Here is a 57,236-nt window from a genome sequence, read left to right as displayed (position 1 = left end):
TCGCCCGTGGCGCCGCGCAGTCGAACTTGGACACCACGGACCGTTGCAGGTCATCGGTGTCGAACTCGAAGCAGTCGCCCTCGGAAGCGTTGGGCAGCAGGCACAACGCGGCGTTGTGCCGGGTGTCCCGGAGGACCTTGTAGTCGCCGCGCGGGCACTTGCCGTTGGTGTCGGCGAGGACCGTGCCGACCTTGAGCGCCGCCTTGGGGCCCTGGCAGTCGACGACGGTGAGGCCCAGGTCGTTCTCGCCGGGGCCGTCGAACTTCACGCAACTGCCCTTCTCGGCCTTCGAGTAGTCGGTGAGGAACGCCTGGGTGGCCGGTTTGGCTTCCGGTTCGTCTTCGCTCGTTGCCCACCACACGACGAGATAAGCCAGCACGGCAAGTACGCACACCATTACGGTCTGTCTCACGACCACGGTGCGGATTATGGGGCGGGAAATCGGGTGGCGCACGGCGACGTGTTTGGCCACAGTGCGGGGTCATGCTGATCCGGCGGGAGACACCCGCAGACATCGACGCCATCCGCACCGTCACGAACCTGGCGTTCTCCGACGGCCCCGAGGCGCCGCTGATCGACTGGCTGCGCGGCGACGAGGGCTGGATCCCGGAGTTGTCGCTGGTGGAGGACGGGGTGCTGGGCCACGTCGTGTGCACGCGCGGGTACGTGGGCTCGCAGCCGGCGCTGGGGCTCGGGCCGATCGCGGTGCACCCCTCGCACCAGCGCGCCGGGATCGGGTCGGCGCTGATGCACGCGGTGCTCGGCGCGGCGGAGGCTCGGGGCGAGCGCGCCGTCATCCTGCTGGGGGATCCCCGGTACTACTCGCGGTTCGGGTTCCAACTGGCCTCGACGTTCGGGATCCTGCCCCCGGATCCCGCCTGGGAGCCGCACTTCCAGGCGCGGCTGTTCGGGGACGTGGAGCCCGGCGCGTTCCGGTACGCGGAGCCGTTCAACCGGCTGTGACGACCTCGCCCCCGGCGGTGCGCGCGTGGACGGTGCCGTCGGGCTGGGCGGAGACCGTGTCGATGAAACGGCCCTCCCCCAACGGTTCCCAGGCCAGGCCGAGGCGGTGGGGGCGTCCGTCCTCCAGGGCGTAGACGCCCACCGTCCCGTCCGGGCGGACGACCGCCTCCGGGGAGCCTTCGAGGCCGGTCGCGATCTCGCGCCAGGCGCCGGCGGCGGTGGCCATGAGCTTGTCGCCGGAGCGGACGTAGAGGCCCACGGACCCGTCGGCGTGCACCACGGCCGACGGTTTGCCGGTCGCGAAGCCGGGCGGGCTCTGCGGCCAGGCGGGTGCCGACAACCTCGCCACGCTGCCGTTCGCGACGACCGCGAACAGCTCGACCGTCCCATCAGGACGCAGCACGGCCTCCGGATCCCCGGCCACGCCGGTGGCGACGGTCTGCCAGGCACCGTTCAGCAGGGTCCTGACCTCTCCACCGGCCGTGCGGGCGTAGACGGCGGTCCCGGCCACCGAAGGCCGTCCCACGTAGTCCTGCGACGTGCTCAGCCGCACCCCGTCGGCCCGGACGTCACCGTCCTCGACGACGTAGACCATCCCGCCGACCACCTCAGGCCCGCCCTGCCAGGCCTGGCGCAGCATCGACCGCGCACGTCCCTCGGCCTGGTCGTACCGCTCCGGGCAGCAGGACCGCTGCACCGCATCGGCCAGCAACCCCGGCGACAGATGGGCACGGTCCAGCTTCACCGCGAGCTCGAAGAACCGGGAAGCCGCGTACGACACGTTCATGATCTGGTCCGGCGTGCCCCACCCCATCGAGGGCCGCTGCTGGAACACCCCGAGCGAGTCCGCGTCGCCGCACGCCAGGTTGTTCATGTGCGACTCCACCCACCCGGCCTCGAACCCGGCGAGCATCACCTTGTCGCTCACCCGCGTGGAAAGACCGACGGCGTGCACGACGCGGATCACTTCCGCGTCGTGCACGCCGGGTACGCGGCAGAGCACGTTCAACGGCAGGGCGTGCGCCGTGCCGGACATGAGCAACACGAGGACCAGCGCGAGCCTGAGCACAAGTCCGAATTGGACACCCGGGCCCGCGCCGGCGCCACTCAGGAGTGGGCGATCAGCGAGAAGCCGAGCACGCCGGTGGCCGTGAAGTCGATGGCCGGCTCGGAGCTCGGCCACGAGCGCAGGTCGTCGGCGAACACGGACTTCGCGGAGTTGAACTCCAGCGTGTAGGGCTTGGTGCAGTCGACCGAACCCGGCGGCATCTCGCCGAGGTCACCGAAGAGCGAGGCGTCGTTCGGGCCGTTGATGACGGCGCCGACCAGCACCTTCTTGCCGCCGTTCGGGGAACCCGACAGGTTGGCGGCCTGGTGGTGCGGGCACTCCGGGAACTTCGCGCCGACGCCGACGATCAGCGACGTGCCCCAGGCGTTGGTGCCGAGCGCGAAGCCGCGCTGCTGCGTGCCGAAGGTCTGGTACTCCTTCGAGCCGGTCAGCTTCTGGTACAGCGCCGCGGTCGTGATGTACCCGAACGTGCGCGAGCCGACGTCCCAGGTCTCGACGTTGGCCGCGGTGCGGAACGGGGACGTGGCCGCCGCGTCCGCGCCCTTCTTCAGCTGCCGCTGGATGTCACCCACGACCTGCTTCTCGGTCACCTCGGCGCCCTTGATGCCCTTCGCCAGCAACGGCGCGAGGTCGGCGTGTCCCAGGGCGGAGATGTTGTAGACGTTCAACGTGTCCGGGTCCTGGGTCGCCAGGAACTCCTTGGCCCAGTGCGTGGCGGCCTGGGCGAACTGGTGGTACCGCTTGTCGTTCAACGCCTTCGCGGCCAGCGCGAGCTGCGTGGCACCGAACTCGAGGTCGTCGGTCCACGACTCCTCGGGGTAGTACGCGTGCGGGAACGCCGTCACGAGCTCGCCGACGTCCTCGGTCTTGGCCAGTGCGAACAGCTGCGCCGCCTTGTCCAGGTACGACTTGGCCAGACGCGGGTTCTTGCGGGCCTCGATCTGCGCGGCCAGCGCGAACGAGCCCGACACGCGGCCGACCAGGTTCGGGCTGATCTTCTCGCCGGCGACGTTCGCGCGGAACACCGGGCGGTGCTTGATGTAGTACTCGCTGTCGCCCGGCTTGACGTTCAACTGGTCGTCGGCCTCGGGCAGGCGCCACACGTCGTGGTCGCCGACGAAGCCGAACTCCTCGGAGCCGGTGCCGATGCCGACCTGCGCGTACAGCGTGCCGGTCTGCTCGTCCCACGCCTTGTCGAGCCACTTGAGGCCGAACTTCGCCTCGTCGTAGAGCGCGTCGTCGTGCTTGTTGCGCAACGCCAGCAGCATCGACGCGGTCGAGTACGACGAGGCGTGCGTGAACTTCACGAAGTCACCGGCGTCGAACCAGCCGCCCTCGAGGTCGACCTTCGCACCGGTCGGCTTGAGCGGCGCGGCGATCTGGTCGCCGCCCTCGCCCGCGAACACCGGCGCCTCGTAGACCAGCGCCTCGCGGTCGGTGAGGTGCGCGGGCTTGCGGCCGAGGCGGCCGGGGATGACGTCGGCGCCGTCGCGCTGCGCCTGGAAGAACTCGACGGTGTTGTGCGCGACCGGCGAGAACAGCTTCTTCAGCGAGTCGACCCGGAACTCCGTCGACGTCGCGGACCCGACCTTGATCCGGTACGTGCCGGACTTCTTCAGCGCGGAGAAGTCGATCGGGTGCACCGAGGTGAACTTGTCGCTCCACGACCCCGTCGAGGCGCCGGTCCTGCCGGTCAGCACGGTCCGGCCGCGGCTGTCCACGACGGAGAACTTGGTGTTCGCGGCGCCACCGAGCACGTAGGCGTGCTTCTGCTCGGAGTTGCCGAACCCGACCTGGTCGAGCCGGATGTGCCCGGCCGCGGTCCCGGCCTGGGCCGGCGTGGCGATCACGCCGGCGAGCACCGCGGCCACGAGGGCCGCACGTCTGATGCGCATGAGAGGAACTCCCGATCCAGGCCCCGGCGATGGGCCTTCGGTTAAGAAAGTTTCCTAATAGTTCGCAGCAGACTAGCCGCCCAAACCGGACATCACCAGCCCTCAGGTGGCTCCAAGAACGACGAGGAGAGGTCACGGGTCAGCGACAGCGCGCGTTTGACCCAGGTGGACGTCGCGCCCGTCAGACCGCACGTCGGAGTGGGCAGCGCCTTCTCGGCGAGGATCGAGCGCGGGAACCCCAGGCGGTCGACGAGCGTGAACGCCCGCTGCCCGACCTCCTTGAGCGGCAGCGGCACGCCGGGGTCGAGGCTCGGCACCAGCCCGAGCGCGAGCGTCGTGCCCGCCTCCCAGGTCTCGCCGATCTCGTCCAGCGCCTCTGCACCCTTGATCAGGGACACGTCGAACGCGATCGCCGTCGCGCCCGCCTCTCGCAGCAACGTCAACGGCGGGTGCGGCGCGCAGCAATGCACCATCACCTCGTGGTCCCCGAGCGCCTCGATGACCGTCGCCAGGACCGCACGGGCGTCCGGACCGGGCACCGCGGGCACGGTGCCGAGCTTGGACGGCGTCGGCAGCAGGCCCTGCAACACGGCGGGCAGGCCGGGTTCGTCGAGCTGCACGACGACCTTCGCCCTGGTGCGCTTGGCCACCTCGGCGGCGTGCTGCTTGAGCCCCTCGGCGAGCGACTCGGAGAACTCCTTGACGGCCCCGCGGTCGGTGAGCACCCGATGGCCGCGCATCAGTTCGATGTTCGACATGAGCGTCCACGGCCCGACGGCCTGCACCTTGACCGTGTCCGGCTGCGCGCCCGCCCGTTCCAATGCCTCGTCGAACGCGTCCAGGTCACCGCGCAGGAGGTCGACGGCACGCCGGTGGTCCCGGCCGGGACGCGGGTTCACGCGGTAGCCGGACGTGATGACCTCGATCGCGAGGTCGACCAGCAGGCCGGCGGTGCGGCCGATCATGTCCGCGCCGACTCCCCGGCCAGGCAGCTCCGGCACGTGCGGCAGCTCCGGCAGCTCGCCGACGACGACCCTCGCCGCCTCGTCGATGTCGGTTCCGGGCAGCGATCCGATTCCAGTTGCTCCACGCACCCGCCGAATTGTTCCACTGTCCGGCAGACAGAAGAGGTCTAGACCCATTGACGCTATGGTCTAGGCCACTTACCGTGATTGAGCAGGCGCTGAACGTACGGGCGCCTCCCTGCACGTGGTGCAGGACCGCGACGCGCCCCGTGGTCCTGCACCACTCCCTTCCTCCCCTGCCGGAAGGACACACCCGATGGCCCGCTTCGCCGTCTTCGCCGCCGGGGCCGCCGCCGCACTGGTGGCCGGACTCGTCGTCATCGCCCCCACCGCCTCGGCCGCCGGCGAGTCCGCCGCGTTCAGCCAGGACTCGTCCTGGAGCTCCGGCTACCAGGGCAAGTTCACGATCAGCGCCGGTTCGACCGCGCTGACGGGCTGGAAGCTGGAGTTCGACCTCCCCGGCGCGACGCTCGGCTCGTACTGGGACGCCACGGCGACCAGCAGCGGCAACCACCACACGTTCACCAACCGCGAGTACAACGGCAACGTCGGCGCGGGTGCGTCGACGAGCTTCGGCTTCCTGGTGAGCGGCTCCGCGCTGCCCACGAACTGCAAGCTCAACGGCGTTCCGTGCGGTGGTGGCGGTGGCACCACCACTACGACCACCACCACGACGACAACGGGACCGACCACCACCACGACGTCCGATGTGCCGCCCACGCCCGGTAGCGCGCTCGTCGCCCCGTACATCGACATCACGATGCCGTCGCCGTCCCTGATGGACGTGGCCAACGCGACCGGCCAGAAGCACTTCACGCTCGCGTTCGCGCTCGGCTCGTCGGCGGGCTGCGACCCGGCGTGGGGCGGCACCGTCCCGTTGAACGACAGCCGCATCGTGAACGACACCAAGGCCCTGAAGGCCGCGGGCGGCAGCGTCATCGTCGCGACGGGCGGCGCCATGGGCCCGTACCTCGAACACGTCTGCACGTCCGTTGACGCGCTGTACAACGCCTACGTGAAGGTGCTCGACGCCGTGGGCTCCAACAGCATCGACGTCGACGTGGAGGCCACCATCCCCCAGGCCACGGTCAACGCGGCGCTGAAGAGGCTTCAGGACACCCGCAAGACCACCGTCAGCTACACGATGCGCATCCAGGGCCAGGACTACGGCATGGACCCGTACTCGGTCGACGTGCTGAAGGACGCGGCCGCGAAGGGCGTCACGGTCCTGGTGAACCCGATGCTCATGAACTTCGGCTACACGGGCAACTGGGGCGATGCGATGGTCGCCGCCTCCAACGCCACCCTCGGGCAGATGCGCGGCATCTGGCCGACGAAGACCGACGCGCAGTTGAAGGCGTTGCTGGGTCTCACGCCGATGATCGGACGCAACGACACGGGTCCGACGACGACGCAGGACGACGCGCGCAAGGTGATCGCCTTCGCCAAGGCCAACCACGTGGGCCGGGTCGCGTTCTGGTCCGCCGGACGGGACAAGGGCTGCCCCGGCGGCGGGGTGTCGCCGACGTGCAGCGGGATCTCGCAGGCGAACTGGGAGTTCACCAACCTGTTCAAGACCTACACGGGCTGATCGGCGGGGTTCTCGCCCGCCGCGGGAAACGCGGTGGGCAAGACCCCTCCGGCAAGGGCACGATCCAGCCGTGGACGATGACGCACGGCAGGCAGTGGTGACCGCGTTGCTCAGGCTCGCGGCCAGTTCCGACCACCGGGACAGGGCCGACGCAGGCCGTGGTCTGGCGAGCTTCGCCGAGGTCCCGGCCGCCCGCCGAAAGCTGCTGGAACTCTTGCTGGACACCGCGGACACCTTCGTGACCGACGAGACGACCGAGGCGCTGGTCCGTCGTGGCGACGCCGAGGCGTTGGCCATCGTCTGCGCCGGCGCCGCGCAGGCCGGTCACGACCACGTCGACCACCTCTACGGCACGCTCTGCTCGACGCTCGTCGTGTACGAGAGCGAGCGGGACGCGGCCGTGGCGATCTGTCAGACGTTCCTGGACGACCCCGCACGGGACGAACAGACCCGCACTGGTGCCGCGGCCGTCATCGCGGCGCTGACCGAACTCCGCCCGGTGCTCCTCCTCGCGAAGTAGCCTGTCCGGCCATGAAGTACACCGTCTCGATCGAGCTCGCACTGCCGCGCGCGAAGGCGGTCCGGCTCATCGCCGACCCCACCACCATGCCGATGTGGCTGCGGGGCCTGGTCGTGCACGAGCCGGTGAGCGGGGTGCACGGCGAGGTCGGCACGCGGTCGCGGGTCGTGTTGAAGGCGGGGCAGCAGGAGTTCGAGGCCACCGAGACCATCATCCGCCGCGAACCCCAGGACCTGCACGCGATCCCGGCGGAGAGCGTCGTGCACTTCGAGCGCGAGATCGTCGGCAAGGGCATGTGGAGCGCCACGCGCGACCGGTTCACCGAGGCCGGGCCGGAGACGACGCACTGGGAGCAGGAGAGCGAGTACCGGTTCAGCGGCGTGCTGATGCGGCTGGTCGGGGCGTTGATGCCCGGCTCGTTCCGCAAGCAGTCATTGGCGCACATGCAGGACTTCAAGGCGTTCGCGGAGCACGGCACGGACGTCCGGGACGCGTAGCCGCGCGAAGGCCGTTGCGGGAACCTCGGGTGCCCGCAACGGCCTCCTTCACTTCATCAAGGCGCTCAGCAGGAGCTGCAGCATCCGCAGCCCGGACCCGTGCACCCGCCGCAGCAAGAACAACCACCCATCGTGACCACCTCCGATGTTGAACGATCATGCATTCGGACAGTAAGGCGACCCGAACGCTGCGTGACACCACCGCCAGGGTGATTACGCTGCCACGAATGAATGGTCCTGCTGAGATGTTGGCCGCCGACCAGGCCTCGACCGGGCTCGGCATAGCTCCGATCGAGCTGCGCGACGGCTACGCGCTGCTGCGGATGACGGTCGCGGCGAACATGATCAACGGCCACGGCATCGCGCACGGCGGCTACCTCTTCCTGCTCGCGGACACGGCGTTCGCGTGCGCCTGCAACAGGGCCGGGTCCGTCACCGTCGCCGCCACGGCCGAGATCGACTTCATCCGGCCCGTGCACGAGGGCGACGAACTGGTGGCGGAGGCGGTGGAACGGACCCGGTTCGGCCGCAGCGGGATCTACGACATCACGGTCAGGCGAGGGACCGAGATCGTGGCTGAGTTCCGGGGACGTTCGAGGACGCTGAGGGATCAGACGCAGCGCGCTTGAGCCCGATCGCCTGAAGAACGGCGAAGCCGAGCACTGCGATTCCCTGAACGAGCACGAGTGCGACGCCCATGTCGGTGAGCGGGAACCACTTCAGTTCCGCCGTGAGAACGCTGTCGAGCGCCCACACCGCGTTGCCGATGATGACGAGCAGAACGATTCGGCGGTCCGGCACCGCGCGGGTGCCGAGGACGAACACGCCGATTCCGTAGACCACGCAGAAAGTGCCGAGTCCGATCTGCCAGCCCACCGGCATTCCGACTTCCGGGCGGATCAGGAGCGTCAGCAGGCCGAGGGCGAAGGAAGCGACACCGTCGAGTTTCAAGGCGAATTTCAACATGGCCCGACCGTGGCCGCCCCAACGCTGCCAAAACCACGTCAAGCGCTGCCAACTCCTGCCATCAGGTCCGCCGCGACCAGGCGTGCGGCGGCGTTCTGCCAGTTGTGCAGGGTTCGTTCGGGCACCTGCGTCACGAACCACTGCAATGCGCGGCGGTCTTCGGCGTCGAGGTCCTCGCGCTTGGTCCGCACCGAGTACGGCCGGATTCCCTTGACGTAGTAGAAGTAGACGGCGTTGTAGTAACGCCATTCGTCGCTGGTGCCGAAATCGCCGTCGGCGGGCTTGAGCCGTTGAATGCTCGCCAGCAGCATGGTTTTGAGTTGCGCGGCCCGGTCCAGTGGCGGTCCGTCGTCGGTGAGCGCTATCAACGGACTCGCGACGAGTTTTCCGAGATCGCCGTAGTGGCTGAGTGCCTTGCGGGTGAGTTTGGCGAACTCCGCCTCGTCCTCGGTGACCAGCTGGCGCCGTTTGGGCAACGCCTCCACGGCGTCGCGGAGTTCGGCCCGTTCGGCGGCGACACCGGGCACGGCGAGGCGGTCGACCACGGACGCCAGCGGGTTCGCGAGCACCTGGACGGCGATCGCCGCGGCCACGGTCGTGAAGACGAGCAGGTCCGGCCCGCCGAAGAGGACCACCTGCGACCCGAACAGCAGCGCCGTGAAGCCGGAGATCACCAGCGACCGCAGCATGTCGGCGCGGATCGCCTCGCCCTCCTCGACCGCGTCGGTGACGGCGACCAGCACGCCGAAGACCACGACGTCGATCCCGAGCGACGGCAACGTGATCGCGTCGGGCAGCAGCCCCAGCAGGAAGGCACCGGCCGAGAGCCCGAACATCACTCCAACGAGTGAAAAGTAAGCACGTTTTCTTATGGCTAGGACCGTGACTGTGGCCAAAGGAAGCAATACGACCCACGGGACGAAGAACGACGCCGCGAAGAACGGCACCACCGCCGCCAGCCACCACCTGATCAACTCGGGGCGGGCGAGCACCAGGATCGCACCCGTCCAGGCGAGCGCCGGCACCCCGATGACCACGGGATGTGGCACCACGACGGCCGCCGAATAGCCGATCATCCCGGCGCCCGCCCACCACAGCAGCGGCTTGCGGGGGTCCCGGGCGAGCAGGTACAGACCCAGCCACCAGGCGAGGCCGGAGACCAGCAGCGATAGGCCGAACACGGGTCAAAGCTAGCCCTACCTGCAAAACTGGTCTTCATGCCGGTAGAGCTGACGCTCCACAAAGCGGCCGAGGAGATGCGACGAGGCGACCTCGCCAGTGTGCTTCGCGCACGTCAACGCGTCGCCGGGCTCGTCGGCACCTACCCGCAGCGGCTCGACCTCCGCGAACGCCTGGCCGAGGTCTACCGGGTACTCGGCCAGCCCGCCCAGGCGGGCCGGTGGACGTACCTCGCGGAAGACCGCGATCCGACCGAGCTCGAGGCGTTCGAACGCGCCTACCGCCGGGCGGAGGCCCGCCTGGTCGCGCTCTCCTGGCAGGGCCGCGTGGACGAGGCCCCGACCGAGACCGCGCGCACCCGCCTCGCGGCCCTCTACGCCGAGGCGCGGCTCGAACTCCAGCACGAACTCGACGCCACCCCGAACGAGGAGACGTCCTGGGGCGCCTGCCTGATCGTGATGGCGGGCGGCACGTTCGTCCTGGTGTGCTTCCTGCTGGGCATCGTGACTCTGGTCCAGTTCTTGTGGAAGCTGGTGTCATGAGAACGCTGTCGCAGTACGTCCGCCGCACCCCGGTCATGCGCGTCACGGTGGACGGCCGCCCGCTCGTGCTCAAGCTGGAGCACCTGCAGCTCACCGGCTCCTTCAAGCTCCGCGGCGCCGTGCACACCCTGCTGTCGTTGGACGTCTCGGCCGTCGTCACCGCGTCGGGCGGCAACCACGGCATCGCCGTCGCGCAGGCCGCCCAACTCCTGGGCGCGCACGCCACCGTCTTCGTCCCGGTGACGGCCCCGGAGACGAAGACGCGGCGCATCGAAGCGTTGGGCGCCAAGCTGATCCGGCACGGCACCACCTACGCCGAGGCCGCCGCGGCCGCCCGTGAACTCGACCTGCCCTACGTCGAGGCCTACAACGCCCTGTCCGTGATCGAGGGCCAGTCCACGGTCACGCAGGAGATCGTCGAGGACGCCCCCGACGTGGACACGATCTTCGTGGCGGTCGGTGGAGGCGGTCTGGTGGCGGGCGCGGCGCTGGCGTCCGGTGGCCGTCACATCGTCGCCGTCGAACCCGAGAACTGCTGCGCGATGCACAACGCCCTGGAGGCAGGCGAACCCGTCGACTCCGTGGTGAACTCGATCGCCGCCGACGCCCTGGGCGCCACCCGCGCGGGTTCGTTGTCGCTGGAAATCCTGCAGCGCAACAACGTCTCCTCGAAGCTCGTCACCGACGAGGAGATCCTCGCGGCCCGCGACCGCCTCTGGGAGGAGTTCCGGATCGCGGTGGAACCGGCGGGCGCGGCGGCGTTCGCGTCGTTCCTCAGGGGCGACGTGACGACTGAGCTGCCCTGCGTGCTCCTGTGCGGAGCGAACTCGGAGTGGCGTCCCAGCTAGACCGGCGGAACCGGCGCGCACCGAGCCTGCGCAACGGCGACACCACCCACACCGGCAGCTCGTCGCGCCGGGCCTGACCGTTCAGCTTCCGCCGCTCGGCAGGGCTGACGAAGCACCGAAACGCGGTGCGAGCCCGCGCGGCGAGGTCGAACTCCGTGTCAATGAACGTCACACCGCGAACGCTAGATCCGCTTCCGGTGCCCTACAAGCGATTTAGCGCCACGGTGACGACGGACCCGGACCGCAGCGTGACCGGACCTCCGTGCCAGTCCCCGAACTGGTGCTGCACCGAGAACCCCGCCTGCCGCAGGAGGTCGTTCAGCTCGCCGACTTCGAGGAACCGCAACGAGGCCCGGTCCACCCGCAGCACGGCGCCGTCCCGCGAGGTCGACTCGGTGAACGTGACCACCCCGTCCGCGACCGACTCGACGTCGTAGCTCACCACGAGGTCGTCCACCGCGATCTCCGCCTCCGGCCACCGCTCCCACTCGCGCGCACCCGGATACCGGGTGTCGAAGGCGAACCGGCCGCCCGGCTTCAACGCACGCCGGACCGCGGCCAGCGACGCGCGCAGGTCGTCGTCCGTCACGAGGCACTGGAAAGCGTTGCTGGACATGACGGCCAGGTCGAACTCGGCCTCCCAGCGCGCCTCGTCCGCCCTGGCGCGCACCCACTCCACGGTGCCTTCGAGGCGTGCGCGGTCCAGCGACGGCGCGTCCGGATCAAGGCCCACCAGGCGGCCGGTGTGGCCACGTCCACGCGCCGACCTCAGCAGCTGGCCGGTGCCGCACCCGACGTCGAGCACCGCGCCCGCGTCGTCGACCAAGCGGTCGTAGAACGCGGCGTCCGGCCCGTTCCAAGGATTCAGCCGGTCGTACAGGGCCGCGCTGTCCGCGTCGGTGAACGTCACACGCTCGTCGCGTCGATCGTCGCGCTGGCCAGCACGACGTCGCCCGCCGAGTCCTCGCGGTAGATCGCCACGGCCTGACCGGGGGCAACGCCCTTCAGCGGCTCGCGCAACCGCACCTGCAGCACACCGTCGACGAGTTCGGCCACGGCCGGAGCCGTGCCACCGTGCGCCCGCACCTGGGCCACGCACTCGACCGGCCCGTCCAGCTCCACGTGCGTGACCGGCGCGGAAGCCGAAATCCCGGTCACCGCGAGCTTTTCGACCGAGCCGACGCGCACGGTGCCGGACACCGGCTCCAGCGCCAGCACGTAGCGCGGCCGGCCGTCGGGCGCGGGCCCGTCGATGCCGAGGCCCTTGCGCTGGCCGACGGTGAACTCGTGCACGCCCGCGTGGCGGCCCAGCACGGCGCCGGTCGCGTCGTCGACCAGCAGGCCCGGCTTGGTGTCCATGCGGCCCGCCAGGAACTTCTGCGTGTCGCCGTCCGGGATGAAGCAGATGTCGTGGCTGTCGGGCTTCTTCGCGACGGACAGGCCGCGCGCCGCCGCCTCGACGCGCACGTCGTCCTTCGTCGTGTCCCCCAGCGGGAACATCGCGTGCGAGAGCTGCTCGGCCGTCAGCGACGCGAGGACGTAGGACTGGTCCTTGCCGAGGTCGGCGGAACGACGGAGCTCCGGGCGGCCGCCGACCATCTCGAGGCGCGCGTAGTGGCCGGTGCAGACGGCGTCGAAGCCCAGCGCGATCGCCTTGTCCAGCAACGCCTCGAACTTGATGCGCTCGTTGCAGCGCAGGCAGGGGTTCGGGGTGCGGCCGGCGGCGTACTCGGCGACGAAGTCCTCGACGACCTCTTCGGTGAAGCGCTCGGCGAAGTCCCAGACGTAGAAGGGGATGCCCATCAGGTCCGCGGCGCGACGGGCGTCGTGCGCGTCCTCGATGGTGCAACAGCCGCGGGCACCAGTCCTCAACGTCCCGGGCTTGGCCGACAGAGCGAGGTGGACGCCGGTGACGTCGTGCCCCGCTTCGACGGCGCGCGCCGCCGCCACCGCGGAATCGACACCACCGCTCATCGCCGCGAGGACCTTCACTGCTTGACCACCTTCCGGGAACGCCTCATCCCTGCCAGGCCCGCCGTGCGAGCCCTCTCCACCACCGGTCCGATGACCGACACCAGCTTGTCGACGTCCGCCCGCGTCGAGGTGTGCCCGAGCGAGAACCGCAGCGAGCCGCGCGCCAGCGACGGTTCGACGCCCATCGCCAGGAGCACGTGCGACGGTTGCGCGACTCCGGCCGTGCAGGCGGAGCCCGTCGAGCACTCGACGCCGCGGGCGTCCAGCAGCATCAGCAGGCTGTCGCCCTCGCAGCCGGGGAACGTCAGGTGCGCGTTGCCGGGCAACCGGTCGGACGGGTCGCCGTTCACGACCACGTCCGGCACGACCGCCCGCACCGACGTGATCAGCTCGTCGCGCAACGCGGCGATCTCCACCGCGCGGGCGGCCTGTTCCTCCACGGAGATCCGCACCGCCCTGGCCAGGCCCACGATCGACGGCACGTCCAACGTGCCGGAGCGCACGTCGCGTTCCTGGCCGCCGCCGTGCATCAACGGCGTGGCCTTCACGTCGCGGGCCAGCAGCAGCACGCCCACGCCGTAGGGGCCGCCGACCTTGTGGCCCGTCATCGTCAGCGCCGAAGCACCGGACTCGGCGAACGACACCGGCACCGCGCCCACGGCCTGCACCGCGTCCGTGTGGAACGGCACACCGCGCTCGGCGCACACGGCCGCGATGTCGTGCACGGGGTTGATGGTGCCGACCTCGTTGTTCGCCCACATCGTGGTGACGAGCGCGACGTCGTCGTCCAGCGCGTCCGCGACCGATGCCGCGGACACCCGTCCGAACCGGTCGGTGGGCAGCCAGGTGACCTCGGCGCCCTGCTGCTCCAGCCACTCGACGGCGTCCAGCACGGCGTGGTGCTCGACGGCGGAGGCCAGCACGCGGCGACGGCCGCTCGCCCAGTAGATCCCCTTGACCGCGAGGTTGTCGCTCTCCGTGCCGCCGCCGGTGAAGAGCACCTCGGACGGCCGGGCCCCCAGGGCGTCGGCGATGTTCTCGCGGGCCTCCTCGACCGCCCTGCGGGCCCGCCTGCCGGAGGTGTGCAGCGACGAGGCGTTGCCCGTGGTGGACAACGCCTCGGTCATGGCCGCGACCGCCTCGGGGTGCATGGGGGTCGTGGCCGCGTGGTCGAGATAAGCCATCAGGGCTCAAGGGTAGCCCGCATGCGGGGCCCGGTCAGAATCGCTCCCACCACCGCCAACGCCGCCATGGCCAGGTTGAGCACCACCACGCCCGCGGTCGGTGCCGTCGCCACGACGAGCACACCGCCGAGTCCGATCATGGTCGCCGAGAAGAGCATGTCCGAGATCTGCAGCGCCGCGGAGTTGAAACCCCGGTCGGCCTCGGGCGATGCCGCCATCATCAGCACGCCGACGCTCGACGTCGCCATGCCCATGCCCGCGCCCGCGACGGCCCACAGCGCCGGTGTGAGGATCGCGGGCCCCCAGGTGGGTGCGATGAGCGTCACGGCCGCGATGCCGGTCGCGGTGAACAGGAACCCGGTGCGGACGAGCGTGTGGCGCTCGATCTCGGGGTGCCGCGACGCCCACATCGACGCGCCCGCCCAGCCCAGCGCGCTCAGCGTGAGCGGGATGCCCGCCTCCAGCGGCGAGTAGCCGTGCACGACGGTCAGCGTCAGCGGGATGAAGCCCTCGACGGCGAAGAACGTGCCCGCGAGCAGGCCGCGCGCGAGGATCGTGACGGGCAGCCCGCGCCGGGCGAGCAACGTGCCCTTGGGCAGCAGGACGCGCAGCGCGGGTGCCAGCAGCAGCAACGCCAGCGCGAGCATCCACCACGTGCGGTGCTGCAACGACCAGCTCAACCCCGCCACGCCCAGACCGACCGCCACGGCCGCGAGGGGCAGGTACTTGCGCGTCGGCGGCGTCTCGGCGTGTGGTGGCAGCGCCTTCAGCACCGGTACGAGCAACACACTGCCGATGAGCACCAACGGCACGATGGCGAGGAACACGAGCCGCCACGTGAAGTGTTCGGTCGCCCACCCGGCGACGGCGGGCCCGACCAGCGACGGCACGACCCACGCCGCGGACAGCGCGCCGAACACGGCCGGACGGGTGTCCTCGGGGTAGGCGGCCGCGATCACGACGTAGATCGCGACGATCAGGAACCCGGCGCCGAACCCCTGCAGCACGCGGCCCGCGAGCAGCACCGTCATCGTCTGTGCCATGCCCGCGACCACGAGCCCGGCGAGGAACAGCACCACACCGATCAGGACCGACGGCTTGGGCCCGCGCCGGTCGGAGAGCCGCCCGGAGAAGACCGTCGCCATGACGCTCGCCGCGAGGTTCGCGAGGAACGGCCACGCGTACAGCGCCTCGCCCCGCAGTTCGCGGACCATCGTGGGCATCGCCGTGCCGACCCCCATCGCCTCGAAGGCGAGCAGGGTGACCAGCAGCAGGATGCCCGTCGTGGGCCAGCGGCGTTCAGGCGACCAGAGACGTGATGGCGCGGGCTCGGTGAGTGTCACCTGTAGATGGTGCAATCTCCAGTTCGGTCGAGGTCAAGCGGATTGATTGCTCTTCGGCAAGTTTCGCCAGTTCGCGTCGCGTGGCGGCGCGGCCGGGAGCGATCTCGTCCAGCACGTGGACCTCGACGACCAGATCGCGGGCCTTCAGCACGCGCCGGATCGAGTCGACCAGGGTGTCGCTGCCGATGAACGCGGGCTGCGTCGTGAGGTGCTCACCGATCCGGTAGCGCAGCACGATCGGGCGCACCGGCACCCCGGCGTCGAGCGCGGCCTGGAACAACGCCGGCTTGTAGTGACCGGACGCGAGCCCGCACCACGTCGTTCCCTCGGCGTGGATGCCGACCGCGCTGCCGTTGCGGAGGGTGTCCGCGAGCTCGTTGACGGTCTGCGGCAGTTCACGCAGCTTCTCGCGGTCGAGGTAGACCGTCCCGGCCGCGGTGATGATCGGGCCGAGCACGGGCCAGCTCTTGATGTCCTTCTTGGCCACGATCCTGATGGGCTGCACCGAGTCGATGGCGAGCTCGTCGAGCCACGACACGTGGTTGCTCGCGACCAGCACACCGCGCTTGGGCACCTCCTGGAACCTCCGCGCGCCGTGCACCTCGAGCCGCACCCCGAACGCCCGCAGCACGGCGTGGAACCACAGCCGCACCACGTTCTCGCGCTGCCTGCCGGGCAGCAGCAACGCGAGCGCGATCCACGCGCCGCACAGGATCGCGGTCACCGCCGTGACCGCGCGCCAGGTCTGCCGGAGCTTCCCGACCTCGTCCGGCGCGTGGACGACGCACCCGTCACCACACGGCGACGCGGGCATCCAGGCGTGGCTCACGACGTCTCCCCCAGGAAGAACTTCAGGTAGCGCTGGTCCACGTGGTCCATGCCGAGCAGGATGAACAGGTCGGCGACACCGAAGTCCGCGTCGAGCGCGGGCCGTCCGCAGATCTTGGCGCCGAGCCGCAGGTAGCCCTTGAGCAGCGGCGGCAGCACGGTCTTGTCCGGCCGCGCGATCGCGTCGACGTCCCACGGGGTGTGCGGCGTGACGCGGAACTCCTCGGGCGCGTAGTGCTTGGCGTGCACCGCGTCCCACACACCGGCGGCGAAGCTGCCCCCGTCCTGCAACGGGATCGAGGCACACCCGACGAGCCACTTGTGGCCGCTCAGCAACATGTAGCGCGCGATGCCCGCCCACACGAGGCTGACGACGGCACCGTTGCGGTGGTCGGGGTGCACGCACGAGCGACCGGTCTCGACCGTCGAGCTCCGGATGCCGTCCAGATTGGCGAGGTCGAACTCGCCGTCGCTGTAGAGCCGACCGGCGTCCCTGGCGCGCTCGGGCGGCAGCATCCGGTAGCCGCCGACGATCTCGCCGGTGCGGTCGTCGCGGACCACGAGGTGGTCGCAGTGCTCGTCGAACTCGTCGACGTCGTGGCCGGGCACGCTGGTGTGCAGCGTCGCCCCCATCTCACCGGCGAACACCTCGTAGCGCAGTCTCTGCGCGGCGACGACCTCGTCGCTGTCACGGGCGACGAGGAGGGAGTAGCGGGGGCCGTCCCCGTCCTGCTGGACAGGGGTGCTGACAAGCAGTTCCGGCTGCGTCATGCGAACCAGGGTGAAGCCGGGTTGGCGAATGACAGCAGGTCAGAACGATGACCGGTCAGTGGCAGTCGGGTTAACCCCGGGTAGTGGGCGCCGGCGACTCGAGCGTCAGCCGCCGGTTCGCCCCGACCAGGTGGAACTCCCCCGTGAAATGGCGAACGGCCGCCCCCATCGAGGTGGGACGGCCGTTCGGTCCGCGAACTGAGCGGGGCTCAGCCCTTGCGCTTCTTGACCTCTTCGGTCAGCTGCGGGGCGACGTTGAACAGGTCGCCCACCACGCCGAAGTCGGCGATCTCGAAGATCGGGGCCTCGGGGTCCTTGTTGACCGCGACGATCGTCTTCGAGGTCTGCATGCCCGCGCGGTGCTGGATCGCACCGGAGATGCCCAGCGCCACGTACAGCTGCGGCGAGACCGTCTTGCCGGTCTGGCCCACCTGGAACTGGTGCGGGTAGTAGCCGGAGTCGACGGCGGCGCGCGAGGCACCGACGGCGGCACCGAGCGAGTCGGCGAGCTCCTCGACGGTCGAGAACTTCTCCGCCGAGCCGACGCCGCGGCCACCGGAGACGACGACCGAGGCCTCGGTCAGCTCCGGGCGGTCGCCGCCGACGACGGCTTCGCGCGAGGTGACCTTCGCGGACTTGGCGGCGTCCACGGAGATGGACACCGACTCGTCCAGCGCGGCGTCCGCGGCGGACTCCTCGGCCTCGACGCCGCCGGGGCGGACGGTGATGACCGGGGTGCCCTTGCTGACCTTCGCCTTGACGACGAACGCGCCACCGAAGATGGACTGCACGCCCGTGCCGTCGGCCTCGACGTCCACGACGTCGACGAGCCAGCCGGAGTCGATGCGGACGGCGAGCCGGCCGGCGACCTCCTTGCCCTCGATCGTCGCGGAGACGAGCACCGCGGAGGCGTTCGGAGCGAGGGCGGCGAGCGCGTCGACCTTCGGCGTCACCAGGAAGTTGGCGGCGTCGTCGGACTCGACGGCGTAGACCTTCGCGGCGCCGTACTTGCCGAGCGACTCGCGGATCTTCGCCGCGGTGCCGGCAGCGCCCACGACGACAGCGGACGGCGTGCCCAGGCGGCGCGCGGCCGTCAGCAGCTCGTAGCTGACCTTCTTGACCTCGCCGTCGACGTGGTCGACGAGAACCAGTACCTCAGACATGTCTTCCCCTCCCTCAGATGAGCTTCTGGCCGACGAGGAACTCGGCGATCTTGGCACCGCCGTCGCCACCGTCCTCGACGCGCTGACCCGCGCTGCGCGGCGGCTTCGGGGAAGCCTCCTGCACCTGGGTGTACGCGCCGGACAGGCCGACCTCGGAGGCGTCGATGCCCAGGTCCGCCACGGTGACCGTGGAGACGGGCTTCTTCTTGGCGGCCATGATGCCCTTGAAGGACGGGTACCGCGGCTCGTTGATCTTCTCCGTCACGGAGACGACGGCCGGCAGCGAGGCCTCGAGGAACGCGACGCCCTCGTCGGTCTCGCGCTCGCCCTTGATCGTCGTGCCCTCGACGGTGACCTTGCGCAGCTGGGTGACCTGCGGCAGGCCGAGCAGCTCGGCGAGGATGGCCGGAACAGCGCCCGCGCGGCCGTCGGTCGCCTCGTTGCCCGCGATGACCAGGTCGACGTTCTCGACCGTGCCGATCGCCTTCGCGAGGACCTTCGCCGTCGCCAGGACGTCCGAGCCGTGCAGCGCTTCGTCGCTCACGTGGATCGCCTTGTCCGCACCCATCGACAGCGCCTTGCGAATGGCGTCGGTGGCGCGGTCGGGACCCATCGCGATCACGGTGACCTCGCCGCCGTGGGCTTCCTGCAGCTGCAGGGCCTCTTCGACGGCGCGCTCGTTGATCTCGTCGAGCACGGCATCCGCGGACTCGCGGTCAAGGGTGTGGTCGGCGTCGGTGAGCTTGCGCTCGGACCAGGTGTCAGGCACCTGCTTGACCAGGACAACAATGTTCATAGGTCCTCTTCGACCTCCTGCGGACGGGCGGCGACGCTTACGCAGAGGACTTTAGAACTGCGCCGCCGGGTGTTCACGACCCTGCCATCACCCGGATGTTACCCGCCAGTAGCTCCGCTGCAAACAGGAGCAAGCACCCCGCTAGCGTGACAGTTATCACCCGTTAACGCCACCAACTGAGACTTAACCCATTCGAGGGACTAGGCTGCGCTGACATGTACCGGCGAGTAGCGATCGTGACAGACTCCACGGCTTGTCTCCCGGCGCAGCTGACTGATCGACTCGGCATCGAAGTGGTGCAGATCCAGGTGCGGATCGGCGACCACACCGACGACGAGTCCCGCATCCCGGTCCCCGAGCTGGTCTCGGCCATGCGCTCGAACGTGCCCGTCGCGACGATCCCACCAGACCCGAACGCGTTCTTCTGGACGTACAACGAGCTTGCGGCGCAAGGCGTTCGCTCGATCGTGTCCGTGCACGTGTCGAGCCGCCAGTCCGCGACGGTGGAGGCGGCCCGCGAGGCCGCCGCCAAGGTGCGCGTGCCCGTGCACGTGATCGACACGCACACCTGCGGGATGAGCATCGGCTACGCCGTCCAAGCCGCCGCGAAGGTGGCCGAAGCGGGCGGGAGCGTGGAGAAGGTGCTCGCGACCGCACAGCGCCGTTTCGACAGGTCCACCGAACTGATCTACGTGGACACCCTGGAGTACCTGCGCCGGGGCGGCAAGATCGGCGCGGCGGCCGCGATGGTCGGCGGCATGCTCTCCATGAAGCCGCTGCTGACCATGGCCGACGGCCAGATCACCCCGCTGGACAAGGTGATCGGCGCCGACCGCGCACTCAACCGCATGATCGACATCGCGATCAAGCGCGCGGGCACCGACACCGTCGACGTGGCAGTCGAGCACTTCGACGCCGAGGAGAAGGCCTCCCGCCTGCTCCGCACGTTGCGCCGCAAGGTTCCCAACGTCCGCCAGTTCATGCTGACCCAGGTCAGCTCGGCCATCGGAGCCCACGTGGGCCCCGGTGCACTGGGCATCACAGTTTCGCCCGTGTGACCCTCGGGAACTCCAGGAGCGGTTTCGTCCGTTGAAATGGACGTAACGGACACCTGGAGGACCGATGGCCGGCTTCATGGACAAGATCACCAGGTTCCTGCGCAGCCCGCAGGGCCACCGACTGCAAGCGAAGGCACGGCAGATGGCGCAGGACCCGCGCAAGCGCGCGCAGGCCGAACAGCTGCTGCGCAAGTTCCGCGGCAAGAAGCACTAACGCCTGAACAACGCGTTGAGCTCGCCGTAGTCGATGGCGTCCTCAACGCTGCCGTAAGTCCCCTTGGTCAGCATCTCCTCCGCTGCCCGCCTGGCAACGGCGTACGCAGCCTCGGCCACCGCAGACCCGAGGCTGACCCGCGCCACGCCCGCCTTCGCCAGCACGTCGACGGCGGGCGAGCCAGGCCCCACCAACACGTTGAGCGGCGCCCCGATCTCCTTGGCCAGCACGGCAATCGTCTCGACGTCCGCCACCCCGGGCACGAAGATGCCGCTCGCCCCGGCCTCCAGATACCTCTCAGCCCTCTCGACCGTGCGGGCAAGCCGATCCCCAGGATCGCCGACCTGCCTCAGGAACGTGTCGATGCGAGCGTTGAGGTAGATCCCCGGCGCCGCCTCCCGCGCAGCCGCGTACCGCTCGGCCTGCTCGGCCACATCCCGTTGCCCGGCACCGAGTCCGTCCTCGATGTTGACCCCGGACGCCCCCGCAGCGCTGACGGCCCGCACGGTCTCGCCCACCTCGTCCGCCGTGCCCCCGAAACCGGTCTCGATGTCGGCGCTGACCGGCACCCGCACCGCGTCCACGATCCTGGCAACGAGATCGACGACCCGCTCCCGCTGCAACGCGTCCCCGTCAGGCGCCCCAAGACTCCAGGCGACACCAGCACTGGTGGTGGCAACGGCCTTGGCACCAGCCGCCTCGACGACGAGGGCAGAAGCAACGTCCCAGGCGTTGGCGAGAGCCAACGGCCCGGGCTTGTGCAGCGCGTGGAACAGCTCAGTTCGATCCGTGGCGGAAGTCATGATCGATTGATATCAGCAGGCAGGCCGGGAAGTCCGGCGAGAATCGGACAGGAACCACCGACTTTCCGACATCGCCGGCAAGCAGGGCCGCGAACCGGCGGTGTCAGCCGCGGTCGCCATCGCAAGCCCACCATCCACGAGTCCTGGCGTGGCGAAGCGGAGCGAGCCCGAACGGGCTGCTGCCCATCACCGAGCCGGTTCCCCCTGCCTTGGCGATGGGGGCTTTACCTTGAGGGGGCGGGGTGCCAACCTGTTCGGTCCGGCCGGGGCGCTTCTCCCCCGGCTTTGAGGCCGCGAATGCGCCCCGCCGGAGGCTCGAGGTCAAGCCCCAATCGCACCCCACATGGCCGAACCGACCCGCGCGAGCACCCTCGCAACCGCAGCCCGACCAACAAAACGCGACCAAACCCGCTGGAACCGCAACCAGCCCACACATCCCGACCCCAGCAGGGGTCAGTTGCTCCCAGCCTTCCGCCGAACCTCGTCGAACGTCCTCAAATACCGCTGCCGAAAATCTTCCCGCTCAACCCAGGTCGTCTGCTCAACAGCCTGAGGCTTGGCAGGCGGCGGCAGCGCAGTCTCGACAACAACTTCCGGCTCTTCCTCGGCCTCAACCTCAGCCTCGACCTCAAGCTCCTCAACAACCTCGGGCTCGGGCTCGGGCTCGGCTGCCGGCTCGGCAGTCTCCACCACAGGCTCGGCGAACACGGCCAACGCCGGTTCCAACTGAGGCAACCCCACCACCGGATTCCGATGAATGGGCCGGGAGTCGTACTCCGCCTCCACCGGCTCCACCACCGGCTTCTCCACCCAGGTCCGCGCATCCACCGGCACCTCGGGCGAAGCCGGAGACCCGGCCTTGTCCGAGGCGTCCTCCCGACGCCGCACCAAGACGTACATCAGGGCCGCCCCCAACGTGAAGGACAGCACGCACAGCCCGAAGACGATCCCGACTGCCCCTGCCATTGCGAAGGCTCCTAGCTGACGAGGACGTCGATCTGCGGCCCGAAGTCCGAGGGCGGTCCCCACACCGGGTCGACGATCACCCGTGTCGTGAAGGACTTGTCCACACCTTGTTCCGCCAGGTACTGCCGCAGCAGCCCGGCCCGTTCCATCGCGAGGACGTCGCAGCGGTGCGAAGCCGTCTCGCCGTTCCACGCGTGTGCCACCAGCGTCACCGAGCCGGACGAGTTGCGCAGCAGGCTGGCGAGGCTGCGACGCACGTCCTCGCCGCGGCCCACCAACGACGCGGTGCCCGGCGCGAAGGTGATGCCCTTGACGGCGTGCGAGGTGAACAGGCTGCGCACCGCCTCCTGCGCCACCGCGGCGGACAGCTGGACCGGCGCCGGAGGCTCCATGCGCAGCGGGGCCACGAAGTCCGCCACGGGCACCGGGCCCGCGAGGACGGCGGGAGCGGCGGGTGACGACGACAGCGCCGTCTCCAGTTCTTCGCCGTAGACGGAGAAGCCGAAGGCCGTCACGGAGGCCGGCACCATCAGAGCGCCTACTACGAGCGGAACCCAACGCTTCATGACGCGGCCACCTGTTCCGGGATGTGCACGGGCGCTACGCGTTCGGCGGCCGCGGACAGTGCGGCGCGGGCCGCGGTGAGCTGGGAGTGCACGACTCGCTTGAGCTCGTGCAGTTCCTCGGTGCGGTCGGCGACCTCGGCCAGGCGGCGGGTGGCTTCGCGGGACGCCATCTTCACCACGAACTCGGACCTGGCGCGGGCCAGGGCCTCCTGCTCCTGCAGGTGCTGGGCGACCTCGTTGCGGCGGCGGGTCATGGTGAGTTCGAAGAACTGCTGGGCCTTGTCGCGCTTGCGTTCGGAGTCGGCCTCGAGGGCGTTGCACTGCAGGGCCGTTTCGCGCAGCAGGCGGTCCGCGTCGGCCTGGGCCTGTTCGACGGCCTCGGCGCACTCGCGTTCGACCTCGTCGGCGCGCTGGCGGTGCTGGGCTTCCAGGTCGCTGTTGCGGCGTTCCATCTCGAGCTCGCGGCGTTCCATCGCGGCGGCGCGGGTGGCGCAGTCCTGGCGCACGGCGTAGAGCTCGGACTCGGCCTCGGCGCGCATGGCCGCGGCCTCGTTCTTCGCGTTGGCGCGCAGTTCGGTCAGTTCGGCGTCGGTGCGCTCGCGGAGATCCGCGCACTCGCGTTCGGCCTGCAGGTGCATCTCCGCCGTCTCGTCCTCGGCGAGGCGGAGCATGCGGTGCATCCGTTCGGTGGCGCTCGCGTGCGAACCCGAGGTGGTCTCCAGGCGTTCGATCCTGGCGCGCGCCTCTTCGAGGTCCTGGCGCGTCATTTCCAGGAGCTTGCGCAAATCCGCCGCCTGCGCCAGCGCCTCGGCCCTGTCGAGGCTCGTGAAGCGCAGCTGCTCCTCGAGATTCTCGATGTGCTCGATGACCTGACGTCGATGAAAACCTCGGTAGACAACGTCGAAACCGGCGTGCAGCGGAACTAGTTCCTGCTCTTTTGCACCCATGGTCACCTACTCACTCAACCGGGCTGAAGATTGTGCGAGCTTACCCACGGCCGGTGACCCCAACCAGCGTCGAAAGTGGACGGACGAGCATGATGTAACACGTGGAATAACGGGTATTTCCTGCGCAAACAAGCGTTCCCTAGATCATCACCGATGACCACCCAGTCACCCGATTGTGTCAAGTAACAGGCCTTTCCGGCGTGTTCACTCCGTGCGTTCGCCGTACACGGAAAGCGACCGCGAAGGTCGAGATCACACGAATTGCCTTCCATCGGTCGTGGCTACTTCGATCACCCTTCGTTAACCTTCTCGTTCGTGTCCTCACGAGTAGCCGTCGTCACCGACTCGACCGCGTCGCTCCCCGCCCGCCTGGCGGACCGCTTCGACATCATCACGGTCCCGATGCAACTCAAGATCGGGTCGGAGCTGATCGACGAGGCCTACGTGCCGACCGACCGGCTGCTGCAGGCGATGGAGGCGCAGATCCCGATCACGACGCAGCCGCCCGCCCCAGACGCGTTCTTCTGGGCCTACCAGGACGCGTGGGCGAAGGGCGCGGAGACGATCGTGTCGGTGCACGTGACGCCGAAGCTCTCCCCCGCGACGGACGCGGCGAAGGCGGCCGCGGCCAAGTCGCGCGTGCCGGTGTTCATCGTGGACTCGCACTCGTCGGGCATGACGCTGGGCTTCGCGGCGCTCGCGGCGGCGCGGATCGTGCAGAGCGGCGGCAACGTGCAGAACGCGCGCAGCGTCGCCGAGCAGCGCGGCCGCAACGCCAGCGTCCTCATCTACGTGGACACCCTGCACTACCTGCGCCAGGCGGGACGGGTCAGCGCGGCGGCGAAGCTCTTCGGCGACGCGCTGTCGGTCAAGCCGCTGCTCACGGTCGTGAACGGCGAGGTGGAGCCGTTCGACAAGGTCGTCGGCCGCGACCGGGCGCTGGGCAAGCTCGTCGACAAGGCGGTGGCGCTCGCCTACGGGCGCGACGTCGACCTCGCCGTCGAGCACTTCGCGGCCGAGAAGGAGGGCCACGAACTGCTGCAGATGCTGCAGAAGCGCATCCCGCACGCCCGCGACGTCGTGCTCACCCAGGTGAGCGCGGCGATCGGGGCGAACGTCGGACCGGGCGCGCTGGCCGTCACGGTCTCGCCGTTCTAGAGGTCCGCGACCTCCTCCGCGAGCAACAGTTCGACGTCGATCCCCATCGGCGTGAAGTGGCCGGCGAGCTCCAGCGAGAGCACGCCCTGCGTGCGCGTCCAGAACGACAGCGCGCGGTGCACCGCCGGAGACGGCGCCGGCAGCGCGCCCGCCCACCCGTTCTTCATCTGCAGGAAGGCCTCGAACGGGGTTTCCGGGTCCTGCGGCCCGCCACCGCACACCTCCAGCAGCACCGCCAGGATCTCGTTCGAGATCGCGGTGATGTCGTCGGGCGCGTGGTAGCCGGGCACGGGCGTGCCGTAGATGAGCAGGTACCGCTGCGGATCGGCGATCGCCCACCCCCGGATGACCGAGGCGAGCCCCACGACCGTGACGCCCAACCCGTGCGCCGCGCGGACGGTGTCGGCCAGGCTGCGGTACGCGTCGCGGACGAGCTCGGTGATCAGCTCGTCGCGACCGGCGAAGTACCGGTACAGCGCGGGCCCGCTCATGCCCATCTCCTTGGCGATCGCGTTCAACGACAACGCCGTCACGCCGTTGGCCGCGATCTGCTCCCACGCGTGCCGCTTGACCTCCTCGCGCACCTGCACGCGGTAACGCTCACGAGGGTTGGCCGCGGTACCGGCCGGAGACTCTGTCGCCATAGTTAGACCCTCTCACATTCGTTATTGACACTCACGCCTGTGACAGCCTAGCTTCTGCATGTCACAGTTGTTAGAGCCTCTAACAGTTGCAACTGCCACTAACGAAAGAAGGAGCCTCTCATGAACGCGAGCACCTCTGGCAACACGGCGAACGTCGCCCGCAAGGCGGCCTACCCGAAGACGTCGACGCTGGTCGCGGCCTGGCTGGCACCCGTCATGGTGATCGGCAAATTCGGCCTGCTGTCCGGCATCCCGATCGCCGTCGTGCTCGTCGCGAGCCTGCGCAGCAGCCGGTCGAACGCCCTCAGGTGGTGGTCGGGGGCGCTCACGCTGGCGTATGCGACCCCGTTGACGATGTGGCTCACCGGACCGAGTGAGGCACCCAGCCTGTCCAAGTACATGGACACCACGACGACGACAGTTCTCGCAGCGGCGGGCGTTGCCACGGCGATCGCGCACCAGGTAGTTCGCATGAGGTCTACTGACAAGTAACCTGGCGGGCGTGACCCTCCCCCTGACCGGCGAACGCACGGTGCCCGGTATCGCGGAAGAGAACTACTGGTTCCGGCGGCACGAAGCCGCGTATCTGCACCTGATCGGCCACTGCGCGGACGCCGTCGTGCTGGAGGCGGGCTGCGGCGAGGGCTACGGCGCGCAGCTGATCAGAACGGTCGCGCGCCGGGTGATCGCCCTCGACTACGACGAACTGACGTCGCAGCACGTGGCCCGCGCCTACCCGCAGCTGAACGTGCTCCGCGGCAACCTGGCGACCCTGCCGCTGCAGGACGGCAGCGTCGACGTCGTGGCGAACCTGCAGGTCATCGAGCACCTGTGGGACCAGGAAGGGTTCCTCGCCGAGTGCCGCAGGGTGCTCAAGCCCGGCGGCAGGCTCATCGTGACGACGCCGAACCGCCTCACGTTCTCGCCCGGTCAGGACACGCCGCTGAACCCCTTCCACACCAGGGAACTCGCACCGTCCGAACTGGACGAGATGCTGCGCGGTGCTGGTTTCCGCGTTGACGAACTGACGGGCCTGCGTCACGGACCGAGGCTTGACACGCTCCTGAACGGACAGATCATCGACGCACAGGTCGAAGTCGCCCTGTCCGGTGCGCCGTGGCCGGCCGAGCTCAAGGAGGCTGTGGAGTCGGTGACGGTGGAGGACTTCGACATCACGCCCGACGACATGGACGCCTGCCTCGACCTCGTGGCCGTGGCGGTGCGCGCGTGACCACGAAGGCAACCGAGGGCACGTTCTGCCTGGTCCTGCACAGCCACCTGCCCTGGCTCGCGCACCACGGCGCGTGGCCGGTCGGCGAGGAGTGGCTCTACCAGGCGTGGGCGCACTCGTACCTGCCCGTCGTCGACATGCTGCGGCGCTTCGCCGACGAGGGCCGCGAGGACGTCCTGACGCTCGGCGTCACGCCTGTGCTGGCCGCACAGCTCGACGACCCGTACTGCTTACGAGGCATGCACGACTGGCTCGGCAACTGGCACCTGCGCTCGCACTTCGCCGGCGAACGGCTGAAGGAGCTGTCGGCCTACGAGCACCGGGCATCGCAGTGGGCGCTGCACAGGTTCGAAACCCAGTGGCGGCACGGGTTCTCGCCGGCGCTGCGGTCCCTTGTGGACTCCGGCACGATCGAGCTGCTCGGCGGGCCCGCCACGCACCCGTTCCAGCCGTTGCTCGACCCCGAGGTCAGGGCGTTCGCGCTCAGGACCGGACTCGACGACACCGCGTTGCGCATCGGCCGCGCTCCGGAGGGGATCTGGGCGCCGGAGTGCGGCTACTCCCCCGGCATGGAGGCGGGGTACGCGGCGGCGGGCGTCCGCAGGTTCATGGTCGACGGCCCCGCGCTGCACGGCGACACCTCGGCGGCGCACCCCGTCGGATCGTCGGACGTGCTGGCGTTCGGGCGCGATCTCGAGGTCTCGTACCGGGTCTGGTCGCCGAAGGTCGGCTATCCGGGTGACGCGGCCTACCGGGATTTTCACACTTATGATCACCCGACGGGTCTCAAGCCGTCGCGGGTGACGGGCAAGAACGTGGCGCCGGAGGACAAACGGCCGTACGACCCGTTGCTGGCGAAGGAAGCCCTCGACCGGCACGTCGCGGATTTCGTGGACACGGTCGTGCGGCGGCTCCGGGCGATCGACGGCGGACTCGTCGTGGCGGCCTACGACACCGAGCTGTACGGGCATTGGTGGCACGAGGGTCCGTTGTGGCTCGAGGCCGTGCTGCGGGCGTTGCCGGAGGCGGGGGTGCGCGTGACGACGTTGCGCGGCGCCGTCGAGGCGGGGCACGTGGGCGCGCCGGTCGAGCTGCCGGCGTCGTCGTGGGGCAGCGGCAAGGACTGGCGCGTGTGGGACGGCGCGCAGGTGTCGGACATCGTGTCGTTGAACGAGTCCGTGCAGAAGGAGTTGCTGGGACTGGACTTCTCGTCCGAGGCGAGGAACCCGGTGCTGGACCAGGCGGTGCGCGAGGCGCTGCTGGCGTTGTCGAGCGACTGGGCCTTCATGGTCACGAAGGACTCGGCCGCCGACTACGCCCGGTACCGCGCGAAGATTCACAGCGATCGCTTCAGCGAGCTCGCGGCGTTGGCGCGGAGCGGTCGCGGACTGGGCAGGGCAACGGAGCTCCGCGCGGCGGACGGCCCCTTCGGGCATCTGGACGTGCGAGGAATGGGGTAACGGGATGCGCGTGCTGATGTTGTCGTGGGAGTACCCGCCGGTGGTCGTCGGCGGGCTGGGCAGGCACGTCCACGCGCTCGCGACACAACTGGCCGCGCAGGGGCACGAGGTCGTCGTGCTGTGCCGGCAGCCGTCCGGCACCGACGCGATCACGCACCCGACGTCCGACCTGGTGAGCGAGGGCGTGCGGCTGATCCGCGTCGCCGAGGACCCCGCGCACTTCGTGTTCGAGAAGGACCTGCTGGCCTGGACGCTCGCGATGGGCCACGCGATGACGCGCGCCGGCCTCGCGCTGGGTTCGTGGCGCCCGGACGTCGTGCACGCGCACGACTGGCTCGTCGCGCACCCGGCCGTGGCGCTGGCGGAGGCGTTCGGCGTGCCGCTGGTGGCGACGATCCACGCTACCGAGGCCGGCCGGCACTCCGGCTGGCTGTCGCACCCGCTGAACCAGCAGGTGCACTCCGTCGAGTGGTGGCTCGCGAACCGCGCCGACTCGCTGATCACGTGCTCGTCGGCGATGCGCGGCGAGGTCGGGCATCTGTTCGAAGTGGACACCGCCGACGTTTCCGTGCTGCACAACGGCATCGAACCGGGCGGCTGGAAGGTGCGGGCGAAGGACGTCGGCGCGGCCCGCCGCACGTACTCGCCGCACGGTGATCCGCTGCTCCTCTTCTTCGGCCGCATCGAGTGGGAGAAGGGCATCCAGGACCTGATCGCCGCGCTCCCCCGCATCCGCCGCTTCCACCGCGGCACGCGCGTGGTCGTGGCCGGGGGCGGGTCGCAGACGGAGTGGCTGCGGGACCAGGCGCGCAAGCACCGCGTGCTGCGGGCGGTGGAGTTCGTCGGCCATCTCTCCGACAGGACTTTGGCGGCGTTGCTCACCGCCGCCAACGCCGTGGTGCTGCCGTCGCGCTACGAACCGTTCGGCATCGTGGCGCTGGAGGCCGCGGCGGCGGGAACGCCTCTGGTCGCCTCGACCGCCGGCGGCCTCGGCGAGGTGGTGCTGGACGGCGTCACCGGACTGTCCTTCGCCCCCGGCGACGTGGACGGACTCGCCCGCGCCGTGCGGGACGTGCTGTCCGATCCCACGTCCGCGGCGTCTCGTGCGCGTGCGGCGAAGGCACGGCTGGCGACCGACTTCAACTGGGCCACGATCGCGTCCGACACCGCATCCGTCTACGCCTCAGCGGTTGTGCGCGAACCACGGGTGCTCGGCCGCCCCAAGATCGCGACGGGCAATCTGTTCACCTGAGTCCGCTACAGTCCCGGTCCCGTTAACGACAGGTGACCGAGGACTGAATGACTTACCAACGCTTCGTGGCGCTCGGGGACAGCTGCACCGAGGGCCTGGACGACCTGCTGCCCGACGGTCGCTACCGGGGCTGGGCCGACCGCGTCGCGTCCGCCCTGGACGCGCCGGGCTTCCGCTACGCCAACCTCGGCGTGCGCGGCCGACGCCTGGACCAGATGCTGGTGGAGCAGGTCCCGTCCGCGCGCGCGTTGGAACCCGACCTGGTGGTGCTGTTCGGCGGCGGCAACGACGTCATGTCCAACGCCACCCTGGAACAGATCGCCGCGCGCGCAGACGCGATGGTGCGCGCCGTGACGTCGTTCGCGCCCACCGTCGCTGTCTTCACGTTGAGCGACATCTCGCACCGCATGCCGTTCGGCTGGCGCATGCGGCCACGCATCGATGCCCTGAACACGGCCGTGCGGGCCGCAGCTTCGCGTTACGGCGCGATCCTGATCGACGTCGAGGACGACGAGTGCGTGCACGACTCGCGCTACTTCGGCCCGGACCGGCTGCACCTGTCCTCGTTGGGGCACAGGCGGTTGGCGGGACACGTGCTGGCGACGCTCGGCATCCCGTTCGACCCGGCCTGGCTGACGCCCCTGGAGGGCACGGCCGCGGCCGCCTCGGTGCTGGACCACTGGCGGTGGCTGCGCGACCAGGTGCTGCCGGTCGCCTACACCCGCACCCGCAACAAGCTGATCGGGCGCCAGCCGGGTGACGGTTTCGTGCCCAAGCGCCCGCAGCTCGCGCCGCTCACCTCACGACAGATGGCGCGCTAGGCCGACGCGTCCTCGGCCCGCTTGGCCAGCGCCTCCTTGGCCTTGCGGGCCATGTCCGCGATGTCCGCCCGCCGCTGCGCGTCCGCCTCGTAGTCGGCCCGCCGGTCCCGCACCACCCGCGCCGGCATGCCGACCGCGATCTTGAAGTCCGGGATGTCCCCGCGCACGATCGCGTGCGCCCCGAGCACGCACCCGCGCCCGACGCGGGTGCCGCGCAGCACCGTCACCTTGGCCCCGAGCCAGCAGTCGGGCCCGATGCGCACCGGCGTCTTGACGATGCCCTGGTCCTTGATCGGCAGGGTGATGTCCTCGACCTTGTGGTCGAAGTCGCAGATGTACACCCAGTCCGCGACGAGCGACGAGGCGCCGATCTCGATGTCGAGGTAGCAGTTGACGGTGTTGTCCTTGCCGAACACCACCTTGTCGCCGATGCGCAACGACCCCTCGTGGCACCGGATGGCGTTGCCGTCGCCGATGTGGACCCAGCGGCCGATCTCGAGGCGGCCGAACCCTGGCCGGGCCATGACCTCGACGCGCTTGCCGAAGAACACCATGCCGCGCAGCACGACGTGGGGGTTGAGCAGGCGGAACTTGAGCAGCCGCCAGTAGCGCACCAGGTACCACGGGGTGTAGGCGCGGTGGCGCAGGACCCAGCGCAGGGAAGCCATCGTGAGGAAGCGCGCCTGCATCGGATCTCGGCGCGACCTGCGCCAGCGCGTCCAGACCGGTGCACCCCACATCGAAGTCATGACGCACCTTAACTTCAGCAGGCCGAACCGCCCGAAACGGTTCTAAGGTGGCCCCATGTGGGCCGTCATCGGCGTGTGGGACATCGCTCCCGAAGTGATCGACGAGCTGCGGGCGCAGGTGCCGCTGATGGCGTCGAGCAAGGTCGGGCGGCCTGGGTTCGTGCACGGCACGTGGACGCTCGACGGGCACATGGTGCAGGTCTACGACAACGAGGCCGACGCTCGCCGGTACCACCAGGACATGCTCGACCAGGGCGCCACGGAACGGCCCGGCGTGCGGTGCGTGGTGTGGGACGTGGCCGAGGTCGGGGCTGAGGCACCCTAGGGGGCATGGCCACTGCTCTCATCATCGACACCGACCCCGGCGTCGACGACGCGTTCGCGATCGCGCTCGCCGCCCGCAGCCCCGAGGTCGACCTCAGGGCGTTGACCACGGTGTTCGGCAACGTCAGGCTGGACCTCACGACGGCGAACGCGCTGCGGTTGCTCGCGCACCTCAAGCGCACCGACGTGCCGGTGGTCCGCGGTTCGGAGGGGCCGGGCGGGGCCGCTGACGTGCACGGGGAGGACGGGCTCGGCGGGCAGGCCCACACGTTGCCGGAGAACCCCGAGCCGATCGAAAGCGACGACGTCGTGCGGTTCTTCGCGGACAACGTCACCAAGGACACCGTGGTCGCCGCGATCGGACCGCTCACGAACATCGCGAAGGCGCTCGAGGCCGGGATCGAGTTCCCGCGGCTGATCGTCATGGGTGGCGGGCTCGGCATCGGCAACATGACGCTGCGCGCCGAGTTCAACTTCTGGGCGGACGCGGCGGCGGCGAGGACGGTGATCCGCAAGGGCAACCCGATCGTGGTGCCGCTCAACCTCACCCAGCGGTGCATCGCGGACACCGAGTTCCTCGCGAACGTCGACCCGGTGCTCAGCAACCTCACGGGCACCTACCGCGAGTACCTCAGCAAGCACCAGGACCAGAACCACTCCGACCGACCCGAGGGGATCCTGATCCACGACGCCGTCGCCGTGGCGGAGGCGATCGTGCCCGGAACGCTGCACCTCGCCACCCACGGGCTCGACATCGACGACGAGGGTGCGCTGGTCGAGGGAAAGCACCAGGTAGAGGTCGCGGAAGACTGCGATTGGCCCGCGTTGAGGGCCTTCATGGAGCAGCGCTTGTCCGTTTGACGACAACTTCACGTCGCTCTCTGGGGTTGAGCGGCCACGGTAAGTAGGGTCCGCGACCATGCGGCGAAGAGTCCTGATGACAGCTGCGGTGGTGGCGGCCACGACGTTCGGAGTGGTCCCTGCCTCCGCTCAGCCCCAGATCATGGTGGTGCCGGATCCGGCAGCGCACGTGAACCCGTTCATCGGCACGACCAACCTCGGGAACACCTTTCCCGGCGCGGTCGTGCCGTTCGGCATGTTCTCCTTCAGCCCGGAGGCCAGTCGCGGCAACACCCTGCGCGCCGCGGCTCCCGGCGGTTACCGGTACGACGCCACGAAGATCCGCGGCTTCAGCCTCACGCACATGTCCGGTACGGGCTGCGCGGGCGGCAGCGGTGACATCCCGATCTTCCCGCACGTCGGGACGGTCACGACGAGCCCGACGACCGACGCCACGGACGCGGTCTACGCGAGCGACTTCGCGCACGCCGACGAGGTGGCCAAGCCCGGCCGCTACGACGTGACGCTCAAGTCGGGTGCGAAGGCCGAGCTGTCCGCCACCGAACGCACCGGTGCGGCGCGGTTCAGCTTCCCCGCCGACAAGCCGGCGACGGTGCTGGTCAACACGTCCAAGTCGCAGGTCGGCAGCTCCGACGCGCAGACCGTGATCGACAAGGACAAGCGGACGATCACCGGCAGCGTGACGTCGGGCAACTTCTGCGGCTACATCAACCAGGTCGGCCGCCGCAGCTACTACACGCTGCACTTCGTGGCGGAGTTCGACCAGGCGTTCACCGAGGTCGGCACGTACCAGGACAACGTTGTCACGCCCGGGAGCACCAGTTCGAAGGGCGGCACGACGTACGGGACCAACGGCTGGCCGGTGCTGGGCAAGGGTTCCGGCGCCTACCTCGGCTTCGAGCCGGGCGCCCAGGTGAACATGAAGGTCGGCATCTCCTACGTGAGCCTGGAGAACGCCAAGCAGAACCTCAAGGCCGAGAACAAGGGTCAGTCCATCGAGGACATGAGGGACAACGCGTACATCGCGTGGCAGAAGCAGCTCAAGCGCATCGAGGTCGGCGGCGGCTCCGATGACGAGCGGACGAAGTTCTACACCGCGCTGTACCACTCGTTGTTGCACCCCAACCTGTTCAGCGACGTCAACGGCGAGTACGCCGGGTTCGACGGCAAGACCCACCAGATCGACAAGCGCCGGCAGAAGGCCCAGTACGGCACGTTCTCCGGCTGGGACATCTACCGCTCGCAGCTGCAGCTGCTCACCCTGCTCGAACCGCAGATCGGCTCGGACATCGCGCAGTCGCTGCTCAACCAGGCCGAGCAGAACAACGGCGTGTGGGACCGCTGGACGCACAACGGCGGTGGCACGCACGTCATGAACGGCGACCCGGCGCCGATCGCGCTGGCCGCCATCTCGGCGTTCGGTGGCGAGGGCTACGACATCAAGGCGTCGCTCAAGTCGTTGGTGAAGGCCGCGACCGTGCCGACGGCGCTGGACCTGAGCAAGGACGGCTGGGCCGTCATGTCGGTCGGGCAGCGGCCGTCGCTCGACAAGTACCTGCAGAACAAGTACATGCCGTCCGTCTCGAACGCCTGGGGCGGCGCGGCGGAGACCCTGGAGATCTCCGCGGCGGACTTCGCGATCAGCCAGCTCGCCGACCGCACCGGCGACAAGAAGACCGCGAAGACGTTCGCCGAGCGCGCGCAGTGGTGGCAGAACAACTTCGACCCGGTCGCGGACGCCACGGGCGGGTACATCCGCAACCGCAACGCCGACGGCACGTGGGTCAAGGACTTCACGCCCGACACCGGCAACGGGTTCGTCGAGGGCAGCAGCGCCCAGTACACGTGGATGGTCACGCACAACGTGGCCGGGCTCGTCGACTCGCTGGGCGGCAGGGAACGCGCCAACAAGCGGCTGGACGACTTCTTCCACAACGCCGACGGCAGCTGGGCGTTGACGGGCAAGGGCGGCGCGAAGTCCGAACTGGACAACGAGCCGTCCGTGAACGTGCCGTGGCTCTACAACTACACGGGCGCACCGGCCAAGGCGCAGGAGACGTTGCGCGAGACGATCACCACGCTGTGGAAGAACGCCCCCGGCGGCATTCCCGGCAACGACGACCTCGGCGCCATGTCGTCGTGGTTCGTGTTCACCGCGATGGGCATCTACCCGCAGGTGCCGTCGCGCGCGGAGCTCGTGCTGAGCGCGCCGCTGTTCACCTCGGTGAAGATCAACCGCGGCGGCGGCAAGGACATCACGATCACCGCACCGCAGGCCAACACGGCGACGAAGTACGTGCAGTCGCTGAAGGTCAACGGCCGGGCGGCCACCAAGACCTGGCTGCCCGAGTCGTTCGTGGAACGCGGCGGCAAGCTCGACTTCGTGCTGGGCAAGGCGCCCTCGTCATGGGGCACGGGTGCCGGCGACGCGCCCCCGTCGTTCCGCGACGGCGAGAAGCCGATCAAGCACGACCAGCCGTACTTCCTGACCGTCGAACCGCGGCAGCTCGTCGTGGAGCCCGGCAAGTCGGTCACCGGCAAGGTCAACTCCGTCAAGCTCTACGACGGCGACCCCAAGGCGACCTTCACGATCGCCGGACCCGCCGGGCTGACGTTCACGCCGAACACCGGCACCGTGCCCGCGGAGTTCACGGTCGCGGCCGATGCCGGTACGCCGCAGGGCTTCTACGACATCACCGTGACGGTGACCGTCGAGGGCGCCGCGAAACCGGTGGTGCTGCCGCAGGTCGTGAAGGTCGCGCCGGCGGGCAGCATGCTCGCCGCCGTGAACAACGTCGGTGCCTCCGCCGACGCCGACGGTGAGGGCGACTTCGACGGCGGCGGCTACAGCTACTCGCGCGAGGCCCTGGCTCAGGCCGGGCTCCCGCCGGGCGGCACCGCGACCGTCGACGGCCTCACGTTCACCTGGCCGTCCTCGCCTCCCGGCCGTCCCGACAACGCGACGGCCCAGAAGCAAACGCTTGCCCTGTCCGGGAGCCGGTTGGCGTTCATCGGCTCCGCGGCCAACGGAGCGCGGGCCAAGGCGGCCACGGTGACGTTCACGGACGGCACCACCGCGCAGGTCGAGATCGGGTTCAGCGACTGGACGCTGGGCGGTGGCGGGGCGGCACCGAGCTTCGGCAACGTGATCGTCGCCAACACGCCGTACCGCAACCAGCTGGGCGGCGGCAACGAGAAGGTCGCCACGCACATCTTCGCGACCAAGACGTACGTGGCTCCGGAGGGCAAGACGCTGGCGAGCGTCGTGCTGCCGGACGACGTGAACATGCACTTCTTCGCTGTGGCACTCGGGTAGTTCTTGCTCGGGGCGGCTCCGTTTTCGCTGACGGAGCCGCCTCCTGCAGGGATGATCCGAGGGTGAGCGACATCGAGCAGCGGCTCGTCACGGCGGCGCGCGACGGCGAGTGGCTGGTGTGCGCTGAGGACGACGATCCGGTACCAGCCGACCTCATCAGGGACCTGCTGCTGGGTCGGCACGGCGACCTCGACCCGGCCGGGGTACGGCTGGAAGGTGCCCGGATCCAGGGCGTCCTCAACCTCGACAGGGTGAAGACCTCAGCCGGACTGGCCTTCAGCAACTGCACGATCCAGAAGCCGATCGAGGCCCGCTATGCGAGCCTGCCCGACCTCGTGTTCTTCGGGGGCCAGTGCGCCGGAATCCACGCGGACGGACTCCACGTCAACGGGGATCTCTTCCTGCGCAACGGAGTTCGCTTCGCCGGAGATCACGAACGCGGCACGATCAAGCTTGTCGACTGTCGGGTCGACGGCGATGTCGACTTCAGGGGCGTGGAGATCACGAACACCACCGGTCCCGCCCTGAACGCCGAGAGCCTCACGGTCGGCGGCCGAGTGACCCTGCACCAGGGAAGTCGGCTCGCCGGGCACAGCGATCGTGCCGCAGTGTCGTTCAACGGCGCTCGACTCGCCTCCGACCTGGTCGTGAAAGCCACCGAGATCACGAATGACACCGGACCAGCGTTGTCGATCGAGTCCGCCACCATCGGCGGCCGCGTCCGGGTACGGGATGGCAACCGAATCACCTCAGGTGGTGGGGCGGGCGCATTCCTGCTCGGAGGAACTCGTGTGTCGGGGCCGGTGGCGCTGGCCGACACGGAGATCATCAGCAGCTGCGGCCCAGGGCTCGACGCCAGTGAAGTGCACATCGGCGGATCTCTCAACCTGCGCAGCGGAACGATCATCACCGGGCATCACAAGTCCGGCTCGTTGCTCGTGCTCGACGGTCGAGTCGACGGGATCTTCGAGATCATCGACACAACTGTCACGAACAGTGACGACATCGCGGTGACCCTGGACCGCACGCAGGTCGGCGGCTCGATGGCGGTGTTCGGGCAGTCCAGGCTCTCCGCGGGCGGTGACGGATGTGCGTTGAGCCTGAGCAACGTCCGGGTCGGCGGCTGGTTCGGGTGCGGCGAGTCGGTCGTGCTGGAAGCGAAGTCGGAGTCGATGAACCTGCGGGGCATGACGGTGGCGGGTGTGGTGTGGTTGCCGCACACGGGTCTGTGTCCTGACCGAGGACGTGGCAGCACGTGTGACGGCACGACTCGTGTGCGTCTCAGCGACTTCACCTACTCGTCTCTCTCGTCGATGTGGCACTGGGAGGAGTGGTTGCACGTCATCCGCTGTCACACGGCCACCTATCACGCCTCCGCATACCAACGGTTCGCTGCGGTGGAACGCGCCGCTGGGCACGACGGGACCGTTCGGCAGATCCTGATGGCGCAGCAGACGGATCTGCGGCGCCGCAGTCCCGAGTCGTTGGGTGGGCGGCTGACGAGGTGGTTCCACTGGCTGTGGGGTGTGCTGGCCGGGTACGGGTATCGGGCGCGCCGGACCGCGGCGGCGTTGGCTCTGGTGCTGGTGGCGGCCGGGGCGTTGGGGTGGTGGGCGGGGCAGGTTTCCACGCGGCCTGGACACCTTGTGGCGGAACGGGTTGCGACGGCGCCGGTGGGGGCCGGGACGCCGTGTTCGACGGTGGAACTGGTGGGGCTCGGGCTGGATCGCGGGTTGCCGTTGGCGATGACCGGGATGCGGGCCCGGTGTGATCTGGACACCGCTTCGCGCAAGGGGCAGGCGTTCACGGCCGCGATCTGGCTGGTGCAGTTGGCGGTGTGGGGGTTGGCGACGCTGGCGCTGGCCGGGTACACGAACCTGGTGCGCAAGCCGGGCTGAAGTTCTGACTTATAGGGTTGTGTGGTGTTCACCGTTTCGGAGCGCGATCAGTTGCGTCGCGACCTCGTCAACGCCGCCGACACTGATCCGCGGGTCGTCGGGGCCGCGCTGACCGGGTCGGCCGCGGCGGGTGCGGAGGACCGATGGTCGGACATCGACTTCGCGCTGTCGGTCGAGCGTGATCTCGACGCCGTCGTGGACGACTGGACCGCGTTGATGTACGCGTGCGGGGCGGTCAGCCACCTCGACGTGCGGCACGGGACCGTGTTGTTCCGGGTGTTCCTGATGCGGTCGACGTTGCAGGTCGACGTGGCGTTCTGGCCGTCGGGCGAGTTCGGGGCGACCGGGCCGGCGTTCGAGCTGTTGTTCGGGGAGGCCAACGAGCTCCCGCCGGCGGGGCAGCCCGGGCGGGACGGACTCGTCGGCATGGCGTGGTTGTACGCGTTGCACGTGCGGTCGTCGATCGCGCGCGGACGGGTGTGGCAGGCCGTGCACATGCTCAACGGGATGCGGGACAACGTGATGTCCCTGTGGTGCCTGCGCGAGGGCGTGAACGCGGTGCAGGGGCGCGGACTGGACGACCTGCGGGACACGCGGGCGTTCGACGGGACCCTGGTGCTGTCCACGCACCCGGACGAGTTGCGGCGGGTGTTCCAGGTGCTGACCGGGCTGCTGGTCGAGGAGATCAGTGAGCCTGAGGTGCGGGAAGCCGTGCAGGCGCTGTCTCGAGCAGGAGCAGGCCGGCCGTGAGCAGGACCAGCACGGCCGCCGAGCCGTGCACCATGAGCGCGTAGCCCACTGTGCCGCCGTGCGTGATCACGGCCAGGGCGTCGCCGATCGGGATGACCGCGTCGGCGAGGACCACCCAGCCCAACGCCCTGCGGTGGCCCATGAGCAGCAGGATCAGGGCGGTCAACGCGTAGGCGATGTCGCGCACGCCCTTCACGACGTAGTAGCCGGCCGGGTCGACGATGCCGAAACCGGCCGCGGCCGCTTCGCCGTTGAGCAGGTAGCTCAGGCCGAAGTAGAAGCCGGCCGCCACGACGAGCCATCCCATGATCGTGTTGAAGCGCATCTCGTCCTCCACTGAAATCTAGCACTGCTAGCGACACGAGCGACGCTAACATCAGCTCGCTCGCCTGTCTAGCAGTGCTAGATTTTCGAGCGTGAGCATTCAGAACCGGAGGGAGCGCGAGCGGGCCGAACGGCACCAGCTGATCATCGACGCGGCCAGGGACCTGGCCGAGTCGGAAGGCTGGGACGCGGTCACCACGCGGCGGCTCGCGGAGAAGGTCGAGTACAGCCAGCCGGTGCTGTACAGCCACTTCAAGGGCAAGGACGCGATCGTCCGGGCGGTGGCGATCCAGGGCTGCGGTGACCTGGCGCGGGAACTCAGGAAGGCTCGTCCCTCTCGCGGCGAGTCACGGCTGCGGGCGGCGGCGGAAGCGTACCTGCGTTTCGCGAGAGAGAGGCCCGCGCTCTACGACGCGATGTTCGTGCAGCAGTCCGACATCCCGTGGGGCACGGACGAGGTGCCGCAGGAGTTGCTGGACGCGTTCGGCGAACTCGTCGCCGCGGTCGAGCCCGTCAGGGGCGAACGACACCTGGAGGCGTTGACGGAGGTCTTCTGGACCTCGTTGCACGGCATCGCGACGCTCGGGCGAGGCGGCAGGCTGCGGCCGGCGTACGACGACACCCGCCTCGACCTGCTGCTAGGTGCGCTCAGCCTGACAAAGGACGAACACGGGCTTTGAGCCGACGCGCGTCAGCACGACCGCGGCGGAACCGGAACCGGCGAGCTTGAGGCGCTTGCGCAGGGTGTTCGGGTCGACGTCGAGCCCGCGCACCAGGATCTCCAGGACGCCGATCCCCCGCGCCTTGAGCAACGACTTGAGCGACTTCTCCGTGTAGTGCCCGTGTTCGAGCACGCGGAACGCCCGGATGCCCGGCGGCGGCACGTCCCCGCTCAGGTACGCGATGCGCTCGTCGAGCTGCCACAACCCGTGCCGCGCCGCGTAGTGCCGCACCAGCCCGGCCCGCACGACCGCGCCGTCGGGGTCGATCAGCCACGCACCCGGCGCGGCAACGGGACAGTCGTCGGGTTCGGCGTCGGTCAGCGTCCACGACGACGACCCGTGCAACACCGACGCACGCCGCGAAACCCCGGGCGTGGCCAGGCCGCGCGTCCACAGGCACGCCTCGCGCACCGCGCCGTCCAGCGACACGACCTCGATCTCGTCGGCCCAGGGTGCAACGGCGAAATCGATGCCGGGCGCGCACTTCACCGCGAGGTCCACGCCCGCGTACACCTCGGACAGCTCGTCCAGCGGCGGCACGAAGTCCGACGGGTTCCACTTGCGGCGACCGGACGAATCACGCCGGGCCGGGTCGGCTGTCACCGCCGATGCCCGCGACACCGGCCGCAACGCGTCGGCGATCACGACCGGCGCACCCGGAACGTTGTTGCGCGCCATCGTAACCCGCACCGGATCGAGGTCCGAGCCGACGCACACCGAAGCCACCGAACTCAACGCGAAGAGGTCCGCACCGACGGAGCAGGTCACGTCGTGCACGGACCGTCCGGTGAACCGCAGTGCGCGGTGCCGGGCCACAGCGGACGCCGTCGCCTGCTGCAAGGCGTCGTCGGTGAAGAGCCACGACCCGGCCGAGTCCAGTTTGGACACCGCGCGACGCCGCAACAGCACCGTTTCCACGACGGGCGCGAACGACGGCCCCAGCAACCGGCGGGCCTGCTCGACGTCACGCACCCGCGAGGAGTCCGAGAAGGACAACGAGTTCACCGCGGCCAACGCGGAGGTCCCGGCGGAGGAGCGCAGGAACGCCACGTCCTCCGCGGTGAACGCGTACCCCACCTACGAAGACTTCCTGCCGGTGATCGACACGTTGTAGAACACCTCGCGCGGCAGCACCTTCGAGAGCACGTTCTGGTCGACCCACGAGAGGTTCTGCCAGGTGCGGTAGGCGAACATCGCCCACCCGAAGCCGAGCTTCTCGCGCGGCACCGCGGCCTCGAACGTCCGCACCGGCCAGCCGAACAACGCGGCCGACAGCTCGTCCGTCACGGCGTGGACCCCGACCGCACCGGCACGACGGGCCGTCGCCTCCAGCTGGTCCGGGTCGAACGTGTGCAGGTCGACCACGGCCTCCAGCGCGGCGGCGCGGGACGACTCGTCCAGCTCCTCCTGCGGACGCCGCCACGACCCCAGAGCCGGCAGGGCCTTGGTGACGTTGGTGGTCAGCCACCAGGTCGCCTGGCCGAGCTTGCGCGCGTAGAAGTTGCCGATGTTCGTCGGGTCGCCGGCGAACACGAACTTGCCGCCGGGCTTGAGCACCCGCAACACCTCGCGCATCGCCGACTCGACGTCCGGGATGTGGTGCAGCACCGCGTGCCCGACGACGAGGTCGAACGTGTTGTCCTCGTACGGGATCCGCTCGGCGTCGGCCACCCGGCCGTCCACGTCGAGCCCGAGGTGCGAGGCGTTGCGCAGTGCGACCTCGACCATGCCGGGCGACAGGTCGGTAACCGAGCCCTTCTTGATCACGTCGCCCTGCATCAGGTTCAGCAGGAAGAAGCCGGTGCCGCAGCCCAGTTCCAGCGCGTGCTCGTACGGACCGACGTCACCCGCGGCGGCGCGGAACCGGTCCGTCGCGTAGGTGATGCAGCGGTCGTCGTAGGAGATCGACCACTTCTCGTCGTACGTGCCCGCCTCCCAGTCGTGGTAGAGCACCTGGGCGAGCTTGGTGTCCTTGTACGCCGCCTCGACCTCTTCGGCGGTCGCGTGGGGGTTGGGTGCCGGGTCAGTTGCCACTGAACTTCGCCTTTCCGGGACCGTTCTCGATGAACGACTCCACGCCCGCCTTCTTGTCCTCCGTCGCGAACAACGCCGCGAAGAGGTGGCTCTCCAGCTTGAGACCCGACTCGAGGTCGGTGTCGAGACCACCGTCGACGGCGGCCTTCGTCGCGGCCAGCGCGAGCACCGGCCCGTTCACGAACTGCCCCGCCCAGCGTCGAGCGGCCGCGTACACGTCGTCCGGCGCCACGACCTCGTCGACCATGCCGAGCTCCAGCGCCTCCTGGGCGCCGACGAACCGGCCGGTGTAGAGCAGGTCCTTGGTCTTCGCCGGGCCGATCAACCGGGCGAGGCGCTGCGTGCCGCCACCGCCGGGGATCAGGCCGAGCAGGATCTCGGGCTGGCCGACCTTCGCGTTGTCACCGGCGATCCGGCGGTCACAGCCGAGCGCGACCTCGAACCCGCCGCCGAGCGCGTAGCCGGTGATCGCGGCGACCGTCGGCTTCGGCACTGAGGCCAGCGCGCCGAGTGCGTCGGACAGGCCCTTGGCCCGCAACGTCATCTCGGCGTGGGAGATCTGCGCGAACTCCTTGACGTCCGCACCGGCCGCGAACACCTTCTCGCCGCCGTACACGATCACCGCGTAGACGTCGGAACGCTCGGAGGCCTCCTTGGCGGCGGCCTGGAGCTCGGTCTGCACCTGCCGGTTCAGGGCGTTCATCGGCGGCCGCTCCAGGCGGATCGTGCCGATCCCGTCCTCGACCTCAAGCCTCACGAACTCAGCCAAGACAGCCCTCCTGTGTTTTTGGCCGCTGCTCCGCAGACGGCGGCGAGTTCGCCGGGAAGTCGGTCGTCCGGCCTCCGCTTCGGCCCGAATCGCCTGCGGCGGTTGACCCGAAGAGGAGACCGGACGACCGACGCGAACTCGCAGTCCGAACCAGCAGACGTCACGTTACCTAGCGGTAGCTTGTCAGACCTTCCGGCGTGCGAAGAAGCGGTCTCCCGCTTTCTGCAGCTCCAGGTCCTGCCCGAACGTCTTCGAGAGGTTCTCCTCCGTCAGCACGTCGTCCAGCAGACCCTGCGCCACGATCGAGCCCTCGCGCAGCAGCAGAGCATGCGTGAAGCCCGGCGGGATCTCCTCGACGTGGTGCGTGACCAGCACCATCGCGGGCGCGTCGGGGTCCAGGGCGAGCTCGGAGAGCTTCGCGACCAGGTCCTCGCGACCGCCCAGGTCCAACCCGGCGGCCGGCTCGTCGAGCAGCAGCATCTCGGGGTCGGTCATCAGCGCGCGGGCGATCAGCGTGCGCTTGCGCTCGCCCTCGCTCAGCGTGCCGTAGAGGCGGTCGGCGAGGTGCTCCATGCCGAGGGTGCCGAGCAGCTCGCGGGCGCGGCCGGTGTCCTGCTCGCCGTACTCCTCGCGCCAGCGGCCGAGCACCGCGTAGCCGGCGGACACGACGAGGTCGACGACCTTCTCGTCGGGCGGGATGCGACCACCGAGCGCAGCCGAGCAGAGCCCGATTCGGGGCTTGAGCTCCTGCACGTCCGTTTTGCCCAGGCGTTCACCCAGGAGGTGGATCTTGCCCTTGGTCGGGTGCAGGTCGGCACTGGAGAGCCGTAGCAGGGTGGTCTTGCCGGCGCCGTTCGGGCCCAGCACCACCCAGCGCTCGTCCAGTTCCACGCTCCAGTCGATGTTTCCGACCAGCGTGTTCTTGCCGCGGCGGACCGACACGCCCGCCATGTGCACGACCAGATCTGTCACGTCGACGTCCGCCACACCCCCATTCTTCCGAACGGCCCCGGAGCGACCACTCATCGGGGTGTCCCTCGCCGCTGCGCCGCCTGTGTGAACTCTCAAGTTTTTTGTCGGTTCCGGATGCCAAGATCGGAGGCATGGCTACTCGACCCGAGTCCGACGTGCTGGCAGGCCGACCGTTCCCGCTGGGGGCACACGCCGAGGCAGGCGGTGTCCGCTTCGCGGTGACGTCGCACGTCGCCGACGCGGTCGAGGTGTGCCTCGTGGACGACGACGGCACCGAGAAACGGGTCGAGCTGACCGAACGGACGTTCGGCGTGTGGCACGGCCTGGTGCCCGGCGTCACACCCGGCCAGCGGTACGGGTTCCGGGTGCACGGGCCGTACGACGCGGGCCGCGGGCTGCGCTGCAACCCGGCCAAGCTGCTGGTCGACCCGTACGCCCGGCAGATCGAGGGGCGGATCACGAACCTCGAGGCGTCGCTCGGGTACGTCGGCGACCCGATGCACGGCCCGCCGTCGGCGATCGACTCGCTCGGCAGCGTGCCGCTGAGCGTCGTGAGCTCGCCGGGCGGCGCGGACACGGGCGTGAAGCCCGAGGTGCCGTTCGAAGAGGCCGTGATCTACGAGATGCACGTAAAGGGGTTCACGAAGAACCACCCGGAGATCCCGGAGAAGCTGCGCGGCACGTACCTCGGCCTCGCGCACCCGGCCGCGATCGAGCACCTGAGCCGGCTGGGCGTCACGACCGTCGAACTGCTGCCGGTGCAGGCGTTCCAGGACGAGCCGTCGCTCATCAGCCGCGGCGCGAGCAACTACTGGGGCTACTCACCGCTGGGCTACTGCGCGCCGCACGCCGCGTACGCGAGCGAGCCGGGCAACGAGATCCAGGAGTTCCGCACGATGGTCGCGGCGCTGCACGCGGCGAACATCGAGGTGCTGATCGACGTCGTCTACAACCACACCTGCGAGGGCGGTCCGGACGGGCCGACGATCTGCTTCCGCGGCTACGACGCGCCCGGCTACTACCTGCACGCGGGGGGCGGCAGCACGGTCGACATCACGGGCTGCGGCAACACCCTGGACGCCGGGTCGCCGCAGGTCGTGCGGCTGGTCACCGACTCGTTGCGGTACTGGGCGGACGAGATGGGCGTCGACGGGTTCCGGTTCGACCTCGCCTCGACGATGGGCAGGCCTGGCGGCGGGTTCTTCGACCGCGACTCGGCGCTGCTGACCGCGATCACGACGGACCCGGTGCTGTGCCGGTCGAAGCTGATCGCCGAGCCGTGGGACGCGACGGGCGACGGCTACCGCGTCGGCGACTTCGGCGTGCAGTGGGCGGAGTGGAACGGCCGTTACCGCGACACGGTCCGCGACTTCTGGCGCGGCCACACGTCCGTGCGCGACCTCGCGTACCGGCTGTCCGGCTCGTCCGACCTCTACGCGGACGACCTGCGGCGGCCGTGGCAGTCGATCAACTTCATCACCGCGCACGACGGCTTCACGTTGCGGGACCTGGTGTCCTACAACGACAAGCACAACGAGGAGAACGGCGAGCAGAACCGCGACGGCACCAACGACAACCGGTCGTGGAACTGCGGTGCCGAGGGCGAGACGTCCGACCAGGAGGTCCTCGCGCTGCGGGCGAAGCAGGCGCGGAACCTGCTCGCGACGCTGCTGCTGTCGACGGGCACGCCGATGATGACGGCGGGCGACGAGATGTGGCGCACCCAGGGTGGCAACAACAACGCGTACTGCCTCGACAACCCCGTGTCGTGGGTGGACTGGACGACCAGCGACGCCGGTGAGGCGTTGCTGGGCTTCACCCAGCGGCTGATCGAGCTGCGCGCGTCCTCGCCGGCGTTGCGGCAGCCCGAGTTCTTCGAGGGCCGCACGACGCCCAGCGGCAACCCGGACCTGGTGTGGTTCCGGCCGGACGGGCACGAGATGGCCGAGACCGACTGGTTCGACGAGGGCCGCCGCACGCTCGGCATGTTCATCGACGGCTCGAACTGCCTGTCGCGCACTCGGGACGGCGAACTCGTGTCCGACGACTCGTGGCTGATGCTGATGCACGCCGGTGCGGAGGCCATCAGCGTGACGCTTCCGCACGAGCGCTACGGGCCGTCGTACGAACCGTTCCTCGACACGACGACGGCGGACGGTTCGCCGGCGAATCCCGGTGCTCTCGCTCCACGTGGGACGTTGGCGGTGGCCGCTCGCTCGTTGCTGCTGCTCCGCATCCCGCGCTGAGAACTCCTTGCGGCCACTTGACTCTGTGTCCGACGTTCTTCCGCCAAATGGACGCTCTAGCCACACTCAGAGTGCGTCTGGCACCATCACGGACGTGGTCGTCTACTGCTGGACAGACCGCACGATCGACTTCGTACTCGTGGCGTCGTGTGGGTGTAGGCCGACGCGACGCGTGCGCTGACGAAAGCGCCCTGCGTCGCGTCTGAGTCGCTACCCCGAAACGACGCGGCCTTCAGGAGCGAGTGCGTGACTTCGACGTATGCCGATCAAGATCAATTCGACCTCCACCCGGCGCTGGACAGCAGGCTGCTGCGCGACGTGATCCACCCGTCGCGCGACCTGTGGACGCCCCGCGAGCTGCGCGACCTGACGTCGTTCGTGGCGAGCGAGCTCACGACCGGACTGCTGCAGATCCTCGACTACTCGACCGAACGTCGCTGGTGGGCACGTCTCGGGCTGACCGAGGGCGTCGAGCTGTGGCTGCTGTCGTGGCTGCCGGGGCAGAGCACCGAGCCGCACGACCACGGCGGGTCGGCGGGCTCGTTCACGGTGCTCAAGGGCGCCGTGCGGGAGGACTACCGCTACCCCGCCGGGCCGATCCGGTCCGCCGTGCGCGCCACCGGTGACGCGCTGGGCTTCGGGTCCGGACGGGCACACCAGGTGCTGAACACGTTCGATGTGCCGGCCGCGACCGTGCACGCCTACTCGCCGCCGCTGGTGCCTACGCGCGAGTACGCCTCGTTGCTCGACATCCCCGACTCGATCCCGCCGCTGCCCGCACAACGCCTGCCGCTGGCCGAACTCCGCCGGCGCGCCGACCTGGAGGGCCCGTGAGCAAGCTCGACGCCATCCTCGACGAGGCCCGGTCGCACCTGAAGCGACTGGAACCGCACGAGGTGCTGGCCCTCGAAGACGTGCTGGTCGTGGACATCCGGCCCGCGCACAACCGGCTCGCCGAGGGCGAGATAGAGAACTCCGTCGTGGTCGAGCGGATCGTGCTGGAGTGGCGGCTCGACCCGGAGGGCGCCTGGCGGCTGCCGGGGTTCACCGCGGACACGACCGTCGTCGTGGTGTGCAACGAGGGCTACTCGTCGTCGCTCGCGGCCAGGGACCTGCAACGCGTGGGGCTGCCGCACGCGACGGACCTGGTCGGCGGGTTCCGCGGCTGGCGCGCGGCCGGGCTGCCGGTCCGCGAGGGCGGCTCGCAGCCGGTGGTCTGAAGGAACCGCCGTCCCGCCGGTAGCGTCTGCTGACCGTGACTGTTGTGCGCTGGGTCGTGACGGCCCTGGTGGTGGCCGGAACGATCGCCTGGACCCTCTCGGAGTTCTACCTCGGGCTGGCCGGCGCGCTGGTCGGGCTCGTGGTGGAACTGATGGCGGTGCAGGCAGGGCTGGCACTCGGCGCCGTCCTCTTCGGACTCCGGGTCACGCACCTGATCATCGGGCTGGGCGGCGAGCTCAAGTCGTGGACGCGGCCGCACCGGCGGATCGTGCTGCGCAGGATCCCGATCCTGGCGACCGTGGGGATCAGCGGGTGGAAACCGCGCGTGCGGCGGCGGACCGTCCTCAACGGAGTGTTCGCGATCGTGTTCTGCGCGGTCGTCGCCGGGCTGACCTGGCTCGCCGCCGGGTCGTCGTTCGGCAAGGGCATGGCGCTCGCGGCCACGGCGTGCTTCCTGCTGCAGCTCGCGCCGTCCGAGAAACCCGGTCACACGAGTCTCGGCTGGTACGTCTTCACGCTGCCGCGGATGACCGGGCGGCCGCTCGGTGAGCTCGAGGCACGGCCGCGCGTGGTCGCCGGCATGGACGCCTACCAGCGCGGCGACGTCGACGAGGCCGAGCGGATCTACGCCGAACTCGTCCAGGAGCACTCCGACCTGCTCACCGTCGTGGGGCTCAAGGTCGTCACGTCGTGCGCCCGCGCGAAGTACCTCGAGGCGATGCAGACGGTGATCGGACTGACCGCCCGAGAGGACCTGAGCACGCGCGACCTGGCGTTCGTCATGGCCACCACGGCGGGCGTCGCGGTGCTGGCGGTCGAGGCGGGGCAGTTCCCGGCCGAGGTCGGGCTGGAGACCGCGCGCAGCATGTTCGACAACGCCTACCAGGCCGGATACCCGAAGCATCGGGCGAACGGGACGCTCGCGATCATGGCGCTGGTCGAGGGCGACACGGCGCTGGCCCGCCAGCTGGCCGGGTACTCGGCCGAGGCCAGCGAGAACGCCGTGGGGCGGGCCGACGACCTGGTCACGATCGCGCGGGCGTGGATGGCGGACGGCGACAACGCGAAAGCCCGCGAGCTCGTGGCCGAAGCGCACGAGCTCGCGGGCTGGAGTCCGCGGGTGGCGGCGACCCGCGCCCGTCTGGAGATCAGCTGACGAGTGCTGCAGGTCGAAACTTGCCGAGGCGGCTCGCGGTCAGACGGGTGGATCGGGGTGCCGCCCCCGCGCCCTCGTACTGGATGTACGGGGGCGCGGGGGCGGTGCCGCGAGCTGCCCCGCTGAGCGTGAACCGGCTCGTCAAGGTTTCGGCCTGCAGCGCTCTTGGGGAAGGTGACCGGTGCGGCACCGGTCGGAGGTCAGCTTCACGTCAGACGAATTCTCCGGTCCGGATCAGCCGGGGAAACCGGGCGAATTGTTGCCGTTCCCACCCGAGTTGCCGGCGCCGACGTTGTTGCCGCCACCGCCGTTGCTGTTCCCGTTACCGCCGTTGTTGTTGTTTCCGACGTTGTTCCCGTTTCCTCCGATGTTGCCCGATCCGGTCACGTTGCCGTTGCCGGGAGTCCACGGGTTGTGCGACAGCGCGGTGATCGAGATGGGACCGACCAGCTGCGTGTCCAGCACGTCACGGCTCTGGGTCGGAGCGGCGTGCGCGGTCGACGCGAACAGTCCCATGCCCGCGATAGCGGCACCGAGGACGATTGCTTTCTTGATCATCTGCAGTTTTCCGTTCTTCGAGCAGCGGATCGAGCAAATTCAGGTTAACCACATCCGCGCTCGAATTACGAATCAGTCGCACCATTGTGTGTTTCACGCAAAAACCCTTGAACTGCGACGAATGGGTGACGTCGCAGCTCGTCCAGGTTATTCTGACCCAAACGGAATACTACGCTCCGCACACGGCAAAGGGCCCGTCACCGAGACCGGTGACGGGCCCTTTTCCACCCCGCGTGGAGAACTAGCTGTTCTGGATCGGCAGTGGCAGGCCGGGCAGCGCGGGCAGGCCACCGGGAGGCGCCGGCAGGCCGCACTTGCTCAGCAGGTCGGTGACGGTCTTGAGCAACGTGGTCAGCAGGCCGGTGAGTTTGCCGACGTCAGGCAGGGCACCTCCGGCCGCGCCCAGCACCGTGCCGCCCAGCCCGGCGATGGTGGAGATCAGGTTCAGCACGACCGGCAGGCACTGGTCGACGGGACCGGTGTACTCGGCGGACTTCACCGGCAACGGCACGCCCGGCACGCTCACCGGAGGTGTCGGCAGACAGCCGGAGCTCTGCAACGCTGTCACCAGACCGAGCAGGTCTCCGATCAGCGGTGTGACGGCGCCCACGTTGGGCAGGGGCAGCAGGCTGCTGATGGTTTTCGTGAGCTTTCCGGCGAGGTCCGTGACGAGACCGGCGCACGCGGCCGGTAGTTCTGGCGCGGCTGGTGCCGCGTTGGCAGCCGGGACGGTAGAGGCGGTGAACAGTGCTGCGACGAGCGAGAGTGCGGTAATCGTTTTCTTCACGGCTACCTTCTTCCTCAATGCGCAATTCACTTGGAGCCGCCCCTAGAAATGCACTCAGCGAATTCCGAAGCGGTTCATTCCATGCCGACGAGCGTAAGCCCACATCCGTGCGCCTACCAGCGGAGATCGCGAATTCACCCACTTGAAAAAGGGGTCATTCGTTTGAGCGATGGGGAGCGCGGGGTACAGGCGTGAAGCTCGTTACGAGCAGTGAACAGGCAACAAGCAAGACGAACAGATCAGGGCATCCAGCTCGCTGTCGGCCAGCGAACCGGATGCCCTGTGTTGATCTCGTAAAAGGGTCAACTAGCCAGTACGACCCTGCCGAGTTCCGCCGAAGTGGCCAGCAGGCCGTGTCGAGGCAGCACGCGGACGGTGTAGCCGAGCGCTCCGGCGTGCGGCAGGGGTACCTCGGCCTCGTAGTTGCCGTTGCCCGCGTAGTTCATCGGCGCGGACACGATGTCCTTGAGCTCGTCGGAGTCGTGCGACACCTTGCCGAGCACGACCTGGACGTCCACTTCGGACGGTTCCAGCCCGGCCAGTTCGACGCGGGCCCGCACGATGACCGGCGACCCGAGCACCGGCACCGACGAGCCGCCAAGCACCAGGTCGCTGTCGAGCACCCGCACGCGCGTCCACGAGGCGCGCAGCCGGTGCCGGTAGGCGGAGAGCTCCTTGGCGCCCCGGTAGCCCTCGCCGACGACGGTGTGCGCGGACGCGGCGGCCGGCGCGTAGTACGTCTCGACGTACTCGCGGACCATGCGCGAGGCCTGCACGACCGGCCCGAGCGACGCCAGCGTGTGCCGGACCATCGACATCCAGCGGGTCGGCACGCCGTCCTCGCCGCGGTCGTAGAACAGCGGCGCGACCTGCTGGCCGAGCAGCTCGTAGAGGGCGTTGGCCTCCAGGTCGTCGCGGCGCACCGGGTCGTTCACGCCGTCCGCCGTCGGGATGGCCCAGCCGTTCGAGCCGTCGTACAGCTCGTCCCACCAGCCGTCGCGGATGGACAGGTTGAGGCCGCCGTTCAGGGCCGACTTCATGCCGGACGTGCCGCACGCCTCGAGGGGACGCATCGGGTTGTTCAGCCACACGTCACAACCCCAGTACAGGTACCGGGCCATCGACATGTCGTAGTCGGGCAGGAACACGATCCGGTGCCGCACGCCCGCCTCGTCGGCGTAGCGCACGATCTGCTGGATGAGCGCCTTGCCGCCGTCATCGGCCGGGTGCGACTTGCCCGCGACGACGAGCTGCACGGGCCGTTCGGGGTGCAGGAGGAGGTTCCGCAGCCGTTCGGGGTCACGCAACATGAGCGTGAGGCGCTTGTACGTCGGCACGCGCCGTGCGAAGCCCACGGTCAGGACGTTCGGGTCGAACACACCGTCCGTCCAGCCCAGCTCCAACGCCGACGCGCCGCGCTGCAACCAGGACTCCCTGAGCCTGCGCCGCACCTCGTCCACGAGGCGTCCGCGCAGCGTCGACCGGATCTCCCACAACCCGGCGTCCGTGACCGGCTCGAACGACCCGATGCCGAACCCGGAGGTGTGGTTGTCCGCTTCGGACGCTCCGAGCAGCTTGCTCATCTCGGCGGCGGCCCACGTCGGCCCGTGCACGCCGTTGGTGACCGACCCGATCGGCACCTCGGTGGCGTCGAAGCCCGGCCACAAGCCGCGGAACATGTCCCTGCTGACTTCACCGTGCAGTTTGGACACACCGTTCGCGCGCTGGGCGAGCCGCAGGCCCATGTGGGCCATGTTGAACATGCCGGGGTTGTCCTCGGCCCCGAGCGCGAGGATGCGCTGCGTGTTCACGCCGGGCACGAGGTTCTCGGCGCCGAAGTAGTGCTGGACCAGGTCGACCGGGAACCGGTCGATGCCGGCGGGCACCGGCGTGTGCGTCGTGAACACCGCACCGGCGCGTGCGGCCGTGAGCGCCTGGTCGAAGTCGAGGCCGTCGTTGGTGATGTACTCGCGGATCCGCTCGAGCCCGAGGAACCCGGCGTGGCCCTCGTTGGTGTGGAACACCTCGGGCTGCGCGTGCCCGGTGAGCTCGCAGAACGTGCGCACCGCCCTGACCCCGCCGATGCCCGCGAGGATCTCCTGGCGGATCCGGTGGTTCTGGTCGCCGCCGTACAGCCGGTCGGTGACGCCGCGCAGGTCCTCGTCGTTCTGCTCCACGTCGCTGTCGAGCAGCAGCAGCGGAATCCGCCCGACCTGCGCCTTCCAGATCTTGGCGCGCAGCATCCGGTCGCCCGGCATCGCGACGTGCACCAGCAGCGGCAGCCCGGACGGCTCGGTCAGCAGCTCCAGCGGCAGCCCGCGCGGATCGAGCACCGGGTAGTGCTCGATCTGCCAGCCGTCGAGCGACAGCGACTGCCGGAAGTACCCCGACCGGTACAGCAGCCCGACCGCGATGAGCGGCACGCCGAGGTCGCTGGCGGCCTTGAGGTGGTCGCCCGCGAGGATGCCGAGGCCGCCCGAGTAGTTCGGCAGCGCCTCGTGCACCCCGAACTCCATCGAGAAGTACGCGACGCTGGTGGGCAACGGCGTGTCCTTGGTGCTGCCGTGCTCACGCCGCTGGGCGATCTCGTCCTGCCGGCGCTGGTACCAGCGCGGCCCCTGGACGTACCGCTCCAGGTCTGTGGCGAGCGCGTGGACCTTGAGCAGGAACTGCTCGTCTCTCGCCAACGACTCCAGCTTCCCCGCGTCGACGACGGAGAGCAGGCGCAACGGGTCGCCACCGACCTCGGACCACACGCGGGGGTCGATCGAGGAGAAGAGTTCCTGCGTGGGCGGGTGCCACGTCCAGCGCAGGTTGGTGGCGAGCGTGCTGAGTGCGGACAGGGGCTCCGGCAGGCTGGCTCGGACGGTGAACCGGCGAAGTGCTCGCATGACGAGGCAACTTACCTGCCACCCCTGCGGGGCTGACAACGTTCCCGGTCACACCTGCAACGACTTGCAGAACCGGTCAAGTGGGGGCAGGGGGTGTGAGCTGCTCAGACTGCCCGAGTGGTGGCTCCGGGGCGTCCGGTTGGCACCCGGTTCGGTGACGCCGGCGGGTGGCGGTTTCGGGGGCGAACGGTCCGCGAGGGACAGTCGGGAGGTGGGATGCCGCGGAGAGGTGGGCGCCGGTAACCACGGGGGGTGGGTACCGCAGGGTGGGTACCGCAGGGTGGGTACCGCAGGGTGGGTGCCGGGAACAGCAAAGCAGACGCCGACAACCCGCAGGGCGGGCTCCAGGGACCGCAGAGCAGGCACCGGCAACCGCAGAGCGGGTGCGAACGGTCCGTTCGCACCCCGGGACGGGTCAGACCGGCCGGCCGGGCCGCCCGCCGGCCGGGCCACCTGGCGGAGGCAGGCCACCCGGCGGAGGCAGGCCACCCGGCGGAGGCGGGCCCTACCGGTCCTCCCCGATGATCCGCAGCTTGTCCCCCTTGCCCGAGATCGCCAGCCGGTGCTCGACCGTGGAGGTCTTGTCCCCCTCCTTCTCGGTCAGCTGCAGCGCCGTCGTCACCGAGAAGTTGCCGTCGTCGTCGGCCGAGACCAGCGGGTCGCCGGCCAGCGCCACCTTGCTGTACTTGCCCCAGAACTCCCGCTCGCGGCCCAGGTCCGGCGCCTGGTCCGGGTCCCAGTCGTTGCGGGCCGCGTCGACGTTCGACGGCAGCTTGGCGTAGTGCTGCTTCACGAACGTGGCGACCTGGGCCGGGGTGAACTTCACCGCCGGCTTGGTGGAGGAGGGCTGGCTCGGCTTGGTCTGGGACGAGGTCTGCTTCTCGGTGGTCTGGGTCTGGGGCTGCGGGGACGGCTTGTCGGAGGTGGGGACGACGGCCTCCGAGGTCTTCTGCGAGGTCGTGGGGCCGGTGCCCGTGTTGGTGTCCTTGTTGCCCGACGTGATGATCCCGTAGGCGAGGCCGGAGATCAGCAGGACGCCCAGGACGGCCGCGGCGATCGCGAGGCCTCGGTTCTTCTTGCGGGGCTCGGGCTCGGGCTCGTCGTAGTCGTCGTAGTCGTCGTAGGTCGACGGCAACGGCGCGGGTGGCTGGGTGCGCGGCGGCGGGGGCATCGGGCGCTGGGTGCCCGGACCCGAGGTGCCCATCGCGGCTCCCATCACCGCGGTGCCGGTGGGCGGGGTCATCGGGCGCGGCGGGATCACGCGGGTGGCCGGGACCGGCTGGCCCGCCGCGATCGCCTTCAGCTCCTCGGCGGCCTGGGCCGCGGTGGGACGCTGGGACGGCTCGTTCGCCAGCAGGCGAACCAGCAGGCCCGTCAGCGGGCCCGAGCGGATCGGGGGGCGGGTTTCGCCGCGGGCCACCTTGTAGAGCAGGCCCAGGTCGTTCGTGCTCTTGCCGAACGGCGGTTCGCCCTCGGTCATCGCGTAGATCGTCGCGCCCAGCGAGAACACGTCGGACGGCGGCGCGGGCTCGGCGCCGCGGGCCAGCTCCGGCGCCAGGTACGCGGGGGTGCCGGCGAGCATGCCGGTCTTCGTCACGGCCACATCGCCCAAAGCGCGCGAAATGCCGAAGTCGGTGATCTTGACGGTGCCGTCGCGTCCAATGAGGACGTTGCCCGGCTTGATGTCGCGGTGCACGATGCCGGCCGCGTGGGCGGCGGCCAGGGCGCCGGCGGCGAGCGAACCGATGCGCGCGGCCTCCTGGGCGGGCATCGGACCGCGCTCCAGGATCGACGACAGGTTGCGGGACGGCAAATACTCCATGACGAGACAAGGCTTGCCGTCCTCGACGACCACGTCGTACACGGCGATCGCGTTCGGGTGCTGCAAGCGCGCCGCGATCCGGCCTTCACGCATGGCGCGCTGCACGGCCTCGTGGAACTCGTTCGACTCGACGTCGTTGAGAAGCAGCTGCTTGACCGCTACATCACGGTGCAGGAACTCGTCGCGTGCACGCCACACGACGCCCATGGCTCCGGCGCCGAGCTGGTCAAGCAGGACGTAGCGACCTCCAAGCTTGTTCACGCGCGCACGGTACCCGTAGCACCCTCTTAACACGGTGACTTGGACGCGAAGAGTCCAATGATGAGGACACCGGATGCCGGGAACGTGGACGGAAGCCCCTGGACACGCGAGCGTTCCGAGGTGTGCGATCGAGAGCAACGGGGTACGGATCTGGATGGGGTAACCCGCTGTCACACGGCTTGATCGAGCAAGGCAGGATTTGAAGCATCAACGTGAAGCGACACGGCGGAAGGGCGCTGCCGATGAGCGGACGGCTCGGTATCGACGACGTATCCCCGGTGGTGTCGGCTGGCAGGTATCCAGCCAAAGCCGTTGTGGGAGAACACATTCCGGTCCAGGCCACGGTCTGGCGCGAGGGGCACGACAAACTCGCGGCGACAGTCAGCTGGCGCGGACCGAACGACCGAGTCGCTCGCCAGACCCGCATGCACGAGGTCGGCATCGGCCTCGACCGGTGGGGCGCCGTCGTGGTGCCGGACCAGGAAGGCGCGTGGACGTTCCGGATCGATGCGTGGAGTGACCCCTGGGGCACCTGGAACCACGCCGTTGAGGTGAAGATCGCGGCGGGTCAGGGCCCCGGCGATCTCGCAAACGATCTTGAAATCGGCGCCCGGCTACTCGATCGGGTGGCAAAGCGACCCGATAGGCGACAAGAGCGAGCACTCCTCATGTCTGCCGCGGACGCACTGCGCGACGAGGACCGGCCGCTGCAGGAACGGGTCGCGCCGGCGCTCGCCGCGGACGTCCAGAAGATCATGTTCGAGCACCCGGTGCGCGAGCTGGTCACCAAGGGCAAGACCCACAAGATCTGGTGCGACCGCAAGAAGGCCGCGTTCGGCTCCTGGTACGAGTTCTTCCCGCGCAGCACCGGCGGGATCGACGAGACCGGGCAGGCCGTGCACGGCACGTTCGCCACGGCGACCAAGGAGCTCGACCGGGTCGCGGCGATGGGCTTCGACGTCGTCTACTTCCCGCCGATCCACCCCATCGGCCGGGTCAACCGCAAGGGCCCCAACAACACGCTCGTCGCGACCCAGGACGACACGGGCTCGCCGTGGGCGATCGGTGCGGACGAGGGCGGGCACGACGCGATCCACCCGCAGCTCGGCACGATCGAGGACTTCGACGCCCTCGTCGAGCGCGCGCACGAGCTCGGCCTGGAGGTCGCGCTCGACTTCGCGCTGCAGTGCGCGCCCGATCACCCGTGGGTGCTCAAGCACCCGGAGTGGTTCACGCAGCTGCCCGACGGCACGATCGCGTACGCGGAGAACCCGCCGAAGAAGTACCAGGACATCTACCCGATCAACTTCGACCTCGACCCGCAGGGCCTCTACCACGAGGTGCTCAGGGTCGTGCTCTTCTGGGCCGAGCACGGGGTGCGGATCTTCCGGGTCGACAACCCGCACACCAAGCCGCCGGACTTCTGGCAGTGGCTGATCTGGAAGGTCAAGGAGGCCTATCCGGACACGCTGTTCCTGGCGGAGGCCTTCACCAGGCCCGCCCGTCTCTACGGCCTCGCGAAGCTCGGTTTCACGCAGTCCTACACGTACTTCACGTGGCGGACCGGCAAGCAGGAGCTGATCGAGTTCGGCGAGGACGTCCGCGACCACTGGGACGAGGCGCGCCCGAACCTCTTCGTGAACACACCGGACATCCTGCACGAGTCGTTGCAGCACGGCGGCCCGGCGATGTTCGGGCTGCGCGCGGCGCTCGCGGCCACGCTCTCCCCCACGTGGGGCGTGTACAGCGGCTACGAGCTGTTCGAGCACGAGGCCGTGAAGCCGGGCAGCGAGGAGTACCTGAACTCCGAGAAGTACCAGCTGCGGCCGCGCGACTACGCCCGTGCACTGGCGGACGGGCGCAGCCTCGAACCGTGGCTGCGCAAGCTGAACCACATCCGCAAGGCGCACCCGGCGCTGCAGCAGATGCGCACGCTGAAGTTCCAGAACGTGGACAACGACGCGGTGGTCGCCTTCTCCAAACGCGACCCGGAATCCGGCGACACGGTCGTGGTCGTCGTCAGCCTCGACCCGCACAACGCGCAGGAGGGGACGCTGTACCTCGACCTGCCCGAGCTCGGGTTCGACTGGCACGAACGCGTGATCGCGCACGACGAGGTCACCGGCGAGACCTGGGACTGGGGTCAGGCGAACTACATCCGGCTCGAGCCGTGGCGGGCCACCGCGCACGTCGTGAGCCTCCAACGACGTTTCTCCTAGGGCACCGCGTCAGCCCGCTCAACCGCTCAACCCCCGACGAGGTGGGAACCATGGCCGACGACACCCGTCCCGACGCAGTGCTCGGGCTGGAAGGAACACCGCACACCGGCGAGGCCATCGACGACGACGGCTTCCTCGTCGAACCGCAGGCAGAGGACTTCAAGTCGGCGAAACCGGCTCGCGAGAACCCCGACTGGTTCAAGGGCGCCGTCTTCTACGAGGTCCTCGTCCGCGCGTTCAGCGACTCCAACGGCGACGGCACCGGTGACCTGCGCGGTCTCGCCTCCCGCCTCGACTACCTGGAGTGGCTGGGCGTCGACTGTCTCTGGCTGCCGCCGTTCTACGCGTCGCCGTTGCGCGACGGCGGGTACGACATCAGCGACTTCCGCGCGGTGCTGCCGGAGTTCGGCACCGTCGAGGACTTCGTGTACCTGCTGGAGGAGGCGCACCGGCGCGGCATCCGGGTGATCACCGACCTGGTGCTCAACCACACCTCCGACGCGCACCCGTGGTTCCAGCAGTCGCGCCAGGACCCGACGGGCCCGTACGGCGACTACTACGTGTGGAGCGACGACGATTCGGCGTACTCCGACGCGCGGATCATCTTCGTCGACACCGAGTCGTCGAACTGGACGTACGACCCGGTGCGCGGGCAGTTCTACTGGCACCGCTTCTTCAGCCACCAGCCGGACCTCAACTACGAGAACCCGGAGGTGCAGGAGGCGATGCTCGACATCCTGCGCTTCTGGCTCGACCTCGGCATCGACGGGTTCCGCCTCGACGCCGTGCCGTACCTCTTCGAGGAGGAAGGCACGATCTGCGAGAACCTGCCGCGCACGCACGAGTTCCTGAAGAAGTGCCGCAAGGTCGTCGACGACGAGTTCCCCGGCCGGGTGCTGCTGGCCGAGGCGAACCAGTGGCCGTCGGACGTGGTCGAGTACTTCGGCGACCCCGAGGTCGGTGGCGACGAGTGCCACATGGCGTTCCACTTCCCGTTGATGCCGCGCATCTTCATGGCGGTGCGGCGCGAGTCGCGGTTCCCGATCTCGGAGATCCTGGCGCAGACGCCGTCGATCCCGGAG

Annotated in this window: 56 protein-coding genes (1 of these 56 running past the window's edge); 27 read left to right on the top strand and 29 right to left on the bottom strand. The window is 69.4% G+C overall.

Annotation, left to right across the window (positions count from 1 at the left end; translation table 11 throughout):
• Positions 1-412, bottom strand: the 5' portion of a protein-coding gene (locus QSK25_RS42125; protein WP_285646980.1) for an LppU/SCO3897 family protein. 101 nt of this gene lie to the left of the window's left edge; only the first 412 of its 513 coding nucleotides appear in the window; its start codon is at positions 410-412; the stop codon falls past the left edge of the window.
• Between the two features lie 71 nt (positions 413-483).
• Between QSK25_RS42125 and QSK25_RS42120 the strand changes: the two genes are divergently transcribed.
• A complete protein-coding gene (locus QSK25_RS42120) occupies positions 484-963 on the top strand; it encodes a GNAT family N-acetyltransferase (RefSeq protein ID WP_285646979.1) in 480 nt (159 codons plus the stop codon).
• Here the strand turns inward: QSK25_RS42120 and QSK25_RS42115 are convergent.
• From QSK25_RS42115 to QSK25_RS42105, 3 genes are all read right to left on the bottom strand, one after another.
• The gene (locus QSK25_RS42115) at positions 950-2,032 is read right to left on the bottom strand and encodes a PLL family lectin (RefSeq protein WP_285646978.1); all 1,083 of its coding nucleotides are present in this window, start codon (positions 2,030-2,032) and stop codon (positions 950-952) included. The two genes, QSK25_RS42120 and QSK25_RS42115, sit on opposite strands and share 14 nt — an antisense overlap.
• A gap of 38 nt (positions 2,033-2,070) precedes the next feature.
• Entirely contained in the window at positions 2,071-3,927 is a 1,857-nt protein-coding gene (locus QSK25_RS42110; protein ID WP_285646977.1) for a glycoside hydrolase family 9 protein, read from the bottom strand.
• A 92-nt stretch (positions 3,928-4,019) separates the two neighbouring features.
• Positions 4,020-5,069 (bottom strand): methionine synthase, encoded by a 1,050-nt coding sequence (locus QSK25_RS42105; protein WP_502881954.1) that lies wholly within the window; start codon positions 5,067-5,069, stop codon positions 4,020-4,022.
• A 139-nt stretch (positions 5,070-5,208) separates the two neighbouring features.
• Between QSK25_RS42105 and QSK25_RS42100 the strand changes: the two genes are divergently transcribed.
• The 4 genes from QSK25_RS42100 to paaI all read left to right on the top strand — a co-directional run bounded on the left by QSK25_RS42100 (position 5,209) and on the right by paaI (position 8,189).
• Complete coding sequence (locus tag QSK25_RS42100; protein ID WP_285646975.1) at positions 5,209-6,543, top strand: glycoside hydrolase family 18 protein; 1,335 nt, start codon at positions 5,209-5,211, stop codon at positions 6,541-6,543.
• A gap of 70 nt (positions 6,544-6,613) precedes the next feature.
• Positions 6,614-7,063, top strand: coding sequence for a hypothetical protein (locus tag QSK25_RS42095; RefSeq protein WP_285646973.1), 450 nt, complete (start codon positions 6,614-6,616; stop codon positions 7,061-7,063).
• Positions 7,064-7,074: 11 nt separating this feature from the next.
• On the top strand, positions 7,075-7,560 hold the full coding sequence (locus QSK25_RS42090; RefSeq protein WP_285646971.1) for an SRPBCC family protein: 486 nt from the start codon (positions 7,075-7,077) through the stop codon (positions 7,558-7,560).
• 227 nt (positions 7,561-7,787) lie between these two features.
• Positions 7,788-8,189: a hydroxyphenylacetyl-CoA thioesterase PaaI gene (gene paaI, locus QSK25_RS42085; RefSeq protein ID WP_285646968.1), complete on the top strand. Its 402-nt coding sequence runs from the start codon at positions 7,788-7,790 to the stop codon at positions 8,187-8,189.
• Here the strand turns inward: paaI and QSK25_RS42080 are convergent.
• Positions 8,113-8,568 (bottom strand): hypothetical protein, encoded by a 456-nt coding sequence (locus QSK25_RS42080; RefSeq protein ID WP_285646966.1) that lies wholly within the window; start codon positions 8,566-8,568, stop codon positions 8,113-8,115. The two genes, paaI and QSK25_RS42080, sit on opposite strands and share 77 nt — an antisense overlap.
• Positions 8,565-9,707 (bottom strand): hypothetical protein, encoded by a 1,143-nt coding sequence (locus QSK25_RS42075; RefSeq protein ID WP_285646964.1) that lies wholly within the window; start codon positions 9,705-9,707, stop codon positions 8,565-8,567. Before QSK25_RS42075 ends, QSK25_RS42080 begins: the two co-directional genes overlap by 4 nt.
• A gap of 36 nt (positions 9,708-9,743) precedes the next feature.
• Between QSK25_RS42075 and QSK25_RS42070 the strand changes: the two genes are divergently transcribed.
• On the top strand, positions 9,744-10,247 hold the full coding sequence (locus QSK25_RS42070; RefSeq protein ID WP_285646962.1) for a DUF6584 family protein: 504 nt from the start codon (positions 9,744-9,746) through the stop codon (positions 10,245-10,247).
• Positions 10,244-11,095: a serine/threonine dehydratase gene (locus QSK25_RS42065; RefSeq protein ID WP_285646961.1), complete on the top strand. Its 852-nt coding sequence runs from the start codon at positions 10,244-10,246 to the stop codon at positions 11,093-11,095. Before QSK25_RS42070 ends, QSK25_RS42065 begins: the two co-directional genes overlap by 4 nt.
• A 202-nt stretch (positions 11,096-11,297) precedes the next feature.
• Here the strand turns inward: QSK25_RS42065 and QSK25_RS42060 are convergent, their stop codons facing one another.
• The 8 genes from QSK25_RS42060 to QSK25_RS42025 form a co-directional block, all read right to left on the bottom strand.
• Positions 11,298-12,005, bottom strand: coding sequence for a class I SAM-dependent methyltransferase (locus QSK25_RS42060; protein WP_285646959.1), 708 nt, complete (start codon positions 12,003-12,005; stop codon positions 11,298-11,300).
• Positions 12,002-13,087, bottom strand: coding sequence for a tRNA 2-thiouridine(34) synthase MnmA (mnmA, locus tag QSK25_RS42055; protein ID WP_285646957.1), 1,086 nt, complete (start codon positions 13,085-13,087; stop codon positions 12,002-12,004). The genes QSK25_RS42060 and mnmA overlap by 4 nt, the downstream gene beginning before the upstream one ends.
• Complete coding sequence (locus QSK25_RS42050) at positions 13,084-14,253, bottom strand: cysteine desulfurase family protein (protein WP_285646955.1); 1,170 nt, start codon at positions 14,251-14,253, stop codon at positions 13,084-13,086. The genes mnmA and QSK25_RS42050 overlap by 4 nt, the downstream gene beginning before the upstream one ends.
• Positions 14,253-15,596 carry an MFS transporter gene (locus QSK25_RS42045; protein ID WP_285646954.1) on the bottom strand — a complete coding sequence of 448 codons (1,344 nt, stop codon included), beginning with the start codon at positions 15,594-15,596 and terminating at the stop codon, positions 14,253-14,255. The genes QSK25_RS42050 and QSK25_RS42045 overlap by 1 nt, the downstream gene beginning before the upstream one ends.
• Positions 15,553-16,425, bottom strand: a complete 873-nt coding sequence (locus QSK25_RS42040) for a lysophospholipid acyltransferase family protein (protein WP_285646952.1) — start codon at positions 16,423-16,425, stop codon at positions 15,553-15,555. Before QSK25_RS42040 ends, QSK25_RS42045 begins: the two co-directional genes overlap by 44 nt.
• Positions 16,422-17,195, bottom strand: coding sequence for a GNAT family N-acetyltransferase (locus QSK25_RS42035; protein WP_285646951.1), 774 nt, complete (start codon positions 17,193-17,195; stop codon positions 16,422-16,424). The genes QSK25_RS42040 and QSK25_RS42035 overlap by 4 nt, the downstream gene beginning before the upstream one ends.
• 209 nt (positions 17,196-17,404) lie before the next feature.
• The gene (locus QSK25_RS42030; protein WP_285646949.1) at positions 17,405-18,358 is read right to left on the bottom strand and encodes an electron transfer flavoprotein subunit alpha/FixB family protein; all 954 of its coding nucleotides are present in this window, start codon (positions 18,356-18,358) and stop codon (positions 17,405-17,407) included.
• A 13-nt stretch (positions 18,359-18,371) separates the two neighbouring features.
• A complete protein-coding gene (locus QSK25_RS42025; RefSeq protein ID WP_285646947.1) occupies positions 18,372-19,154 on the bottom strand; it encodes an electron transfer flavoprotein subunit beta/FixA family protein in 783 nt (260 codons plus the stop codon).
• Positions 19,155-19,369: 215 nt separating this feature from the next.
• On the opposite strand from QSK25_RS42025, the gene QSK25_RS42020 reads away from it, so the two are divergent.
• Both QSK25_RS42020 and QSK25_RS42015 read left to right on the top strand, forming a co-directional pair.
• Positions 19,370-20,212, top strand: a complete 843-nt coding sequence (locus QSK25_RS42020; RefSeq protein ID WP_285646945.1) for a DegV family protein — start codon at positions 19,370-19,372, stop codon at positions 20,210-20,212.
• A 64-nt stretch (positions 20,213-20,276) separates the two neighbouring features.
• The gene (locus QSK25_RS42015) at positions 20,277-20,426 is read left to right on the top strand and encodes a hypothetical protein (protein ID WP_285646944.1); all 150 of its coding nucleotides are present in this window, start codon (positions 20,277-20,279) and stop codon (positions 20,424-20,426) included.
• Here the strand turns inward: QSK25_RS42015 and QSK25_RS42010 are convergent.
• The 4 genes from QSK25_RS42010 to QSK25_RS41995 form a co-directional block, all read right to left on the bottom strand.
• Entirely contained in the window at positions 20,423-21,229 is an 807-nt protein-coding gene (locus QSK25_RS42010; protein ID WP_285646942.1) for an isocitrate lyase/PEP mutase family protein, read from the bottom strand. The two genes, QSK25_RS42015 and QSK25_RS42010, sit on opposite strands and share 4 nt — an antisense overlap.
• 453 nt (positions 21,230-21,682) lie before the next feature.
• On the bottom strand, positions 21,683-22,195 hold the full coding sequence (locus QSK25_RS42005; RefSeq protein ID WP_285646941.1) for a hypothetical protein: 513 nt from the start codon (positions 22,193-22,195) through the stop codon (positions 21,683-21,685).
• A gap of 11 nt (positions 22,196-22,206) precedes the next feature.
• Positions 22,207-22,761, bottom strand: a complete 555-nt coding sequence (locus QSK25_RS42000) for a hypothetical protein (protein ID WP_285646939.1) — start codon at positions 22,759-22,761, stop codon at positions 22,207-22,209.
• Positions 22,758-23,708, bottom strand: coding sequence for a coiled-coil domain-containing protein (locus QSK25_RS41995; protein WP_285646937.1), 951 nt, complete (start codon positions 23,706-23,708; stop codon positions 22,758-22,760). The genes QSK25_RS42000 and QSK25_RS41995 overlap by 4 nt, the downstream gene beginning before the upstream one ends.
• A gap of 315 nt (positions 23,709-24,023) precedes the next feature.
• On the opposite strand from QSK25_RS41995, the gene QSK25_RS41990 reads away from it, so the two are divergent.
• Entirely contained in the window at positions 24,024-24,866 is an 843-nt protein-coding gene (locus QSK25_RS41990; RefSeq protein ID WP_285646936.1) for a DegV family protein, read from the top strand.
• Here QSK25_RS41990 and QSK25_RS41985 read toward each other — a convergent pair.
• Positions 24,863-25,510: a TetR/AcrR family transcriptional regulator gene (locus QSK25_RS41985; protein ID WP_285646934.1), complete on the bottom strand. Its 648-nt coding sequence runs from the start codon at positions 25,508-25,510 to the stop codon at positions 24,863-24,865. The two genes, QSK25_RS41990 and QSK25_RS41985, sit on opposite strands and share 4 nt — an antisense overlap.
• Positions 25,511-25,630: 120 nt before the next feature.
• Here QSK25_RS41985 and QSK25_RS41980 point away from each other — a divergent pair, with 120 nt between their 5' ends.
• From QSK25_RS41980 to QSK25_RS41960, 5 genes are read left to right on the top strand one after another with little or no spacing between them, the layout of a single operon-like run.
• Positions 25,631-26,002, top strand: a complete 372-nt coding sequence (locus QSK25_RS41980; protein ID WP_285646932.1) for a hypothetical protein — start codon at positions 25,631-25,633, stop codon at positions 26,000-26,002.
• A gap of 10 nt (positions 26,003-26,012) precedes the next feature.
• Positions 26,013-26,741 (top strand): class I SAM-dependent methyltransferase, encoded by a 729-nt coding sequence (locus tag QSK25_RS41975; RefSeq protein ID WP_285646931.1) that lies wholly within the window; start codon positions 26,013-26,015, stop codon positions 26,739-26,741.
• Positions 26,738-28,201, top strand: coding sequence for a 1,4-alpha-glucan branching protein domain-containing protein (locus QSK25_RS41970; RefSeq protein ID WP_285646929.1), 1,464 nt, complete (start codon positions 26,738-26,740; stop codon positions 28,199-28,201). Before QSK25_RS41975 ends, QSK25_RS41970 begins: the two co-directional genes overlap by 4 nt.
• A gap of 4 nt (positions 28,202-28,205) precedes the next feature.
• Entirely contained in the window at positions 28,206-29,453 is a 1,248-nt protein-coding gene (locus tag QSK25_RS41965) for a glycosyltransferase family 4 protein (RefSeq protein ID WP_285646927.1), read from the top strand.
• A gap of 47 nt (positions 29,454-29,500) precedes the next feature.
• The gene (locus QSK25_RS41960) at positions 29,501-30,274 is read left to right on the top strand and encodes an SGNH/GDSL hydrolase family protein (protein WP_285646925.1); all 774 of its coding nucleotides are present in this window, start codon (positions 29,501-29,503) and stop codon (positions 30,272-30,274) included.
• Here the strand turns inward: QSK25_RS41960 and QSK25_RS41955 are convergent.
• The gene (locus tag QSK25_RS41955; RefSeq protein ID WP_285646923.1) at positions 30,271-31,023 is read right to left on the bottom strand and encodes an acyltransferase; all 753 of its coding nucleotides are present in this window, start codon (positions 31,021-31,023) and stop codon (positions 30,271-30,273) included. The genes QSK25_RS41960 and QSK25_RS41955 overlap by 4 nt on opposite strands.
• Before the next feature lie 55 nt (positions 31,024-31,078).
• On the opposite strand from QSK25_RS41955, the gene QSK25_RS41950 reads away from it, so the two are divergent.
• The 5 genes from QSK25_RS41950 to QSK25_RS41930 all read left to right on the top strand — a co-directional run bounded on the left by QSK25_RS41950 (position 31,079) and on the right by QSK25_RS41930 (position 38,172).
• The gene (locus QSK25_RS41950; RefSeq protein ID WP_285646921.1) at positions 31,079-31,348 is read left to right on the top strand and encodes a hypothetical protein; all 270 of its coding nucleotides are present in this window, start codon (positions 31,079-31,081) and stop codon (positions 31,346-31,348) included.
• A 5-nt stretch (positions 31,349-31,353) separates the two neighbouring features.
• A complete protein-coding gene (locus tag QSK25_RS41945) occupies positions 31,354-32,208 on the top strand; it encodes a nucleoside hydrolase (protein WP_285646920.1) in 855 nt (284 codons plus the stop codon).
• 58 nt (positions 32,209-32,266) lie between these two features.
• Positions 32,267-35,524, top strand: coding sequence for a GH92 family glycosyl hydrolase (locus QSK25_RS41940; protein WP_285646918.1), 3,258 nt, complete (start codon positions 32,267-32,269; stop codon positions 35,522-35,524).
• A gap of 62 nt (positions 35,525-35,586) precedes the next feature.
• A complete protein-coding gene (locus QSK25_RS41935; protein WP_285646914.1) occupies positions 35,587-37,422 on the top strand; it encodes a hypothetical protein in 1,836 nt (611 codons plus the stop codon).
• Positions 37,423-37,446: 24 nt separating this feature from the next.
• Positions 37,447-38,172, top strand: coding sequence for a nucleotidyltransferase domain-containing protein (locus QSK25_RS41930; protein WP_285646913.1), 726 nt, complete (start codon positions 37,447-37,449; stop codon positions 38,170-38,172).
• On the opposite strand, the gene QSK25_RS41925 is transcribed toward QSK25_RS41930, so the two are convergent.
• The gene (locus QSK25_RS41925; RefSeq protein WP_285646912.1) at positions 38,108-38,497 is read right to left on the bottom strand and encodes a DUF4267 domain-containing protein; all 390 of its coding nucleotides are present in this window, start codon (positions 38,495-38,497) and stop codon (positions 38,108-38,110) included. The genes QSK25_RS41930 and QSK25_RS41925 overlap by 65 nt on opposite strands.
• A gap of 91 nt (positions 38,498-38,588) precedes the next feature.
• On the opposite strand from QSK25_RS41925, the gene QSK25_RS41920 reads away from it, so the two are divergent.
• A complete protein-coding gene (locus tag QSK25_RS41920) occupies positions 38,589-39,176 on the top strand; it encodes a TetR/AcrR family transcriptional regulator (protein ID WP_285646911.1) in 588 nt (195 codons plus the stop codon).
• Here the strand turns inward: QSK25_RS41920 and QSK25_RS41915 are convergent.
• The 4 genes from QSK25_RS41915 to QSK25_RS41900 all read right to left on the bottom strand — a co-directional run bounded on the left by QSK25_RS41915 (position 39,135) and on the right by QSK25_RS41900 (position 43,047).
• Positions 39,135-40,295, bottom strand: coding sequence for a THUMP-like domain-containing protein (locus QSK25_RS41915; RefSeq protein WP_285646910.1), 1,161 nt, complete (start codon positions 40,293-40,295; stop codon positions 39,135-39,137). The genes QSK25_RS41920 and QSK25_RS41915 overlap by 42 nt on opposite strands.
• Positions 40,296-41,252, bottom strand: a complete 957-nt coding sequence (locus QSK25_RS41910) for a class I SAM-dependent methyltransferase (RefSeq protein ID WP_285646909.1) — start codon at positions 41,250-41,252, stop codon at positions 40,296-40,298.
• On the bottom strand, positions 41,242-42,021 hold the full coding sequence (locus QSK25_RS41905) for an enoyl-CoA hydratase/isomerase family protein (RefSeq protein ID WP_285646908.1): 780 nt from the start codon (positions 42,019-42,021) through the stop codon (positions 41,242-41,244). Before QSK25_RS41905 ends, QSK25_RS41910 begins: the two co-directional genes overlap by 11 nt.
• Positions 42,022-42,204: 183 nt before the next feature.
• Positions 42,205-43,047, bottom strand: a complete 843-nt coding sequence (locus tag QSK25_RS41900; protein ID WP_502881953.1) for an ABC transporter ATP-binding protein — start codon at positions 43,045-43,047, stop codon at positions 42,205-42,207.
• A 77-nt stretch (positions 43,048-43,124) separates the two neighbouring features.
• On the opposite strand from QSK25_RS41900, the gene glgX reads away from it, so the two are divergent.
• The 4 genes from glgX (at position 43,125) to QSK25_RS41880 (ending at position 47,616) form a co-directional block, all read left to right on the top strand.
• On the top strand, positions 43,125-45,239 hold the full coding sequence (gene glgX, locus QSK25_RS41895) for a glycogen debranching protein GlgX (RefSeq protein ID WP_285646907.1): 2,115 nt from the start codon (positions 43,125-43,127) through the stop codon (positions 45,237-45,239).
• A gap of 246 nt (positions 45,240-45,485) precedes the next feature.
• Entirely contained in the window at positions 45,486-46,073 is a 588-nt protein-coding gene (locus QSK25_RS41890; RefSeq protein WP_285646906.1) for a cysteine dioxygenase, read from the top strand.
• On the top strand, positions 46,070-46,459 hold the full coding sequence (locus QSK25_RS41885; RefSeq protein WP_285646905.1) for a rhodanese-like domain-containing protein: 390 nt from the start codon (positions 46,070-46,072) through the stop codon (positions 46,457-46,459). The genes QSK25_RS41890 and QSK25_RS41885 overlap by 4 nt, the downstream gene beginning before the upstream one ends.
• Positions 46,460-46,494: 35 nt before the next feature.
• The gene (locus QSK25_RS41880; protein ID WP_285646904.1) at positions 46,495-47,616 is read left to right on the top strand and encodes a hypothetical protein; all 1,122 of its coding nucleotides are present in this window, start codon (positions 46,495-46,497) and stop codon (positions 47,614-47,616) included.
• A gap of 234 nt (positions 47,617-47,850) precedes the next feature.
• Here QSK25_RS41880 and QSK25_RS41875 read toward each other — a convergent pair whose 3' ends face one another.
• The 4 genes from QSK25_RS41875 to QSK25_RS41860 form a co-directional block, all read right to left on the bottom strand.
• Positions 47,851-48,174: a hypothetical protein gene (locus tag QSK25_RS41875; protein ID WP_285646903.1), complete on the bottom strand. Its 324-nt coding sequence runs from the start codon at positions 48,172-48,174 to the stop codon at positions 47,851-47,853.
• Between the two features lie 241 nt (positions 48,175-48,415).
• Positions 48,416-48,961, bottom strand: a complete 546-nt coding sequence (locus tag QSK25_RS41870) for a hypothetical protein (RefSeq protein ID WP_285646902.1) — start codon at positions 48,959-48,961, stop codon at positions 48,416-48,418.
• Positions 48,962-49,263: 302 nt separating this feature from the next.
• A complete protein-coding gene (gene glgP / locus QSK25_RS41865; protein ID WP_285646901.1) occupies positions 49,264-51,852 on the bottom strand; it encodes an alpha-glucan family phosphorylase in 2,589 nt (862 codons plus the stop codon).
• A gap of 505 nt (positions 51,853-52,357) precedes the next feature.
• On the bottom strand, positions 52,358-53,935 hold the full coding sequence (locus QSK25_RS41860) for a serine/threonine-protein kinase (protein ID WP_285646900.1): 1,578 nt from the start codon (positions 53,933-53,935) through the stop codon (positions 52,358-52,360).
• Positions 53,936-54,177: 242 nt separating this feature from the next.
• Between QSK25_RS41860 and QSK25_RS41855 the strand changes: the two genes are divergently transcribed.
• Both QSK25_RS41855 and QSK25_RS41850 read left to right on the top strand, forming a co-directional pair.
• Positions 54,178-56,154, top strand: a complete 1,977-nt coding sequence (locus QSK25_RS41855; RefSeq protein WP_285646899.1) for an alpha-1,4-glucan--maltose-1-phosphate maltosyltransferase — start codon at positions 54,178-54,180, stop codon at positions 56,152-56,154.
• A 50-nt stretch (positions 56,155-56,204) separates the two neighbouring features.
• Positions 56,205-57,236, top strand: a 1,032-nt coding sequence (locus QSK25_RS41850; protein ID WP_285646898.1) for an alpha-amylase family glycosyl hydrolase, incomplete at its 3' end; no start/stop codon positions are given.

The organism is Lentzea sp. NBRC 102530, assembly GCF_030269365.1.
Classification (GTDB): Bacteria; Actinomycetota; Actinomycetes; order Mycobacteriales; family Pseudonocardiaceae; genus Lentzea.
This window is presented reverse-complemented; position numbering and strand designations above follow the sequence as displayed.

Bases quoted from the DNA above. Each gene is read 5' to 3' on its own strand.
- QSK25_RS42120 (WP_285646979.1), top strand. From the start codon at position 484: ATGCTGATCCGGCGGGAGACACCCGCAGACATCGACGCCATCCGCACC.
- QSK25_RS42110 (WP_285646977.1), bottom strand. From the start codon at position 3,927: ATGCGCATCAGACGTGCGGCCCTCGTGGCCGCGGTGCTCGCCGGCGTG.
- QSK25_RS42105 (WP_502881954.1), bottom strand. From the start codon at position 5,069: ATGGGTCTAGACCTCTTCTGTCTGCCGGACAGTGGAACAATTCGGCGG.
- QSK25_RS42100 (WP_285646975.1), top strand. From the start codon at position 5,209: ATGGCCCGCTTCGCCGTCTTCGCCGCCGGGGCCGCCGCCGCACTGGTG.
- QSK25_RS42090 (WP_285646971.1), top strand. From the start codon at position 7,075: ATGAAGTACACCGTCTCGATCGAGCTCGCACTGCCGCGCGCGAAGGCG.
- paaI (WP_285646968.1), top strand. From the start codon at position 7,788: ATGAATGGTCCTGCTGAGATGTTGGCCGCCGACCAGGCCTCGACCGGG.
- QSK25_RS42070 (WP_285646962.1), top strand. From the start codon at position 9,744: ATGCCGGTAGAGCTGACGCTCCACAAAGCGGCCGAGGAGATGCGACGA.
- QSK25_RS42065 (WP_285646961.1), top strand. From the start codon at position 10,244: ATGAGAACGCTGTCGCAGTACGTCCGCCGCACCCCGGTCATGCGCGTC.
- QSK25_RS42050 (WP_285646955.1), bottom strand. From the start codon at position 14,253: ATGGCTTATCTCGACCACGCGGCCACGACCCCCATGCACCCCGAGGCG.
- QSK25_RS42035 (WP_285646951.1), bottom strand. From the start codon at position 17,195: ATGACGCAGCCGGAACTGCTTGTCAGCACCCCTGTCCAGCAGGACGGG.
- QSK25_RS42030 (WP_285646949.1), bottom strand. From the start codon at position 18,358: ATGTCTGAGGTACTGGTTCTCGTCGACCACGTCGACGGCGAGGTCAAG.
- QSK25_RS42025 (WP_285646947.1), bottom strand. From the start codon at position 19,154: ATGAACATTGTTGTCCTGGTCAAGCAGGTGCCTGACACCTGGTCCGAG.
- QSK25_RS42020 (WP_285646945.1), top strand. From the start codon at position 19,370: ATGTACCGGCGAGTAGCGATCGTGACAGACTCCACGGCTTGTCTCCCG.
- QSK25_RS42015 (WP_285646944.1), top strand. From the start codon at position 20,277: ATGGCCGGCTTCATGGACAAGATCACCAGGTTCCTGCGCAGCCCGCAG.
- QSK25_RS42010 (WP_285646942.1), bottom strand. From the start codon at position 21,229: ATGACTTCCGCCACGGATCGAACTGAGCTGTTCCACGCGCTGCACAAG.
- QSK25_RS42005 (WP_285646941.1), bottom strand. From the start codon at position 22,195: ATGGCAGGGGCAGTCGGGATCGTCTTCGGGCTGTGCGTGCTGTCCTTC.
- QSK25_RS42000 (WP_285646939.1), bottom strand. From the start codon at position 22,761: ATGAAGCGTTGGGTTCCGCTCGTAGTAGGCGCTCTGATGGTGCCGGCC.
- QSK25_RS41995 (WP_285646937.1), bottom strand. From the start codon at position 23,708: ATGGGTGCAAAAGAGCAGGAACTAGTTCCGCTGCACGCCGGTTTCGAC.
- QSK25_RS41985 (WP_285646934.1), bottom strand. From the start codon at position 25,510: ATGGCGACAGAGTCTCCGGCCGGTACCGCGGCCAACCCTCGTGAGCGT.
- QSK25_RS41980 (WP_285646932.1), top strand. From the start codon at position 25,631: ATGAACGCGAGCACCTCTGGCAACACGGCGAACGTCGCCCGCAAGGCG.
- QSK25_RS41965 (WP_285646927.1), top strand. From the start codon at position 28,206: ATGCGCGTGCTGATGTTGTCGTGGGAGTACCCGCCGGTGGTCGTCGGC.
- QSK25_RS41960 (WP_285646925.1), top strand. From the start codon at position 29,501: ATGACTTACCAACGCTTCGTGGCGCTCGGGGACAGCTGCACCGAGGGC.
- QSK25_RS41955 (WP_285646923.1), bottom strand. From the start codon at position 31,023: ATGACTTCGATGTGGGGTGCACCGGTCTGGACGCGCTGGCGCAGGTCG.
- QSK25_RS41950 (WP_285646921.1), top strand. From the start codon at position 31,079: ATGTGGGCCGTCATCGGCGTGTGGGACATCGCTCCCGAAGTGATCGAC.
- QSK25_RS41945 (WP_285646920.1), top strand. From the start codon at position 31,354: ATGGCCACTGCTCTCATCATCGACACCGACCCCGGCGTCGACGACGCG.
- QSK25_RS41940 (WP_285646918.1), top strand. From the start codon at position 32,267: ATGCGGCGAAGAGTCCTGATGACAGCTGCGGTGGTGGCGGCCACGACG.
- QSK25_RS41925 (WP_285646912.1), bottom strand. From the start codon at position 38,497: ATGCGCTTCAACACGATCATGGGATGGCTCGTCGTGGCGGCCGGCTTC.
- QSK25_RS41900 (WP_502881953.1), bottom strand. From the start codon at position 43,047: ATGAGTGGTCGCTCCGGGGCCGTTCGGAAGAATGGGGGTGTGGCGGAC.
- glgX (WP_285646907.1), top strand. From the start codon at position 43,125: ATGGCTACTCGACCCGAGTCCGACGTGCTGGCAGGCCGACCGTTCCCG.
- QSK25_RS41875 (WP_285646903.1), bottom strand. From the start codon at position 48,174: ATGATCAAGAAAGCAATCGTCCTCGGTGCCGCTATCGCGGGCATGGGA.
- glgP (WP_285646901.1), bottom strand. From the start codon at position 51,852: ATGCGAGCACTTCGCCGGTTCACCGTCCGAGCCAGCCTGCCGGAGCCC.
- QSK25_RS41855 (WP_285646899.1), top strand. From the start codon at position 54,178: ATGAGCGGACGGCTCGGTATCGACGACGTATCCCCGGTGGTGTCGGCT.